Consider the following 56,644-nt stretch of genomic DNA (forward strand, 5'->3'; position numbering starts at 1 on the left):
GCGACGAACTGCTGAACGAGGAGATAATTGACACCCTGGACGATGTCCGCCGGAAGCTGGCGCTCTGGCGTTACGATTACAACACCGTCAGTCCGCACTCATGGCTCGGGAACAAAACGCCGGTCGAAGCGCGCCGGACGCTTGAGCAATTTGAGGGCTCCGCGCCCGGCGCGCTTGCCAAGCCCGAAACCGACGAATACCAAAATCAAACCCGCAGACTCCCGTCATGAACGAGGGACCAGCGGGGGGCAGGTCACAAACAATGGGCTCTTCACGGTCATCGGAGGCAGCGCTGCATCCAGCCGATTAGGTTCCGGCTAGGCGTTGAGGACGGCCTTAAGCCGACCTTTGCGAACAATTGACCTTCTGCAGCGCTGCATCCACAGAGCGGACATTCGAACTCAACGTATCATACACGATCGGTCAATTAGTGACCCTTTATTGGGGGCGAAGACACTCCGGGCTCACCCCATTTGGTGTGCCATGGACTGCGAGAGCACACACATAAGTTCGAACATCAGTGAGATGCCTAGCCAGGCTGTGCTGCCGCTCCCGTCAAAGGGGGGCGCGACCTCGACCAGGTCGGCACCGATCAGGTTGGCGCCCGCCAGCTCGCGGATCACCTGCTGGGCCTGGAAGCTGTTGGGGCCGCCGACCTCGGGCGTGCCTGTGCCGGGCGCATAGGTGGGATCGACAAAGTCGATGTCATAGGTGCAATAGGCGGGCTGGCCGCCAAGGATGCCGCGCACCTCTTCCATCACGTCCTTGATGCCGCGGTCGAACAGCTCTTCCACGCGGATGATGCGGATGCCTTGCTCCAGACCCCACTCGATGTCTTCGGTGTTATAGGCGGTGCCGCGGATCCCCACCTGGACAAAGCGTTTGGGATCGACCAGCCCTTCCTCCACCGCGCGGCGGAAGGGGGTGCCGTGGGTGTATTTATAGCCGCCGAAATAGCTGTCGAAGAGGTCGGTGTGGCTGTCGAATTGCACCAGCCCCAGCGGCCCGCCTGATGCCAGCGCGCGCAGGATCGGCAGGGTGATCAGGTGATCGCCGCCCGCGGTCATCGGTGTGATTCCGGCCGCCTTGAAGGCGCTGTAATAGGCGGTGATCCGTTCCAGGCTGTCCTGGATATCAACAGGATTGGGCGGCACATCGCCCAAGTCGGCGCAGTTGACGGTGGTAAAGGGGTTCACGCCGGTCACCGGATTCATCGCCCGGATCATGGTGGAATAGTCGCGCAGCTGCCGCGGCCCATGCCGGGCGCCGGGCCGGTTGGTGGTGCCGCCGTCCCAAGGCACGCCGACCAGCCCCATCTGCACGTCTTCGTAGCGCGGGTGGTCCGGGGTCAGCGAGGGCAGCCGCATGAAGGTCGGCACCCCGGCGAACCGGGGCAGCTCCATGGCGGATACCGGCTGGAAGAAGTCATCGCCTTTTTGGGTCATGCTGTGGCTCCGTTCTTCACGTTTTCCGCAATCATAGAGATCATCTCGAACATGATAGCAGAGGCGGTCAGGGCGGTGATCTGGTTCGGGCTGTCCTTGGTCGGCATCATGCAGACGATATCGCCGCCGACGATGTTCATGCCGCGCACGGCGTGCAGCAGGGCCACCGCCTCGTCGATGTCGAACCCCTTCTCGCCCGGCTCCAGGTTGGAAACGGCCGGCGCAATTGTCGGGTCCAGGCTGTCGAGGTCGAAAGTGATGTAGACCGGGCGGCCTGCCATCACCTCCTTGATCTGAGCGACGACATCTTCGACCCCGCGTTTGCGGAATTCCTTCATGGTGACAATGTTGTAGCCGTAGTCATATGACGGCTGCAGCCAGTCCAGCGTGCGGGGGTGGCCGCGCAACCCGATCTGCATGGAATGATGCGGTTCAACCTTGCCCTGATCGGCCAGGTAGGCGCCCCAATGAGCCGCGGATTTCTTGGCCCCCAGGAAATGGTCGACTTTGGTGAAGACATCCGTATGGGCGTCAAAATGCAGGAAGCAGACCGGCTCGCCCTTGGTGATCTTGCCGCAGCCGATGGCCTGCACAATGCCACCGGTGATCGAGTGGTCGCCGCCGATTGAGACGGGGCGGGCGCCTGCCGCATCGATCTGCTGGTAGAAACGGGTGATCTGTTCGATGCAGTCCTCGTTGTCGTTGGCGCGGGGGAAAGGCACATCGCCGATGTCGGCAATCCTGGCCGCCTCCCAGGGGTTCAGCTGAAACTCCCCATTCACCCGGCGCCCGACGGCGGAAACATTGCGCAGTGCGCGGGGCCCGAGGTGCTGGTCGCGTTCTGTGGTGCCGTTGCCGGTGGAATGCGGCACACCGACCAGGGCGATGTCCTGGTCTTCGGGGCCTTCGTTGGGGCAGCGGAACATGGTGGGGATGCCCCACCAATAGAGATTCTCCATCATGGATTTCAGGTGCTCGTCAGCCATTTTCGGTCCTGCGTGTTAGGGAAAAGAGCCCCGATGCCAGATCTTCAGCACCGGGGCAGTCCGGGAACAGCCCGGGGGAGAGGTTAGCTTTCGCCGGTTTTCTTGCGGTAGGCGCCCTGTGCGATCCGGTCGATGACCATAGCGCAGAACAGGATGGCGAGCCCCCCCAAGAGGCCCTGGCCTTTGGCTGCATATTGCAGCGCTTCCAGGATCAGCGCCCCCAGACCTTCGGCTCCGATCAGCGAGGCGATCACCACCATCGACAGCGACATCAGGATGGTTTGATTGATGCCGGTCATGATCGAGGGCAGCGCCAAGGGCAACTCGACGTTGAACAACAGCTGACAGCGGGAGCAGCCGAATGCGACGGCGGCTTCCTTGGTGGCCTCGGGCACGCCGCGCATACCCAGTGCGGTCAGGCGGATCACCGGCGGCATCGCAAAGACCAGCGTGGCCAGCACGCCGGGCGGCTTTCCGGTGCCAAAGAAGGCAATAATCGGGATCAGGTAGACGAAGGCCGGCATGGTCTGCATGAAGTCCAGAACGGGTTCTGCAATCGCATAAGCGCGTTTGGACTTCCCGAACCAGATGCCGAGCGGAATGCCGATTGCCACGCAGAGGAAGGCCCCTGCCCCAATCAGCGCCACGGTGATCATCGCCAGCTCCCACAGGCCCATGAAGGCAAGGTAAGCGAGCGAAGCGGCAGTGAAGATCGCCACCCGCGGCCCGGCCAGGCGCAGCGCCATCACCACAGTCACAAACATGACAACCGGCCAAGGAGTTTGGATCAGCAGCACCTCGAGCCCGTCCAGCACCCAGCGGATGCCGGCGGTCACCCCGTCAAACACATCGCCGAAGTTGTTGGCCAGCCAGTCGAACCCGGCGTCACCCTTCTTGGACAGCGCGGCGAAGTATTCCTTGCCTACGGGGAATTCGGTGATCGGCAGACGGTCACCCAGCAGCCCGCCGGTGGCGCTGGCCATGGCCTCATCCGGTTTGGCGACAGTGAAGCGCACCAGGGTCAGTGGCCAGATCGCCAGAAGGCCGATTGCGCCGAAGATCAGCCCGTTGCGGCTCATCCCTTTTTGCGCCTTCTGGCCCGAGCGCCAGCGCAGATACTGCGCCTCATAAGCCGTGTTGGCATAAAAGCCTTCGGCCAGCTTGATCACCGCCAGCAGGGCAAGGCCGGTGAACAGAATAGCTAAGGCAGTGCTGCTAGCGGCATTGGCGGCTTCCAGAGCCTTGTCGGCGGCAGCGCGCAGGTTGTCAGCGATCTTCAACTTGGCGGCTGCTCCGGCGGCGTCGCCTGCCGAGGTCAGATCTGCAGCCTGCGCCTCGCGTTTGGCGATATTGGCCAGAAGGCGTTCATAGCGGGCCAGCTGGTCGGCGCCGAGTTCACCCCAGAGGCCACGGCCGATCTGCACCAGGGCAAACAGCTCCAGTACCAGGAACATCCAGAAAAAGCCCCAGGCCCCGCGGGCCGCGCCCCACAAGGGGCCGCAGACGGCGGCCATGGTGTTCCAGGACCAGGCAAAGCCGGTCTTGCCCTGGATGCGGGCGAATTCGCGGGCGTAGTAGGGGCCGTTTTCACCGGCAAATCCCTCGACGCTCAAATCGGGTGATTGAAAATTCGTGTCCTTCATGCCTTGCCCCCCTGGATGCCTTTCAAGAGCGTCGCACGGTCGACCACGCCAACGTCGGCTCCATCATCGCCGGTGATGACAATCACATTCTCGGTTGAGGTTGCGATGTCGATCAGCTGGTCCAGATCGGTGCCGTGATGCGCCCGCGGGCTTTCGTCGAAATTGACGGGCCGGGTGGGTGTGTACTCGCTGATCGGCACCATGATCGAATGGGCGAACACCAGTTTCAGCTTGGAGATACCTTCGACAAAGTCGCGCACATAGTCGTCGGCAGGCTGGGTGACGATCTCTTCCGGCGTGCCGATCTGCACGATGCGGCCGTCCTTCATGATGGCAATGCGGTTGCCGATCCGTATCGCCTCGTCCAGGTCGTGGGTGATGAAAACGGTGGTCTTGTTCAACTCGGCTGAGAGCTTCATGAACTGATCCTGCAATTGACGGCGGATCAGCGGATCAAGCGCTGAAAACGGCTCATCCATCAGCAGAACATCCGGGTCCGACGCGAGCGCACGCGCCAGACCGACCCGCTGCTGCATGCCGCCTGACAACTCGCGCGGGAAGCGGTCCTCGAAACCGGTCAGGTTCACCTTGTCCAGGCAGCGCTGCGAGACTTCCCAGCGCGTGGACTTGGGCTCGCCGCGCACCTGCAGCGGAAAGCCCACGTTGTCGCGCACGGTACGGTGCGGCAAGAGCGCCATATGCTGGAACACCATGCCGATGTTCATCGCCCGCATCTCACGCAAGGCCCCGTCGGACAGGGTCAGCATGTCACGGCCCAGCACCGAGATGTTGCCTGCCGTCGGCTCGATCAGCCGGTTCAGATGGCGCACCATGGTGGATTTGCCGGAACCCGACAGCCCCATCACGCAGAAGATTTCGCCGCGCTTCACCTCAAAGGACACATCGGCGATGCCGACGACGCAGTTGAATTCCTCCAGCACCTCGGCTTTGCCCAGTCCGCGTTCGCGGATTGCCGTCATCGCGGCATCGGCATTGGGGCCGAATATTTTCCACACGCCGTCCAGCGTGATCACATTGTCACTCATCAGCTCAGTCTCCGGATGTCCCGGTTCGTTTGGCGGGCAGCCGTTCCGCCCGCCTGCGGCCCTTGGGTTCCGGCAGTTTACTGGAACCAGGAGTCCACCAGATCGGCGTTCTCATCGACCCAATTGCGGGCGAATTCCGCCGGGTCCTGGCCGTCGACCGACAGCGCATAGACTACGGCGTTCACCTGCTCGGTGGTGAGCTTCACCTTGCCCAGCATTGCTGCCGCTTCAGGCTGGCTGACGGCGAGGTTTGCGGCATAGAACACATGCAGCTTGGCCGCGTCCCACGCGGTGCCCGCCTTGGAGTTCTCCAGCCAATTCGGATCATCGGTCGGCTGTTTCACATTCCATTCGGCGGCGTCATAGGCAGGCTCTGCCAGCGGCACCAGTTCGTAGAGCGAGAACATGTGGTGCGGGGTGTAGCAGTAGAAGACGATGTTCTGTCCTTGCGCGACAGCGTTGTCGACCTGCGCAAGCGCCAGGGTCTCGTCCATCTCCATCAGGTTCATGGTCTCGTCATAGCCATAGGACTTGGCGCGGATCTTCTCGACATTGGTCGAGGCCCAGCCCGCACCGCCGATCCACATCTCGCCGCGGCCATCGCCGTCGGTGTCAAAGTTGGCAGCCATCTCCGGGTCGGTCAGATCACTGAGAGACGAGATGCCGGTGCGCTCCTGGGTGTCCTTGGTGACGCAGATCTGCTGGTCGGAGAGCACCGCGTTCGGGTTGTAGGCCACGGTTCCCTTGCCGGTGACAAAAGTATCATGCAGGTTCTGCTGGTTGGGCAGCCAGACTTCCGGGTGGACGTGCATCGCGCCGGAATCCATCGCCTCGAAGATGATCGGGTTGGTGCCGTTCTGCAGCTCCACCGAGAGACCCAGATTGTCCTCCAGCGCCACTTTCAGGATATGTGCGGTGCCGCGGACCGAGGCCCAGTTCGGCACCCCGATCACCACATCCTGCGCCATGGCGGTGCTGCCCAGTGTGGCGGCCAGTGCGGCTGCGGCCAGTGTCTTGACCGGTGTCTTTGCTGTTTTCATGTTTCTTCTCCCTTGTTGAATGATCACTTTGATTTTTGTTTGTGCTCCCGGCGCGTGATCACGATGCCGGAGCCATTTGTTTTGAAAGCGAGAGGGCGGCTTGCAGCAGCACCTTGCAGCCGGCCGCAAGGTGGTCCGGTTCGGCCCATTCTTTCTCGTTGTGGCTGAGACCGCCGCGGCAGGGTACGAATACCATCGCGGTGGGCACCTTGCGCGCGACCTGGCAGGCGTCGTGGCCCGCGCCCGACACCATCCGGCGCCAAGGCAAACCGCTTTCCTTGGCCGCCGCCTCGATGGCACCGACGCAAGCGTCATCGAATTTCACCGGCGGATTGTGCCAGATCATGTCCAGCGCAACTTCGGCCTCCTGCTCCTCGGCGGCCGCGCGCCGGATGGCGTTGTCCATTCCGCTCAGCACCGCGTCGTCAGGGTGGCGGAAGTCGATGGTGAAACGCACTTCGCCGGGGATGGTGTTGCGGGAATTCGGGCTGACATGCAGCTCGCCCACGGTGCCGACGCCATCGGGGCCATAGGCCAAGGCGATCCGCTGCACCTCTTGTATCAGCCGGGCGGCTGCCACCAGCGCGTCGCTGCGGCCGGGCATCGGGGTGGAGCCGGAATGGGCGTCGCGCCCGGTGACGGTGACATCATACCAGCGCTGGCCCTGGCCGCCGGTGACCACGCCGATCACCTCTTCATTGGCCTCCAGCACCGGGCCCTGCTCGATATGGGCTTCAAGGAAGGCGCCGAATTGGTGCGCGCCGCAGGGCTCCGTGCCGGCATAGCCGATGCGGGCCAGCTCTTCGCCAAAGCGCAGGCCCTCGGCGTCCTCGCGGCTGAGGGCGAACTCCAGATCAAACAGCCCGGCATAAACGCCGGAGCACAGCATGGCAGGCGCAAACCGCGCGCCTTCTTCGTTGGTCCAGTTGACGATCTCGATCGGGGCATCGGTTTCCAGCCCCAGATCGTTCATCGTCCGCACCACCTCAAGTCCGGCCAGTACGCCGTAGACGCCATCGAACTTGCCGCCGTGCGGCTGGGTGTCCAGGTGGCTCCCGATAGCAACCGGCAGCGCCTCCGGGTCGCGGCCCGCGCGGCGGGCAAACATGTTTCCCAGCCGGTCATTGGTGACGGTGCAGCCCGCGTCCTCGCACCAGCGGGTGAACAGCTCGCGCGCCTCCAGATCACCGTCGGTGAGTGTAAGCCGCCCGCAACCGCCGCCCGGCAGGGCATCGATCTTGGCCATCTCCATGATGCTCTGCCACAGCCGGGCGCCGTTTATGCGATGGTTGCTGCTCATGCGCTTTGGGGAGCGTCTTCGCGGCAGAGCGCCTGGCTCAGGCAATGCACGCCGCCGCCGCCGAGGGTGAACATCGACATATCGGGGTCGTAGACCTCAAACCCCAGGGCGCGCATCTTGGCGTTCAGGTCCTTGGCGCCAGCCATCGACAGCACCTTGCCGTCGCCCAAGGCCACTAGGTTCACGCCCAGGTTCTTGGCCTCGGCATAGGAGACATCGACGATCTCAATCCCCCATCCCATGACGGTATCCACCAGCCAGGGTTCCATCGCGTCGATGCAGGCCACCGCCAGTTTCTCGGCCAGCGGCACGATCAGCCCGTCCATATGCACAAACTCGCGGCTGATCGGGGCGACCACGGCCTCCCAGCCTTCGGCGCGGACAAATTCGGCAACCTGCTCCGAGCCCTCTTTCTCAGAGCGCTCACCGCAATAGCCGATCAGCACCCGGCCCGGCTCGATGATATTGAAGTCGCCGCCTTCGAAATGGCCCGCAGTGGCGAACTTCCAGATCGGGATATCGTTTTCCTGATAGAACTTGATTGCGGTGGCGTAATCCGCCCGGCGGCATTTCAGCTGCATATGGCAGATCAGCGCGCCCCAAGGGGTCATGGCTGAACTGTCGCGGGCAAAGAAGTTGCGGTGCAGCACTTCGTCGCTGTCCAGATAGTGGCAGGTGACGCCGGCGTCTTCGTAGATCGAGACCATCTCCGAGTGCTGCTTCATCGCCAGCTGCAGGTCGAACTGCACGCCGGTCTTATGCGCATTGGCCAAGGTGCGGCCGATCAGCGGGCCGGCATCGACCCATTTGAAGTACTCCGGCCTGCCCAGCAGAACATCCTTCAGCTTGGCATAGTCGTTGTTGATCCCCCAGCGTTTGGCCGTTGCCGTGCTTGCATCCATGCTGCTCAAACTCCCAGAATTTCCATGTTTGGGAGACAGGATTGGCTGGGTTTACCTTTTATTAAACTACAAACTAAGGGACTTAACTTTTACAAAGATACAAGTATGGTGAACCCATGCTGCCCCCCGCCCTGTCCAAAGCCGATTTGCACCTGCTCTACGTGTTTTGCGCGGTGGTGGAGGCGCGCGGATTTTCGGCGGCGCAGATCACTTTGAATGTCTCTGCCTCCACTATCTCGAGGCAGATTGCAGACCTGGAGACCCGGCTGGGCATGCGCCTGTGCCAGCGCGGCCGCAAAGGGTTCCGGCTGACCGACAAAGGCGAGATCGTCTATGCTGCCTCGCACAAGCTGTTTGCGGCGCTGGACCAGTTCGGCGAAACGGTGGACGGCACCCGCGGCAAGCTGGTCGGCCGCCTGCCTGTGGCGGCGATCGACAACTGGGTGTTCAACAATGAAGCGCCGATCATGAGCGCCTTGGCCGAGTTCACCCGGATTGCGCCAGAGGTCGAGATTGAGATGCACTCGCTAGCGCCGGATGACATTGAGATGGCAGTGCAGGACGGAAAGATTGCACTCGGAGTTGGTGTCTTCCACAAGCACAAGCCCGGCTTGATCTACGAGACGCTGGGGTACGAGCGGATCGGCCTCTACTGCAGCAGCGGCCATCCTCTGTTCACGGCAGACACGCCTGCCAAGGTCGAGGAGCGGCTGCCTCAGGCCAATTTCTGTAAGCGGGCTTACCTGAACGAAGACCTGGTGGCGCCGGTCTCCCGCGGGCTGCCTTCAAACGCCAGCGCCCATCAGATCGAAGGCATTGCGATGCTGGTGCTGACCGGCCGCTATATCGGCTACCTGCCGGAAAGCTTCGCCGACATCTGGGTGCGTGAAGGCCGGGTGCGCTCGGTAGGAGATGGTATGTTTGACCTGAAGTCCGAGATCAAGCTGGTGCGCAAACGCGGCGAAGAGCCGAATCTGGTGGTCAAAACCTTCATCCAGCTGGTGAAATCAGCAGCAGGTCAGGTCAGCAAGAAAAACCGCAAAGAAAGCCGTGGCGCCTAAATCATAGTTTTGACGGCGCCCGCCAGCAAAAGGCGGATGCCAATTTGTTGCTCTATGTGGATGTTCGCTTTGACCATGAAATATGCCGCTGCCTCACTGGAGGCCATGGAGAGTAAGTCCGGCCCGTAGCTGCCGTTGGTCATCACCCTTCACCGCTCATTGCAGCCCGCCGAAGCGGACAATAGTTGGGACCACAAGGTCAGGTCACGTGTGATCTCACAGCTTGCGGACCAAGCGATCCTTAGCTGCGGTTGGTTTAGTGGCGCCTATAGGCAAATGAGCATCGCCAGTATTCTTTACTCATACTCACGGTAACGACGGTTCTTTCCAGCAACAAACAGCGCCGCAACCATAAAAACCAAGGACGGGATGAGCGCAAACTCCAGCCACTCCAGGCGTTTGGCAAGCCAGCCTCCCATCAGCGGCAATACAAATGCAATGCCATAGCCAACCAGCGTCATTCCTGCACTCAGCCGGGTAACCGCATGCCCTTTGGCGATTACCGCCGGCAGTGAAACCAGCAGGATCATTTCAACCGAAGCCGCAAAGCCGGTTAGCAGCGCAGCCGCCCAGGATGGCCATCCGGAAAGGAAGGCAAACCCGGCGAGCCCCGCAACGGATAGCACAGCTGATGCAGCAATTGGTCTTTGCCTTCCAATCCAACGCGGAACAGCCAGAACTGCAATAGAGGCCAGAAGAGGGGTCGCGTTATACGCGAAGAGCAAGCCTGCCAGGGCAGATGTTTCCCCTCGATCCTGAAGGATAGGTCCTACATAGGAATTAATGACGTAGAACGCCGCAACCGAGCCGGCGAGAAGCATCCCATACCGCCAGGCATGAGGATCGTTCCAGCGCGGCATGGATGTTGCTGCGATCTCTTGGCCGGCCGCGCCCTCTGTTGGGTCCCTCACAGCCTCAGGCGGCCGGACGAAGACCGTTGCCAAGGCAATGAACACAATCGGAACGGACCACAGCAGCAGTGCTGCGCGCCAGTCGTCTCCGCCCATCGGCAGCACCACAGGGAGCGTCAAGCCTGCACCAGACATCTCGCCAACCATCATTCCATTCAAATAGACTGCGCTCCCAAGCGCTATGTGGCTTGGTGTCCAGACCCGCGTTGCAGCCGGCAAAGCTGTTTGGAACACGGCAACACCCAGCCCCATGAGCACTGAGACTGAAAACAGCACTGCGCCAGAAGGGGCATAACCTCGTGCACTGGACGCTGCCGCCATCAATAAAAGCCCCCCGGTAATGGCGGTTTTTAACCCGAACCGCGTGATGATCACTGCCGCTGGGATCGCTCCAAAGGCGATGGCAACCACCGGCAGCATGGTCAGCGCCCCTATGCCCGCCGTGTCCAATCCATATGCATTGCCGATGCGTGTTGCCAATGGCGGGGCTGCCAGAACCGGGACACGCAATGTCCAGCCCACGAGCCACAGAACGGCAAACATAGAGATTGGATATGAAGGGGAACGTTGCGCTACGCAGTGGCCCACGAGCGGCTCCTTGTGCTGGCGTACTGGTTTTTCAAACATATCCCTTCTGAAATTTTGGAGAAGATGTATAAATCAGGTGGCATCTATCGAAAAAATGGAAAGCAAATGAACCGGTTTGCCGAAATTGAAGCTTTCGTTGCGGTCATAGAAACCGGCTCGTTTTCCGCGGCCGCAGCACGGCAGGGGGTGGCGGTTTCTGCCGTCAGCCGTAGGGTCGACGAGATGGAAGCGCGGCTTGCAGTGAAGCTCACGTGGCGCTCGTCACGCGGTGTCAAAGCCACCGAAGAAGGGCGCATGTACTATGACCGTTGCCTCCGCCTCCTGTCGGATTTGACAGAAGCCGACAATGCAATTTCGGGTCTTGATGGTTCGGTCTCAGGGCCAATACGTATTGCCTGCCCGCCCGCATTTGGACTACGTCATCTCGCTCCGCTTGCAAACGCCTATGCTGCTGCGCATCCAGGTGCTCAGTTTGATATCGACATGAGTGACCGGGCTGTAAATCTTGTTGAGGAAGGCTTCGACTTTGCGATCCGCATCGGCCATACAGATGACCCTGCTCTTACCTCTGAACCTCTCTTTCCTGTTCAGTATGTCATCACCGCAAGCCCGGCCTTTTGGCATGAGCATGGGCGCCCCGGCAGGCCTGAAGATCTGAAGGGTTTACCGGCAATCGTCTACAAGATCGGGAGCGACCCAGCGCGTTGGCGCATTACCTGTCCGGACAGCCGAACTGTAGAAGTTCGCTTGTCCCCACGCTTTGCTGCCAACAACGGTGAGATCTTGATCGAGGCGGCAAAAGCCGGGCTAGGTGTCTGTCTGGAACCCAAATACGCTTGCAGCGATGCTATCCGTGACGGTTTTCTGGAGGAGGTTCTGAGCGGTCACCGCATTGGTGAGCGACTGGTTGAACTCGTGAGACCCAGCATCCGGCCGCTTTCCCGAAGAGCGGGTGATTTTGCTAACATTCTGCGAGAAACGTTCAGCACGACCCCTCCATGGGACGACGGTTGAACCACAGGCCTCGATCTGCAATAGCAACAAGGTTTGAAGATTCATGGCTGAAGTAGCCGACCCAGACCAGCCCTTCGCCCTGCCTTCACGTTACTGCAATCGTAGCCTGCCTTCCGGCCATTCGCCGCGCGTGCAAAATCTGGAGATAATCGAACTCAAGCTGTGCGAGCAAACCCGTAATCCATTGCGGACCGGCGCGTATCAGCTCGTCATTCTATCCGTGATCTGCGCTTCGATGAGAACCGTAGCGGCCTCGCCGGGTTTGGTGATCTCATGCACCACTGCAGCGGACCGGGAAACTACTTTGCCTGCACGAATGACCGCAATCCTATGCGCCCGCAACCGTATGGCGTCTATCTTGTCACGCGCCTGCAGCAACACGAAATTCGCATCTTTCCCTTTTGCGACCCCGTAACCCTGCAGCCCCATGATACGCGCGGAATTCTCTGTCACGGCGTCAAAGCACCAGCTCATATCCTCACGGCTCGAAAGTTGCCCCACATGCAACCCCATGAACGCCACGTCCAGCATGTCGGCTTTGCCCAGCGAATACCAAGGGTCCATTACGCAATCGGATCCGAAGCCAACCGCAACGCCCGCATCGCGCAATTCGCGAACCCGCGTCTGTCCGCGGCGTTTGGGATAGGTGTCATGGCGGCCCTGCAGCATGATATTGATCAGCGGGTTCGGGATTGCGTGAACTCCGGCTTCGGCAATCAGCGGGATAAGTTTGGACACATAGTAATTATCCATGGAATGCATTGAGGTCAGGTGCGATCCGGCCACACGCCCCTGCAACCCAAGGCGCTGAGTCTCATAGGCCAAAGTTTCGATATGGCGGCTGTGAGGATCATCGCTTTCGTCGCAATGCATATCCACCATCAGGCCACGGTCCGCCGCGATCCTGCACAGCTGGCGGACGCTTTCGGCGCCATCCGCCATGGTGCGTTCAAAATGCGGGATGCCGCCGACGACATCCACTCCCATATCCAAAGCCCGGATGGTGTTCTCCATCGCAGTGGGATCGCGCAGCACACCATCCTGCGGGAAGGCAACCAGCTGCAGGTCCAGATAATCCTTCACCTTTTCACGTACCTCCAGCAGCGCCTGAACGCCCTTCAGTTCGTCGTCACAGGTGTCCACATGGCTGCGGATTGCGCCGATGCCCTTTGCAACCGCCAAGTCGCAGTAGCGCAGCGCACGCTCTATGATGTCGTCCACGGTCTGGACCGGCTTCAGCTCCCCCCACAGGGCGATGCCCTCCAGCAGCGTGCCGGACACATTCAGCCGCGGTGTGCCAAGCGAGAGCGTTGCATCCATGTGGAAATGCGGGTCCACAAACGGCGGCGAGACCAGATAGCCCTCTGCCTCGATCACCTCCTTGGCTTCGGCGGTGATGGAGGCTTCAACCGCGGCGATTTTGCCGTTCTTGCAGGCAATATCGACGCCCGTTTGCCCGTCAGTCAGGCTGGCGTTTCTGACAATCAGGTCAAACATCGGGCTCTCCTTCCCAAAGCGGATTTCTAGCGCTGCCCTTTGAACCAGGGTGTCAGCAGGGCACGCGGATAGTCGGCAGAACGGGCCGCGATGACAAGCGCGATGATTGACAGGATATAGGGTGCCATCAGGAAGACCTGGCCGGGAACCAGCGCGCCCATTTCCGTCTGCAAACGCACCTGCAGCGCGTCGAATGCGCCAAACAGTAAGGCGCCGAACAAGGCCTTGCCGGGCCGCCAGCTGGCAAAGATCACCAGCGCGATACAGACCCATCCGCGCCCGTTCACCATTCCAAAAAAGAAGGCGTCAAAGGCGCTCATGGTCAGGAAGGCGCCGCCAAGCGCCATCAGCGCCGAGCCTGCAACAATCGCACCGATACGCAGGCCGTAAACCGACAGCCCCTGCGCGTCGACGCTGTCAGGATTGTCACCGACCGCCTGGATTGCCACACCCAGCGCAGTGCGGTTCATCACATACCAGACCAGTGCCACCATCAGCAGCGCAAGCCAGGTGAGCGCGGTCTGCTGGAACAGCACCGGCCCAAGAAAAGGCAGATCCGACAGCAGCGGAATGTCCAGAGCCTTAAACGGCTCGATCCGCGGCGGCGAGGACACATTGGGCAAGGCCGTGCGGTAAGTGAAGTAACTGACAGATGTGGCAAACAGGGTAATCCCCAGTCCGGACACATGCTGTGAAAGCCCCAAGGGAACCGTCAGCACCGCATGCAGCAGTCCGAACAGCGCTCCTGCCGCCGCCGCTGCAAGGACACCGCCCCATAGGCCGGCCCCCAGCCAGACCGCCATCCAGCCGCACATGGCCCCAACAACAAAAATCCCCTCGATCCCGAGGTTCAGAACGCCTGCCCGTTCGCAAATCAGGGCGCCCAGCACACCAAAAATCAGCGGGGTTGCAATGCGCAGGGATGCCGCCCAGAAGCTTTCGCTCAGGAGGATGTTCAGAAGATCCATCATGATACGGCCTCCCTGGTGCGCAGAATGCGGTACTTCGCCAGAAAGCCGCCGACCAGCACGCACAGCAGCGACATCGAGACAACGAGGTCTGCCAGGAAGGACGACACGCCCATCGCGCGGCTCATACTGTCGGCGCCTACGAACACCGAGGCAATGAACAAGGCTGCAACCACCACACCTGCGGGCGACAGCCCGGCCAGCATCGCCACAACAATGCCGGTGTAGCCAAAGCCCGGCGACAGATCCGAAGTCAGGTAGCCTTTCAGCCCTGCAACTTCGCTGACGCCCGCCAGCCCGGCCAAGGCGCCGGAGATCGCGGCTACGCCGAACAGAGACCGGTTCACATTTATCCCCGCATGGCGCGCAGCGGCGGCGTTTTCTCCGACCGCGCGCAGCTTGAAGCCCCAGACCGACCGCGCCAGCATGAACTGGGCAATCCCTGCCAGCACCAGCGCAATGATCAGCCCGGAATGCACCCGCATCCGCTCAATCAACGGCGGCAGCATGCCCTGATCCAGTACCGGCGCCGACTGGGGCCAGCCAAGCCCCATCGGGTCCTGCAGCGGGCCTTCCAGCATCATCTGCAAGAAGATCAGGATAATGAAGTTCAGCAGGAGCGTCGTCACAACCTCATCGGCCCCGAAGCGGACCTTCAGATAGGCCGGCGCCATCATGCCCGCCGCACCGGCTCCGGCTCCCAGAAGAATAATCAGCGGCAGCAGCACAATGCCCGGGGCGTCCAGGTATCCCGAACCGATGGCAACAGCTGCCATAGCGCCCAGGTACAGCTGCCCCTCAGCCCCGATGTTCCACAGCTTGGCACGGAAGGCCAATGCGGCAGCAAGACCCGTGAAGATCAGCGGTGTGGCACGGGTCAGCATTTCGGACAGGGCAAAGACCGAGCCGAAAACGCCCTTGATCATCTCGCCATAGGCGGTCAGCGGATTGGCCCCGGCGGCCAGCAGGGGAATGGCCGCAAGGGCCAGGGAAATCACGGCGGACAGGATGGGAATGCCGATGGCGAAGGCACGGGACGGGTTCTCGCGCGGTTCAATGCGGATCATGCGGGTTCTCCTGCCATCATCAGCCCGATCTTTTCGCGGTCGTGGCTGCCTGCCTCCACCAGGTTGCCGTCGCGGATCACCATGATGCGGTCGGCAAGACCCAGGATTTCGTCAAGGTCCTCTGAAATCAGGACAACGCCCGCGCCGCGCTCCCGCGCTTCCAGCAGGCGCCGGCCCACCTCGGCCGCGGCCCCCATGTCCAGGCCGCGTGTCGGCTGGTTGGCCAGGATCAGGCGGGGAGAACGTTCGAACACCCGCGCAAGGATCAGCTTCTGGATATTGCCGCCGGACAGCAGCCTGGAGGACGCCGCAACACCCGGCCCGCGCACGTCATAGGCCTGCGCCAGCCGTTCTGCATTGTCCCGGATGGCGTCCCGCCGCAGCAATCCGCGGGATTGCACCTCCGGATCGTCCAGCCGTTCGATCACCATGTTCTCGGCGACACTCATGGCGCCGACAATGCCCTCGTGATGGCGGTCCTCGGGGATGCGCCCGATACCGGCCTTCACCATTGCAGCCGGGCCGGGTTTCGCAACCTTTGTACCGTCAACCTGTATATGCCCTGCACTGGGCGCCGCCAGGCCGGAAATCACATTGGCCAGCGCGCTTTGCCCGTTGCCGGAAATCCCGGCAATGCCCAGAATTTCATGCGCTTTCACCGTGAGATCAATGCCTTTCAGTGTGTCGCGCTTGGAGCGCCCGGAGACGGAAATCCCTGACAGGTTCAAGACCGGCGCGCCCGGCACCATGTCTGTGCGGGCAACCTTGGGCGTATCCGCCCCGACCATCATCCGTGCGATTGCCTTCTCATCAGCATCCGCGGTGGCCATTTCGCCCACCTTCCGGCCGTGCCGCAGCACTGCAATCCGGTCCGAAAACGCCAGAACCTCCCGCAGTTTATGGCTGATGAAGATGACCGAAAGGCCCTCCCGCGTCATCGCCTTGATGTTTTCAAACAGTGTGTCCGCTTCCTGCGGCGTCAGCACTGCGGTGGGTTCGTCCAGCACCAGGATCCGGGCGTCGCGGTAGAGCGCTTTCAGGATCTCCACGCGCTGGCGCTCGCCAACCGAAAGCCTGCCAACAGGCGTGTTCAGCGGTGCCTTCAAGCCGCTGTGTTCGATGATCCCCTCGATTTTGGCCCGCGCAGCCTGCCGGTTGCGCCGCAGTGCCAGCAAGGGCTCTGACCCTAAGGTGATGTTGTCCAGCGCATTGATGTTCTCGGCCAGGGCAAAATGCTGATGCACCATGCCCACACCGGCGGCCAGCGCCGCCTGCGGATGGCCCAGCGGCAGGGAGTGCAGCACGCCGTTTTCATCCGCCACTTCGACGCTGCCAGCGTCCGGCAGGTAGTGGCCGAACAGCATGTTCATCAGCGTGGTCTTGCCGGCGCCGTTTTCACCCAGCAGCGCAAGCACTTCGCCTTTGGCCAGCGTCAGGCTGACATCGTCATTTGCCACAACCGGGCCGAAACGCTTGCTCAGCCCGTTGAGCCTTAGAACCGTGGAATCTGTCATGGGAAACAGGGCCGGCGCAAATGCCGGCCCTTCTGCCGTCAGTTGTCGGAAACCGGGCGGGCATCGTTCACGTTCACACGGAACAGCCCGTCCAGAATTTCTGCTTCGCGCGCCTTTACGGCCGCCTCGGTTTCAGACGATATCAGGCTTTCGTCCATCACCAGTGAACCGCCGCCATAGGCCATGAAACTGTACTGGCCGTAATCCGCAGCCTCGAAACTGCCGCCTGCCACATTGGCAACCGCCTTGTCGATGGTTGCTTCCATGTGCCAGAGGGCCGAAGCCATGATCGTGCCAGGATAGTCGCCGGAGGTGTCGATGACATTGCCCACGGCCTTCACACCGCGTTCAACGGCTGCGTCGGATACGCCAAAGCGTTCAGCGTACATCACGTCCGCCCCGGCATCCATCATCGCAAAGGCGCTTTCCTTGGCCTTTGGCGGGTCATACCAGCTGTCGATGAAGTTCACGATGAACTTCACATCCGGGTTCACTTCCCGCGCGCCATCCATAAAGGCATGCATCAGGCGGTTCACCTCGGGAATGGCATAACCGCCCACCATGCCGATCACATTCGAATCGGTTGCCGCTCCTGCAACCATGCCGGACAGATAGGACGGCTCATGGATCCAGTTGTCGAAAACCGAGAAGTTCGGCGCAACCGGACCAAAGGAAGATCCCATCAGAAAAGCGGTTCCGGGGTAGTCTTTTGCAACTTTGCGCGCCGCGCGCTCGAGCCCGAACACCTCACCAACGATAAGCTGCTGCCCTTGTTCGGCATATTCGCGCATCACCCGCTCATAGTCTGTGTTCGCAACGTTTTCCGAGAAGACGTAGTCGATATCGCCACGCTCGGCTGCGGCGTTCAGAGCTTTGTGGATCCGGCTGATCCATTGCTGCTCGACGGGCAGCGTATAGATTGCTGCAACCTTGATCTTTTCAGCCACGGCAGCACCTGCGCTCAGCAGGCTCGCGCAGGTAAAGAAAACCGCAAGCACGGCTCTTCTTGTTAGTGAAGCATTTTTCATTGTTTCCCTCCCATTTTCCGGCAGTGAAACATTTTTTGACCAAATAATCAAATTTATCCGATTTTACCCACCGAAAGTGACCCGAATGCGCAATCCTGAGACTACGATACACTCTAAAATGGAGACGTTCCGTTGAGTTGCAGAATTACTTGAATTGGGCTCGCGGCTAGCCTGCGGCACTGCTGAACAGAAATCTCATGAGACGTGCCGGAAAGTCGGCTTCCAGCGTTTCGCAATGTTCAGCCTGCGCCTGCAGGGAAGGTCCGGATTCCGCCCGACCTGCCTGCGAACCCGTAGCGGCTAATCGACAGGCCGGAGGTCCGGTTCGGGCTGCTTGCGGTCCTTGTCCCCTGCGGCGGGAGCGACGGCGTTTCCCGCCTCACTGCCAATCCAAGCCCGACCAGGTGAACGGCCCCTATCTCAGGGATCAGCCATTCACGCTTGGCGCGGCGGATGGCTGGAACGAGCCCAGAGGAGAAGTGTCCAATTCTCGCTGCGCGCGCTCGCAGCAAGGAAATTGCCGCAGAGACGCAAAAGTTTACGCCGCCTTGCAGCGGGGAGATCGGCCATTCGTCGCCCGCGCAGAAAATCTAAGACGGTAAATCACACAGCGCGGACAACGCTACACTCCGTTGAAATTTCGCTAATGATCGGTTTCAACGAGGAGTTCTAATTGAGCCCATCCAATACAGACACTGCTAGTCGATGGGGATATCGCAATCGGGTTGCAAGCAAAAATCTAGTCGACACAGAATCAAACTGGAAAGGCAACGTTTTGATAGCCGCAATACGTTTCCGATGATTGGATTTGACAGAGCTCCTGATGAAACAGGAGTGGTTATCTATAGCTGCTCCAAACGCAATTGTTTGGGGGTTGTTCCGAACATCGACTTGAACTGGGCTATGAAGTGGGACGTGCTTTCATATCCAATCTCAAAGCCTATTTCGGTGATCGATGCATCGGTTGATAGCACGGCGTCGCGTGCGCGTGTCAGGCGTTGTTCGATCAACCACTTGCTGGGGGCAACGCCAAATTGTCGTTTGAATTCCCGGTTAAAGGCCGACACGGAACGCCCCGACAAATGGGCATAGTCATGTACGCTCAGGTTATGGGTGCAATGTTCCCGCATCAGGTGGCGAATATTGCGTTTTCCGCTGTCAGAGCAGTTTTCATGCAGAAATGATCTGAGGCGCATGGATTCGTCTTCCGCTGCGATTAAAAACAACAATTCCATCAGCTTGGTGTGCAATAACTCGCGTGTCCCGTCGATGGTTTTATAGATGTCGATCATCGAGCTCATGAAACCGTTCAGGCTGTTATGGTGGTCAATTTTATAGGCACCGATACGTGACGTGGGATGTGCAGAATGGCCCGGGCTTTGCCGCTCAAACTCGCGGATCACGGTATCATCAAAGAAGAACAACAGCGCTTCCAGCGGTCCATCCGAACCTGAAAAGTTAGTCACCATAAAGACATCCCGTGGCAGCAAGACCATCTCTCCAGCGCCAACCGTGATCTCTTCCCCAGTAGGGGTAATAAACACCTCTTCGCCTTTGATGATATACCCTAGGCAGGGGCAACTGTTGTAAAACTCCACACCAAAGGCGCTGGACAGGATACGTTTGTGAAAGATCGCTTGTTGCCCGTGTTCCATGACCACCTGTGCATCCGCGAAGTCATGTAATCCTTGCGGAATAACTAGGCTGTTGGTTCCATCCGCCCCAAGGTCCGACAATGTTTGATGTGTTCTGGATGCCATGCCGCGCTTGCCTCTTTTGGGTTGGATGCCAGTTTCTACCTTATCGCACCAGACGACAGATTGCCCCAGATCACGCGCGATATCCGGCATTTTTACTACAGTGCGCGTATTTCCAAAAATTGTGTCGATGTAAAAAACACGCACACAACCAAGGAGATCAATGTGAGTATTTGGGTAACATTGGAGCTGGTCGTTCAGGAAAACGCCTATGCGGATTTGCAGCTGTTCCTAGAGGCGAAGCTGCCCGCGGTGCGTGGGTTTGAAGGGGCTTTGTCCGTATCGATCCTGTTTGATGAAGAGACCAACAAGCTGCTGATCCTCGAAGAATGGAAATCACGCGCGCACCATCAGGCCTATATTGCGTCCATCACGGAAAATGGCGTTATGGAACAGCTGTTGTCTTTCATGACCGGCCCGCCCGATGTGCAATATTATGAGCGCGTGGCGATATGAACGCGCTAAAAGGCTCTTTGCCAACCCGTCGGGATGCATTGACCATGATCGCAGCAAGCGCTGCGGTTTTGGTCGCGCCGATGCAGGTGTTGGCACAATCTAAAACCCCAATCGTCGTGACCAAGACCCGGCTTGTAGGACCCTTGTCTGACCAGCTTATGAAAACCATCACCGCGCGTCGCGGGCATCAGGAGTTCTTGTCACAAAAGGTTTTAACGAATGCAGACAGCGTTGTGTTGATCGAGGAGTGGCGCAAACCGACGGCACAGGCCACAGAAACCTATTATCGCAAGGAAATCTGACATGAACAAAATCCACCTTGGCACTGGGATTGGCGCAGCGGCCCTTGCGACCCTGCATACGTTTGTTGGCACGCCCGAAGTTGCGGATCCACTTTTGGCCGCAACGCTGGAAGACCGGGCCAAGTACATCAACTTCTTCTGTTGGCACATCGTGACCATTGTGCTGTGGGCCGTCGCTGCGGGCTATCTTTGGTCGGCACTTGTCAGACACTCGACCGAGCTGGTGGTTTTTTTGACAATCATGATGGCGGGCATCGGGGTCTGGGGTGTTCTCCTGCCGCCAAGTGTTGGCCTGTCTTATAAGACCATGCCCCAGGGGTGGCTGTTTTTTCCAATCGTAACCCTCGCCGTCTTTGGTCTAATAAATGAAAAACAGGGGACGGTTGGTACGAGAGCCTAATTTTGTTCAGATGCTGAGCCGCTGCCTACAAACATCAAGGTCCAGTGATTCGTGCGCATAGAATTCGCTAACCAATTCAAACTATTGACTTAAATCGGCAACTCGTGCTTCCCGCACCATCGGTCAATTTGGGTTCCGAGCCGCCGAATGCTTGGGCAGAAATGGTGTTACCGGGCGACTTCCGAGAGCAGGCATTCACTCCGCTTGTACGATGACATCGTCAGCGCGGTGCTGATGTCTGGGGATGGAGGGAGGATCGGAGGGCAAATCATGCCAAGAGTCCAGCTTCCCGCTGTCACCACGAAACGCAAAGCCTGGAACAAGGGCCGGATCATCGGCCAGAAACGACCACTGTTGCCGAAACAGGTCTGGGCGATCCGCGCGCGGCTCGAACTGGCGGGCAACCTGCGCGATCTTGCGCTGTTCAACGTGGCAATTGATAGCAAGCTTCGCGGATGCGATTTGGTGAAACTCGCCGTCACTGACTTGGTGAGGGATGATCGCCTTCGCGAAAGGGTGTCTGTGATACAGAGCAAAACCAAGCGGCCCGTTCAGTTCGAACTCTCTGAAAACACGCGGGACACCATTGCCGCGTGGATCAAGTCGCCGGAAATGATCGGCTGCCGTTTCATGTTCCCCAGCCGGTTTCACGACCGCCCCCATATCTCAACGCGCCAATATGGCCGGCTTGTGCGGGATTGGGTGGCCGCGATCGGACTGGAGCCCAGTGGGTACGGCACCCATTCGTTGCGCCGGACCAAAGCAGCGGAGATATACCGGAAAACCGGAAATCTCAGAGCGGTTCAACTTCTGCTCGGACATACCAAGGTTGACAGCACAGTCAGATATCTTGGCGTCGAACTTGAAGATGCACTGAGCATCGCCGAGCAAATCGACATTTGAACCACGTTGGCGGGCGGCACTTGCCGTTCGCCAATTCGAACCGGACCTACGTTCGCGCCGCAGCGGTGGTTTGAATCGAGCCCATTTTTTCGAATGCTACAACTTGTTCCAAAGGCAGCTTCGTGCTCCTTTGAAACTGAATAACTGACCTTCAGATTGTATTCATAGTATTGCGAGAAAGTCCTCTATCGCATCCACCACCGCCTTGGATTTTCGGCGATCCAGCGCATCAGGGTGAAGTGCAGCGAATTTGCCGGAATCGTTATCAAAGTATCGACCATTTGCGTCCGCGAAATCGTCTGAAACCGCAACTTTCACCAGAACGTCAGCACCTTGACTGACATCACCTGCTGCGACGCCAAACGCCTCTTTCACCATTTTACTGCCCAGCATTGAACCTGGGTTTACTGCGATAACTTTCGGTCCTGTTTCACCTGAGACCAGCGCCTGTTCTTGCGTCCACATGGTCAGTGCCAGCTTACTTTGAGCATATGCTTCCCCAGCCGATAAGGTGGTTTTACCAATCAAAGCATCAATCTGCACTGGGGATTGCGCCGCAGAAGACAAGTTGATGACTCGGCTACCACGGGACGAGCAGAGCAAGTCCCACAAGCAATTGGCTAGTAGGTATGGAGCAAAGGTGTTGACGGCAAAACGCGTGTCGAGACCGTCCTCGGTTTTTGCAACGGGCGTGTGGTAAACACCTGCGTTGTTTATCAGAACATCGAGATTCGTATGATCCGCGGCCACTGCTTGAGCCAGGGCCTCTACCTCGTTCACACGTGACAGATCCGCGACATAGCTGTGAATACGACCGCCTTGTGCCAATCCAGCCAGTTCCGTTTGAACTGTATTCAGCTTGTCGACGTTCCGCCCATGCAGAAGAATGGTATGCCCTAGGCCTGCCAAGACACGGACAGTAGCCAGCCCGATACCGTCGGTAGCACCGGTCACCAGGATCGTTTTGGTCATCTCGGTCTCTCCTTTATCAAGTGAATTCTGGAAGCACATGTTCCGCCAGATGCTTTAAAGTGCGTTCTGTATCAGCCTGATTGAAGCGCAGGTTTAGCGCTACGTGATTGAGGCCGATGCCCTCAAGCGCTTTCAGATAGGACACCAGATCGCGCGCATTCAGTCGCAGACCAAGGTGGATGGCTTGCGGTGCCTGACGGTTTTCAACCAGATCGACATAGAGCGGCTGCATTACCGGCTGCTCGTCCCTGCCAGTGTATAGAGTTCGCGCGCGCCAGTCCGAGATGATCTTGGCCTGTGTCGGCGTATCGCGCGGATACAGCATCCAACCATCACCGTTTTGCGCAATCCAATCCGGGGATTGTTGGCTCCCTCCGGTGATCAGCATTGGCAACCGGGCACCATACGGCTTGGGCAGCAAATCAACTGAGCCATCCAATTTGCCGTATCCACCCTGATGAACAGGCGCGGCACCAGCCATGTTGCGAATGTAGCCATAAGCTTCGCGAAACCGTTCGCCGCGATCCTCAAAAGACATGCTCAGCGCTGGGTACTCGTCTGGCCGATCACCAGACGCGATCCCCAACAACAAGCGCCCGTTTGATAATACGTCTATGCTAGTTGCGGCTTTGGCCACATGCGCGGGGTGACGCAGAGGCAGTACTGCACTGGCCAGCCCTAAAGCGACCTGTTGCGTCTGACCTGCCAGATGCCCGAGATAGACCCAGGGATCAAAGATCTGCCCCGCGTCACCAAAACTGGGCACGTTGAACGGTACGTCCCGCAGCCAGATGGCGGCAAAACCGAGTTGCTCCGCCAGTTTGATACGCTCCACCTGGTCCTGCATGGTCGGGACCGCGCTGTTGGGATAGGCCTCCAGGGGTGCCACAAGACCTATGCTCAGCCTGCCTTTTTGGAACACAGAATTGTAGGCCCGATTGATCACCGGGAAGGTGTTGGGTTGGGTTGTGTCGAGCATGTGATACCTCCTGCCCACTCGGATCAGTATCGAACCAGTGTTCGGCTCTCGATGCTCTTGCGGATGCTGTGAACGCTGGCATCCTCGACCAGATCGATTGCGCTGTGGGCGATGGAGGGGTGGCCGCGGTTATCGTAGATGTTGAAGTACGCCACTTCATCCGGCGCCATCCTTGATTGGTACACCCATTCATGCCCGTCATTTGCCGCAAGCCCCATGATGTGGCCCAGACGGTCGGGATAAATCAGATCGACCAGAACCCAATCCTCTTCCTCGACGCTAGACGGGCGCACAAAGCCAAGCGGCGCGCTATTGATTGACGCGTCGACAGGCCGCCAGATATTGATGAATCCGTAATGCCCCGCGCTCCAGTCCTCGGCCTTCTCGGCGCCCAGAATGTCGATCAGCCGTTGCTGGGCACCCTCTGGGCTATAATCGCTATGCACGTTGCGTGCTGGTTTGCGGTCAGAATTCGGATCGTCCACCCGAACTGTGTGGTCGAAGATCACGACATCCCTGGCCTCGACCTCCTGCTTGAGAAGATCGGTCAGTTCGCGGTCATACTCCGCTTTCCACAGCTCGCCTGCGGTGAAATTAGTTACCTTTGTCGGCGCGCGCAGAAAGCCGACGCTGTCGACGGCAAATCTGACGGCTGCATCGCCCATGCGCACATCCTTCACGTCAATGACGGTCGCGGCAAGTTCGGGTGAGATCAGCTTTCCGGTGACCCCTCCGGCGTCGATGTGGAAAGCCTGCCGGGTGTCACTGTGTACGTGATAGTTGACACTTCCAGTCGATTGCATTGGAAACTCCGATAACGCTCTGATCCGCCGATCTTGAAACGATGGTTTCACGGGGCAGGTTGACTGTTTGGTTTAACGATATTCTCCTTGTGCCAGGCCAATCATTGGCCTGGCACGGTTTGATGTATCATCGAGAGAGGGGGCGGCCGGGTTAACCGTCGATGAACACCGATTTCACATGGAGAGTATCCATGTATTCCCGGATAGAGACGATCCGTTCTCCGCGGAACACAAACAGGAAATGGTAAAGGTTGTTGTAGATCAGCCCATCAGCTTTGACGCCGTAGGACTCTACTTCGACAGCCACCCGTTCCCCTTCAGATGTCCATCCAGAAGGAGTGAGCGTCATGCCTTGAGGAAATGCCTGGGTAACCGTCGACATCAGACTGGCGACACCCTCGTTGTTCATCTCCCCGGAGATAGGCAGCTCGCCATCGCGACCCATAACCTTCCAACTCGCGGCATCATCCAGAAGGGCCATAACCCCATCACTGTCACCCGCGCTGAACCGGTCAAGGAAAGCCGTAACGGTTTTCCGGTAGTTTGCGGTGCTCATTTCACATCCTGAATGCCGATTACCAGATCATTCCAGGCGCGCTGGTTGGCCATATCGAACTGGGCCCCGTTGTCGTCAGCATACTGAAACCGCTTTTGCGCCGGTGTCTTGCTCATGGATTGATAGAGCCAGTAGGTCTCTTCCTTAAGCGCCTCGGCGATGGGCAGATCGACTGAGGCATAGACCGTCTCCTTGCAGGCCTGAATGGATTCAGTCGGGAAATGGGCAATGCGTTCAGCCAGAGCCTTTACGTGATCCGTGATCTTGTCTGCATCCAGCGCCTTGTTGATCGTGCCGTAGGCTTCGGCCTTGTCAGCATCGAAATCCTCGGCCCCTAGAATGATTTCGAGCGCGCGGCCCAGACCGACCTGACGGGCCATGCGTGACGCACCACCGCCGCAGGGCAGAATGCCCATGCCCACTTCCATCTGCATGAATTTGGCCTTGCCACGCGCGGCAAAGCGCATGTCGCAGGCCAGAGCGAACTCATGTCCGCCGCCACGGGCAAAGCCTTCGATCTGAGCGATGGTCGCCTGTGGCAGTTTGCTAATGCGCTCTAGCGTGACCTGAAGATCAAGCAGCGCGACCTCCGCGCGCGAGACGGCGGTTGTGGACATGTCTTTGAGGAAATTCGTATCGGCATGAGCCACGAAAATTTCGGGGTGGGCCGACTTGAACACCACCACCTTGATATCGCGGTCCTGTTCCAATTCATTTGCCAGCTTATTCAGATCCTCCAACATCGGCAGGCCCTGGATGTTGACCGGAGGATAATCGAATGTGACCCAGGCAATGCCGCCCTGTGTCGATACGTTGAAAGTTGTGAAGCCATCGTAAGCCATGAGCAGTCTCCTGTGTGCGATTGCGCTCAACATAAATCCTTGAACGACGATAAAAACGGGCGATAATAGAGTTCAGAATTCGCATTTTGGATATAATGATGGATCTCGAAAGCGTTCGCCTCTTTGTCCGGGCCGCTGAGAAGCTGAACATCAGTGAAGCGGGCCGCAGTCTCGGGCTGGCACCTGCGGTCGCCAGTGCAAGGCTCGCCAAATTGGAGAAAAACCTTGGGTCCGACCTGCTGCACCGGTCTACGCGCAAGGTCAGCCTTTCAACCGAAGGGGCCGAGTTCCTTCCCTTCGCCAAAGAACTTCTAGCACAGGAAAAAGCAGCACGTGCGGCACTCGGGCTGGAAACTTCCGAAGCCAGCGGGACATTGCGGTTCACAGCCCCCAGCAGTTTTGCACAAATGTACATCGCGCCAATTCTGCCGGAGTTTCTGGACACATATCCCAGCATAAAACTTGATCTGCAACTCTCCGACCGAATGGTCGGGCTGATCGATGGCAGCTTTGATCTGGCCCTGCGCAACTCAGCCCTGGCGGATTCCAGTTTGAAAGCCAGAAGACTGGCCGATGACCGGCGTATTCTTTGCGCCTCGCCAGACTACATTGACCGTTTCGGGGCTCCGCAAGCTCCGAAAGATCTGCACGCCCATGCTTTGATCGGGTTTCAGGACCACTCAGCCCGGGATCTGAAAACCGCTGATGGGAGAGCAGGTGTATTTGATCCGCAATCCGCAAACTGTCGTCTGGTTCTCAATGACGGGCTGAGCCAGAAGGCCGTGACAGTCGCTGGGGCTGGCATTTCCATGAACTCCATGTGGAGCGTTCATGATGAAATCAGGGAAGGTTCACTTGTCAGAGTACTGCCGGAGTATGATGTCGACGACCAGTCTGTGCTGTGGCTTGTCTATCCAAAGTCCAACGTGCTGACTGCCAAAGTACGCGTGTTCATTGATTATTTGGTTGAGAGGATTGGGAGATCGCCGGTCTGGGAAACATCATGATCGCAGCCGTGTAGCAGTACCGCCCCATTCCAGGAACAGGACGGTAGGAATTGCATCTGGTTAGGCGTTTGCCGCCGTACCTGATAGTTCTTCAACTTCTTCGGCCTTGGGCGAAAACCACCCGGCCCAAGCATAGAGGATGCCAAATACCGGCGCCAGCCAGCAGGCAAATGACAGCGGGATGTACAGCAGGTTCTCAAGGTTGCCGTCGCCGATCGACAGGCCAAGGGCTGTGATCACAAAAGCCCCACCAGCATTCCACGGAATCAGCGGCGAGATGATTGTACCGCCCTCTTCGGTGGCACGCGCAAGGTTCAGACGCGAATACCCGATGCGGTCATATACAGGGCGGAACATCCGGCCAGGCAGTGCGATGGATAGATAGGGGTCTCCGGCCACGGTGTTGGTCGCAACCGATGTCAGGATTGCAGAGGTTTGCACGCCAGCAAAGCTTTTCACCCGTTTGGTCAGCACCGAAATGATGGCGGCTAGACAGCCGGTCCGCTCCAGCGCGCCGCCAAACCCAAGCGCGATCAGGATCAATGAAATTGTCCACATCATCGACTGAATACCCCCACGGTTCATCAGTTTGTCCATGGCTTCAACGCCGGTTTCAACCGAATAACCATAGTTGGCGTAAGTGAAGATGTCGTGGATCGATGCCCCTTGTACATAAATTGCCAATAGCGATGCCAGCAAAACACCAATGAACAGCGAGGGGATTGCAGGCATTTTCAAAACAGCAAGCACCACGACCAAAAGCGCGGGCAGCATCAGCCAGGGTGACAGATTGAACGAGTTTTCAAGCGCAGCTTTAAACGCCTCAATCCGCTCAAACGACGGTACGCCATCGCCAAGGTTGAAGCCAACAGCAAAGTAGATCACCAGGGCGATCAGCATTGCCGGAACCGTCGTCGGCAGCATGTTGCGGATGTGGTCAAACAGGTTGGTGTCCGTCACTGCCGGAGCCAGGTTGGTAGTATCAGACAATGGCGAGATCTTGTCGCCAAAGAAAGCGCCAGAAACCACTGCCGCCGCTGTCCAGTAGGCGGGAATTCCAAAGCCTTCGCCGATGCCCATCAGTGCCAGGCCAACGGTGCCCACGGTCCCCCAAGAGGTCCCCAACGCCAGAGATACAATGGAGCACAGCAACATGCCGGCAGCCAGAAACATCTGCGGCGACAGCAATGCCAGGCCATAGTAGATCAGAGTCGGAACGGTGCCCGCTGCGATCCAAGTTCCAACAATCATCCCAACCAGCAGCAGCACAGATACCGCGGGGAAGGACACGGCGATGACGTGAAACGCGCCCTTTTCTATCTCGTCCCATTTCAGGCCCGTCATAAGGCCAACAATGGTGGTCAAAGCGATCCCAATTGCGAGCGGGATATGGGGTGTGAAATCGCCGAAATAGAAGATCTGCACGCCTAGAATTGCCAGCGTGAGCACAATGGGGATCAAGGCGAGCCCAATCGGCGGATGCGCCTCGGTTTGTTGAAGTGACATTGTTGTTCCTCTCTTCGTATTAACTTTTGTGAACGGCGATGCCGCTCGTATTCTGTAGGTGCGCAAAGCAAAGGCCCGGCTGAGAACAGCCGGGCCGATTGCTCAGTACGTAGATTTCAAAGCCAGTATGGCGGCGGACAAATCCTCGATGGCGGTGCCGACCCCTTTGAAAAGGGTTATTTCCTCAGCGGATTGCCGAGGGTGATCGCCGCTGTCACATAGCTCTTTCAAGGTTGCGAGAATGTCGGATTCTTGCAGTATGCCGGTTTCAAGAGGTGTCTTGATGTCGCCACTTTCCACCAACGCATCATGCGTGTCGACATAGACTGACGCGCGGGTCACGGCGGTGTCATCCACTTCGCGCATCTCGGGGGTGAAACTGCCGATCAGGTCCATATGCTGACCGGGGCGCAACCAGTCGCCCAACAACACGGGGGTTCGGGCCAATGTTGCACAGGAAATTACGTCTGCCTCAGCGGCGGTGGATTGCACGCTGTCGGCCACTTCGGCGGCAATGCCCTCTTCCGCCAAAGACGCCACCATGCGTTCGGCATTGTCAGGATTAATGTCGAACACAAGGGTGCGTGTGATTGGCAGGACCTCTCGGTATGCAAGCGCAAGGTTGAAGCCCACGCGGCCAGCGCCAACGATCAAGTGGGTGGCGCTGTCTGGGCGTGCCAAACGGCGGGCGGCAAGGGCCGAGGCGGCGGCTGTACGGCGTGCCGTCAGCTCGCCTCCATCCGCAATCAACAAGTGTTCGCCGGTTTCACGATCAAACAGAACATAGCTGGAGGACAGAGCCGCGCGCCCGCGTTTGGCATTGCCGGGCACAACATTAACCAGCTTGATGCCACCATATCCCTCGCTGCGCCACGCGGGCATCAGCAGCAGCACATCATCCTCGATCGCCTCGTTTTTCAGGTAGTGGTGGTGGCGCAAAGGGGCGTCATAATCTCCACGAAACCCCTCTTCCAACGCGTCGATTAGGTCTTTGTAAGGCAATGCATCACGCGTTGCAGGTAGGTCGAGAATTTTCATGATGTGATCTTTCCGGTTTCTATGGGGTGATCAGCCAGCGCGCGGTTTCAGAAACCTGTGCTGCAGTGTTGGGAGCGCCAGATATCATCGCGGCCATGACCTCGCCCGCGCCTGCGGCCATGGTCCAGCCCAGCTGGCCGTGACCAGCATTGAGCCAAACATTCGAAGTCTTACGAAGTCGACCCAGATAAGGTCGGCCGCTTGGGGTGGTTGGACGCAGGCCCGCCCAGTGTTTCGCCTGAGCCACATCCACGGCACCAGAGAAATGCTGATCCACATAGGTATCGAGATAGGCCACACGATCTGCGGTGATGGTTCTGTCGTGGCCAGCAAATTCTGCAATGGCTGTGACCCGCAAACGATCCCCAAGCTGAGTAACCGCAAGCAGGCTGGTTTCGTCAATAAACGGGCGGTTGGGAATGCGGCTGGCATCCAAAATTGGATAGGTCGCCGAATAGCCTTTGATCGGATAGATCATAGGTTTGACCCCAAACGAGGCGGTCAGTTTGGGAGTTTCCGTGCCTGCGGCAATCACTACATGATCGCAGGCAAAGTGACCGGTGTCGGTCAACACGGCGCAAACACTCGCACCCTTGGTGTCATATCCGGAGACTTTAGTGCCAAAATGAAAAGTAACATTGCTCCGTGCAGTCAGCCAATCGACCAACTTGGCGGTAAAGCTTTGGCAATCCCCCTTGCTGTCCACGTCAGAGATCAACCCTCCCTGCAACTTGCCATGAAAGGCCTGCAGGGCTGGGTCCATCGTCATAAGGGTTGACGCATCATGAGGGGTGAAGCCCGTTTCCGGCCCGACGTTGGCTTGCATCCGTGCCGCAAATTGCGCTTGCGATGTGTAAAGATAGTAGACTCCGTCATGAGCCTGATCAAAACTCAACCCCGCCTCGGTCTCCATCTTTCGCAACGCATCCCGCCCGTGACGTGACAACATCGCCATGGCATTGGAGTGCTTACGATATGCAGCCACGTTACAGTTGCGCAAAAAGCTCACCCCCCATCGCCACAAATCCGGGTCCATGAAGCGAGAAATTTTCACACTGGGTTCTTTGCCTAGAAAGGCGCGCACCATTTGACGTGGGGCTTCGGGCCCAGCCCAGCTTGACGCATGTCCAACCGCGATGATCCCGGCATTTGCATAGCTGCACATGGCCGCCGGTGCGTCGGCTTGGTCCAGCACCACAACCTGATAGCCCCGCTGCGCTAAGTGATAAGCCGTTGCCACGCCAACCACCCCCGCGCCAATCACGGCAACCCTCTGGCTATTTTTGTGTTGCTCATGCATAATTTTGTCTGGACACCCCGAAAGCAGGCTAAAAGTGAATTTTTGGTAAAATAAGAAAAACCATGCCCAAATCAATCAAAACCTTCCCCATTGCAGAAGAATCTGTCGTCTCGCCGATCCTTGATGACGAAGAAAAAAACCATATTCGAACTGAATTGGGGAATAGAGTCAAAAGCTTGCGTCTTGGCGAGGGCATGACTTTGGAACAAGCTTCTGGGGCAACTGGGCTGGCGGTTTCAACGATCTACAAGGTCGAAAATGGCAAAGTCTCTCCCAGTTTTGAGAATCTTCTGCGCTTGGCACGGGGCTATGGTGTGGGTTTGGAGAAGCTGATCGAATCCCCTGCGGAAGAGATGAACACCACCCGCCTGACCGTCACCCGCTCAGGTGAAGGCCGTGCAGTCAGCGGCAAAACCTATGAGTATGAAGTGCTGTGCAACGGGCTGACGGGTAAGAAAATCATTCCCTTGATCGCCACAATTGGCCCCCGCGGCCCTCTTGAACCCAACCAACTGGATCGACATGAAGGCGAAGAGCTGGTGTTCATCCTGACTGGCGATATCGAATTGAAAGTGGAGCATTACCAGCCGGTCATTCTCAGAGCAGGCGATTGCGCCTATTACGACAGCACGATGCGGCACGGCATTAGAAGCCTGGGTACACAGGAGGCGCGGGTACTTTGGGCCTGCACACATGTCGAAGGTGTCAGTTAACGGCCTGCCACACAAACTTCATGGTTCTTTGATCGGGTCAAACTGAAACCTTAGGCGGCAAATGGGTTGCATGGGCTATGCCAGTGCATGGCGGTTATCGGTATTTAGGCACATGCTTACAGAACACGGTCCGATAAAACAAAGGACCACAGCTTGCTGCAACACGTCAGACCCTAGCGGCGAATGGGCTAAAGCAAACCCACCCGGTTTTCCGCTAGTGAGCGGCCAAATGCGAATAGCCGCTTGGTCCGGCGCAGTGTAAGTTTGCGGCTGGCGTGGTGAATGGCAGTTGAAGATCACGCTGGCCGCTTTCCTCCTGCCCTTCCTGCCAAATTTATAATGTGATCGCGGACGAGACCGCGATCGCTTGCACAGAGGTCAGCCGCGCCTCCGCTCCGCTCTAGCGCGCCTGGCATTTTCCGTTTGATTGGTCCGCCTGCCATCCGGCCGGCAATCTGAACACGGGTTCTGATGCCGCTGCGCGTCAGTCTCCACGGAGAAATCCGGTTCCTCCCGCGCTAGGCGCGGGCCCCTCCCAATTTCACCGCTCCGGCCCCGTGTGTCAGATCACCGTCCGGCCGCAGTCCGGGCTGCGCCCACCCTGCTTTGCCCTCCGGAAGACACGAGGTCTTCCGAAGTGAAAATCAGGGAAGGCTTCGCCACTGGCGGAACAGGAGGCGCGAGCGGGGATGTTGGAGACACGAAAAAGGAAATGTTCTGCCGCAAATGGCAAAACTATGTGTCGCCCGACATTCAGTGTCGGGCGACACATAGTTTTTCCTTCGAGGCTTCGATAAGCCATTGATTTTAGGTCCGTGGGAAACTCACGCTCGCACCAGCCTTTCCTTTTGCGACTCATAGATTTTCCTTCGGCTGAAGCAGACATTCATGCCGCGCGCGGCGAAATCGGACTTCGAGCCCATCTTTGACAAATGCTGCGCAAGTAACCAATGGCGACTTTCGTTCACACTTCGATCCGGAACGGCGCATTTGACAGGCGGTACTTGCTATGGACATGTGAACAACCAAATTTGAGAGTCGTGCCATGCTATTGAATTATCTTTACACGAATTTCTTTGAGGAAACACAGTTTGCGGACGCCGTTTGCGCGACGACCGAAGACCTTCACGCACTCATCTTGGTGCGACCGATTAGGCGACCGCGCCCCCTTTTTTTGGCGGCCATACTGGTCGCCGTTCGATGTGCCTTTAGGTATGTCGCGTCAATTATCACGGTCTGCTTCTCGCCGTGTTCTGCAGCCAGACCGGCCATCATCCGAGCGAAAATGCCTTTCTCGCTCCAACGCTTCCATCGGCTGTAAAGCGTTTTGTGCGGACCATAGGCGGCAGGGGCATCGCGCCAACGCAAGCCATTGCGATTTATGAAGATAATCCCGCTCAGAACCCTCCTGTCGTCGACCCTTGGCTTGCCGTGCGATTTAGGGAAAAAGGGGGCCAACTTGGCCATCTGCTCGTCGTTCTGCCAGACAAGGTCGCTCATATCACCGCTCCGTTTTCCAGCTCGTGAATCACGCAGCGCTGCCGAAATCAATGCATCCTATCCCTAAGAAACGCGGGGCTATTCAACCGCCATTGAAAACTTTACTCATGCTGTTACTCCTGAATTCCGGCGATTTCGAGAACAGCGTGCAGCAGAACGTCACCGCCAGCAGTCGCCCATTCTTTAGTGATCTCTTCGGCTTCGTTGTGGCTAAGGCCGTCAACGCAAGGGCACATAATCATTGCAGACGGGGCAACTGCATTGATCCAGCATGCGTCGTGGCCAGCACCTGAGACGATATCGATGTGGCTATAGCCGAGAGATTCAGCTGCGTCGCGAACTGCGCTCACACATTGAGGATCAAATTTGACGGGATCAAAGCCACCTACTTTTTCAAGACTGACTTCCAGCCCCATGTCGCGGCAGATTTTTTTTGTACCTTCATGCAGCCTTTGTTCCATGTCGGAAATGACTTCAATGTCTGGAGAGCGAAGATCGACAGTGAAAACAATCTGTCCGGGTATCACGTTCCGTGAGTTGGGGTGGACGTCAATATGCCCTGCTGCGCCAACTGCGTGCGGCTTATGGCTCCAAGCGATTTCATCGACCAATTCAAGAACACGCGCCATTCCCAAGCCAGCATTTTTGCGCATTGGCATCGGGGTGGACCCTGTGTGAGCGTCCTTGCCAGTGATTTTGATTTCGGTCCAACTTAAGCCTTGGCCATGGGTGACCACGCCAATGACTTTATTTTCGGCTTCCAGAACCGGGCCTTGTTCGATGTGAAGTTCAAAATAGGCTCGCATCTCGCGAGCGCCAACTTCTTCTTCGCCTTGCCAGCCGATACGCTTTAGTTCATCGCCGAAGGCTTTTCCTTCTGCATCTTTGCGATCGTATGCCCAGTCTAACATGTGCTTCTTGGCGAAAACGCCAGACGATAACATAGCAGGAGCAAATCTGGTGCCCTCTTCATTTGTCCAGTTTGTTACAACGATTGGGTGTTTTGTCTTGACGCCAGCGTCATTGAGCGTTCGGATCAATTCCAATCCACCCAGCACACCCAAAACGCCATCGTATTTTCCGCCCGTAGGTTGCGTGTCGAGGTGGGAACCGACGTAAACCGGGAGTGCGTTTTCGTCTGCTCCCGCACGATGCGCAAACATATTGCCCATGTTGTCTACGCCCATGGTACAGCCTGCGCTCTCACACCATTTTTGAAACAGGGCGCGCCCTTCCGCATCGTCATCCGTTAGTGTTTGACGGTTACATCCACCCGCGACACCGGGACCGATTTTGGCCATTTCTTCCAAAGTGTCCCAAAGTCGCTGACCATCAATTTTCAGGTTCTTGCCGTGTTGCATTTTTTCCTCCCTTTTGTGCATGTGGTTCGGCTTGGGAGCGTAGAGACTGCACCGCTGGAGATGCCTTCCGACCAACGTAAAGAGATTTTCTTGTTGTCGATGAGTTTCGTGACTTCGTACATTAATCCAACTCCACAACCTGGCGCAGCACAGCTTCTGTGTTTCTTGGCCTTGCATGGCCAGCATTGCAGCACCAAAGTCCCGCGGTGCCGTCCAAAACCTTTTTTCCTTCGCTCGTCGAGTAGTGCATTCCGTTGGCCCCAACGATCATACGAGGGTTCTTCTTGAACTGCCGGTTGGCAGCGAAAGGCATCCAAAAAGCCTCCAGATCGTTCTTCATTTTGTCCTCCCAAGAGTCTGGTCGAGCGGGATAAAACCATAGTTGGCACGAACGGTCAATCTTTTCTGACTACTTAATCAGTTAAACCTGATCGATCTGACAGCTTAATGTGAACGATTGGACAAACTGTCTTCCTCTGATAAGTTCAATCAGGCATAAAGCTGCTGTGTGGCGGAATCTCTGGACGAAGTATTTTGTCGACGAATCAGCGGGAAGGCTCTCTGAAGGGTGATCTAAAATTGGTCGAATATTCGGGGAGCTATGAGGCAAGTAGGAAGAGAGTGTAGGATGCTACGGCAACCCCAAAAGCAAATTGCAAACAGGGAAAAGAACATTTCAAGAATCAAGGAGGCTGCAGAATACGTGTTTGCTGAACACGGATACTTTGGTGCATCTTTCAGTCTGATCGCCAAGCAGGCTAAGTTGCCAAAGTCGAATATTATCTACTATTTCACCAATAAAGAAACCTTATACCGCGCAGTTGTCGAAGACATATTCGATATTTGGCGATCCGCTGCAGATTCGATCAAAAAAGACAATGATCCAAGTACGGCCATTGCTGAGTATATTGACACGAAACTTGAAATGGCGCGAAATCGCCCATTTGGCTCAAAAGTATGGGCAAATGAGGTGATTCAAGGTGCACCCATAGTTCAAGACTATATGGAAGATGAGTTGCACAGGTGGACCAACGACCGAATGGTTGTCATCCAGCATTGGATAGACTCGGGGAAGCTACGCGCAACAAGCGCTCGACATCTTCTCTATCTGATTTGGGCAGGGACACAACATTACGCTGATTTTCAACATCAAATTGAAACTTTGAACGACAACCATCCACTTACCGATGAGCAATGGCAAGAAACAAAATACTTCCTCAAAGACATCATATTGCGAGGTATTTGCGTTGAATAGAAACTCAATTTTGCGCCCGGACACGGTTCGCTCGAGAAATACAACCGCTATACTGGATGCAGCTGAACTTGAATTTGCAGAACATGGCTTCAAGGGTACGACGATCGCGTCGATAGCCAAGAGAGCAAAACTTCCCCCGGCAAACATCCATTATTACTTCGGATCAAAAGAAATCCTGTACCAAACTTGTGTTGAAAGAATTTTTGATATTTGGAAGGGGGCCGCCGAAGCGTTTGACGAGATCGATGATCCCGTTGTTGCTTTTTCTCTTTACATAACCAGAAAGCTCGATATTTCGCGGGAGCGTCCAAGCGGCTCAAAAATATGGGCCAATGAGATCATCCAAGGCGCCCCAACCATGCATGCTTTTCTTGCCAAGGACCTGTATGAATGGACAAACTCACGCACCGCATTATTTAGAAAGTGGCAGTCAGAAGGACGGCTAAAGCCAGTCAATCCAAACACTATTCTATATATGATTTGGGCGACTACACAGCACTATGCGGACTTTTACCATCAAATTCGTGTTCTCAACGATGGCAAAGAACTTGATGAAGCACAGTGGGAGGAAATAAAGTCTGACGTTTGCTCCATCATTCTTGCTGGGGTGGGAGCTAAGTCAGACTTTTCTGCAAAGCAGGTCCAAGTGGATCAAACAGCCAAGTAGTGTTCAATCTTCTCTGTTTGATCACTTAGATCTTGATTGCTGCCTTCAAGTACAACCTGGCCTTGCTCAAGTACAATGAACTTATCAGCTACTTTTCGACACACTGAAATATTCTGCTCAACAAGCAAGATTGGGATGCCTGTTGACCGAACATTTAAAATAATTTTCTCGATCTCCTCGACGATTACTGGTGCCAATCCTTCGGTTGGTTCGTCAAGAATTAGGATCTTCGGATCATTAACGAGTGCGCGCGCAATGGCGAGCATTTGTTGCTCTCCGCCAGATAAATTTCCACCTCCGTTTTTGCGTCGTTCTTTTAGGCGTGGAAAAAGGGAATAGATGTCGTTTATCGACCAATTGGATGCGGGATTATGCGAGATGTAAAGGTTTTCTTCGACACTAAGGATTTCAAAAATGTCTCTGTTTTCAGGCACAAAGCAAAGACCCTGGCGAGCAATCCTATGTGAAGCAATATTTGTTAGCTCATTGCTTTCGAAGTGAATTGATCCATCGCGAACATCCACCAATCCCATTATTGATTTTAGCAGTGTAGACTTTCCTGCGCCATTGCGACCGAGTATGGCCAAAACTTCTCCTCTTTTGAGCGTGCAATTAACGTCGAAAAGGATGTGGCTCTTATCATAGAATGAGTTTACGTTATTCAGTTCAAGCATCTTCAGTTTCCCCGCCAAGATACGCTTCTCTAACGCGTTGGTCGTTTTTAATCTGATCGGGCGTTCCTTCGACGAGAATTTGCCCAAGCTGCATCACCGTGATTTTATCACTGATTTCCAGAACGATACCCATGTTATGCTCAATCAAAAGAACGGTGATGTCCTTCGTGAGTCTTCTAACCAAATTAGAAATCATGGGGATGTCATCAACACCCATTCCTGATGTTGGCTCATCGAGAAGTATCAGTTTAGGTTGTTGGGCAAGAGCCATTCCCACTTCCAACATTCTTTGCTGGCCGTGCGAGAGGTCTCCGGCGATAGTTTCCGCTCGATTCTCGAAGCCAGTTGTCTCAAGCGCATAGTCCACTGCAGCAGCAGTTTTCTTCACAGTAGAAGCCGATGAACTCCAAAAGCGGAAACCATCGATGCTAGAGACACCCAGTGCGGCGATTTGCAGGTTCTCACGCACGGTCATTTCGAGAAACAGGCTTGTAACTTGAAATGACCGGGACATGCCTAAGGAAGAGCGTTTTTCCGGTCCGAGCTTCGAGATTTCTTTATTGTCAAAGAGAATTCTCCCTGACGTTAGACGCTGCACCCCAGTCAGACAATGAAACAATGTCGTTTTTCCAGCTCCGTTTGGGCCAATGACCGCATGAAGTGTGTTAGGTTGAACGTCTAAATTCACGTCAGTCACGGCTTTGAATTCGCCATAACGCTTGGTGAGTCTGTTTGTTGTTAGAATTGACATTCTAGGATTCTTTCTGTGTCGATGCGGAGCCAAGTTTCTGGCTCAAGAATTCAAATACGCCATAGAGGCCGGAAATAAGTCCGCCGCGCATGTAAAAGACAGTGAGGATCAAGATCCCACCCAACATGAACAGCCATCTCTCCCAGAAGGCCGATAGCATGTCCCCAACCACGACCAGGAACAGTGAACCTAAAACAGCGCCGTAAACATTTCCGGTCCCGCCAATGATTGCCATGATCAGGATGTGTTCACTCATTATGAGTTCGACGTTGCTCAAAGGTGCAAAATTTAAGAACAGCGCGTACATTCCACCCGCATAGGCGGTGATCGATCCCGAGAAAACGAATGCGAGTACCTTATACCATTTGACTGAGTAACCGAGTGCTGTAGCTCTTTCTTCATTTTGTTTGATAGCAAGTAAGGTTCGCCCAAACTGAGAATGAGTAATTCTCAGCAGCGCAAGGAAAATCAGGACAAACGAGATTGCTACGAAAGCATAGAATTTCTCTGAACTATCTATAGCAATTTCGTATCCAAAAATGTTAACGCTGTTTCGTGGAACGTCCAGCAAACCGTTATCACCGCCCGTCCATTCGTCCAGGGTGTAGGAGATAAAAAAGGCAAGTTGTGTAAATGCCAATGTTAGCATCACGAAGTAAATACCCTGCCTTCTTATTGCCAGTGCTCCGACCAAAGCCGCGACAATCGCTCCAGCCGCTGTGGCGATCAAGAGACCAACTAGAAAGTTGACGCCCAAGTGGATTTGACTGAGACTTGCAACGTAGGCTCCCAAGCCGAAGAAAATCGCTTGGCCGAAGGAAAGTAGCCCTGCATACCCAAGCAGAATGCTGCAGCCCAACGCTATGATAGCAAAAATCAATACCTCTGTTGCCAGCGAGATAGACGGCAAGACTAAGAAAGCAGCCAGCGCGATGGCAATCAAAATCGGGCAGTGTTTAAGTTCTAGTGACATTACATTATGCCCTTCCAAATAGGCCGCGCGGCCGTGACAAGATCACTGCAGCCATTGCTGCGTAAACCATCAGACTAGCACCTTCCGGCCAGACGCTACTCATGACGCTTTGCATAACGCCAACTACAAGACCGCCAACGAGGGCTCCAAGAAAGCTACCCATGCCTCCTATCACAACAACGATAAAGGCGATGCCGAGCGCTTCAACGCCCATAAAGGGGTCAGCCCCTCGAAGTGGTGCCGCGAGCACGCCCGCCAAGCCTGCCAAAAGCCCTCCCAATCCAAATGTAATTGAGAATAGACGCGTGATGTTCACGCCAAGAAGACCAACCATTTGCGCATTTTCGGAGCCTGCCCGAACTAGTGCACCGAATTTTGTTTTTTCCAGCCCCCACCACACGACGATTGCGATCAGTGCAGAAAATGTGATTACAAACGCACGATATTTGGGGTAAATGAAGTCCCCAATCTCAATAATTCCTGCCAATGAACTGGGAGGCGAGACGTTTTTTCCGATCGGCCCCCAAATCATAATGACCAACTCCTGCAGCATCAGCGCGACGCCAAGGGTCACCAGGATCTGATACTTGTGTTCCAGAACATAGGAGAATTTGACGACGCTTTGCTCAAGCGCAATAGCCAAGGCTCCAATGACTAAAGGGGCAATCAGAAGCGCAAGCCAGAAGTTACCGGTCAGAGATACAATGACAAAGGTGACATACGCTCCGACCATATAGAATGCGCCGTGTGCAAAATTGACAAAGTTCAGAAGGCCGAACGTGATTGTAAGTCCAACGGAAAGTAGGAAGTAAATCACACCGAGCCCAAGCCCGTTCAGGAGCTGAAAGAAGAAGAGTTCCATGTATTTCCCCATAGAATGAGCCAGGGGTTCTTGAGCCCCTGGCTCGTTAGTTATTATGCAAGATTACGACATCTTACACAGGGAAGCATTTTCATCGGGGAATGACTTTCCTGAACTGATAACGTCAACGAAATTGTCTTCGTCGGACATGGCGCTTTTCGCTTTACCTTTTAGCAGATAGTAATCCTTGATTGCCTGATGGTCGAAGGCGCGGATCGTCTCTTCGCCGGTTAAGCCTTCGTAAGTCATCCCTTCCATAGCGGAAATGACTGCCGCAGGATCATCTGAGCCAGCTTTTTCAATGGCATCGATAATAATCTTGGTTCCAATATAGTCGCCTGCCATCGGGTAAACAGGATTTACACCGTACTTATTGCGGCACAACTCAACAAATCGCGCATTGCCCGGATTCTGGACTTCATGCCAGTATTGGGCGCCAAGATAAACGTTCTCAAGAATATCGGACCCAAGGGACTTGTATTGATCCAGACCAGCACTCCAAACAACGAGAATTTTCATTTTATTCTTCAGGCCAAAGTTCATTGCTTGCCGAAGAGACGTAGAAGATTGCCCGCCGAAGTTCAGAAGGACAAGCAGGTCGGGCTTGGCCGCAGCTGCGTTTGTAATATATCCCGAGAATTCTTTTTCGCTGAGTGAGTGGTAGCTGTTGCCAACGTGCTCTACACCTTTGTCTGCAAGAACATTTTTTGTGTTTGTCAGCAAAGCCTCACCAAATACGTATTGCGGTGTGATAGTGTACGCGCTTTTGATTGATGGATCTAGTTCGAGAAGAGGCCTCAAAGTTTGTTCAACCGCACCGAATGTAGGTGTCGACCAGCGGAATGTTGAGCGGTTGCACTCACTACCAGTCACCTCGTCCGCTCCAACTGGAGTAGTGAAGACTCCACCGACATTTGCAACTTCTTTGCCGACAGCCAGGCCAGTTGAAGACAGAGTGGCACCGTTGAAAAATCTCGCGTTGTCTTTTTCAATGGCTTCCTTGATCTTACGCACTGCTTTCCCTGCGTTGCCTTCGCTATCCAGAAGGCGGTAGTTCAGAGCCTTGCCAATGACGCTGCCAGCGGCTTCTACAGCCATTTCGCTGCCCTGATTTGCGAATTTACCGTAACTGGCAAAGTTGCCGGAAACTGACTTCAACCCAAAAATATCAATACCGCCCGACGCTTTCGCTAGTGTGGGCAAGCTGAGGGCTGCTGCCGCCGCAGTCGACGTAACTAGAAACTTTCTTCTGTCCATTGAGTGATCCTCCCAGAATCTGATTATGTGATCAAGATGTAACCAATAAGCTGACTATAAAGTCAAGAAAAACCGCACAATCGGTCAGAAAGGCGTTTTTTCTTGTGCTCGCAGGGGGCGAGGTGAGTGTTGGCATTGCTCGTAAATATTAGATTCTAAAGTGTTTAATATGAAGGCAACAGTAGTGCCTCTTTGGAATGAGGATATTCGTGCAGCTATGGTTTTGAGGTGGTTCAGCACACGCATCTCCAGAGTTCCGCAAATTCGGGCCAACTAAGACAGAAAGCGAGTATTCGACAGTTTTGGAAATTAACGCACCTGTGTAAGATGGGGAATCTGTTGCGCAAATCGGTTGAGGGTCGCAATTCCCCTTTCCCTGGGCGGACTTATCCTACGACCTCGGTAGCTGGGATGCCAAGTGCGGTGTAGCGGTTGAGGACGGCGACGTGGATATGGAGTTCCGCGACTTGGCGGTCGAAGTCTCGTGCCATAAGGCTTTGGCCCAGCAGTTTCACACAGTGCATCTTTGTTTCGACGCGGCTCCGGCGGTGGTATCCGGCCCATCGTCGCCAGAGTGCGCGGCCCAAGTATTTTGATGCCCGGAGGGCCTCGTTACGCGCCACAGCACCAGCGCTGCTGGGCTTCCAGAGCTTGGCGTTTCTGCGCGGTGGGATGACAGCGGCAGCACCCCGATCCGCGATGGCATCGTGGCACTTGCGGGTATCATAGGCTCCGTCCGCGGTCACCGAACCGATCTCTTGGTCAGGCGGGATCTAGCTGAGCAGCTCGGGCAGCATGGGTGCGTCACCAATGCTGCTGCCGGTGATCTCGATAGCTCGAACTTCCAACGTTTGCTCATCGATCCCGAGGTGTATTTTGCGCCACAGGCGGCGGTTGGGGCCGCCATGCTTGCGCACATGCCACTCGCCTTCACCTTCGGCCTTGATGCCTGTGCTGTCGATCAGGAGGTGCAGCGGGCCTTGTGATCCGCGATATGGGATGTTCACAGCCAACGTCTTTTGTCGCCGACACAAGGTGCTGAAATCCGGGACCGTCCAATCCAGACCGATCAGCCGAAGCAAACTGTCATCGAACCCGGTCGTCTGCCGCAGCGCCATTCCGAACAACACTTTCATCCTCAGACAGGCCTGGATCGCAGCATCGCTGTAAGTTTGCTGTCGACCTCGTTTGCAGGACAGTTCCGCCGCCCAATTCATCTCGGGATCGAACCAGATTGTCAGGGAGCCACACTGCTTGGGTGCCTCGTTGTAGTCCGGCCAGTTCTTGGTCTTATAGGTTGGTGGTATTGGTCTGCTCATACACACCAGCTACCATACTGGATTCATGAGATGAATCTCGACAGGTGATTTGCGCAACAGAGCCCGTATGAAGCGGCTTGAGGCCTTTGGGGTGACCGATATTGCAGACTATGTATTTGATATCATGGAAGAGCTGAGCACTATCAACAATGCTCCGATAAATGATCCGAATTGATCTGCTCCTTTTGGAAACAACTGTCCCCGCGCCTTTCGGTTGTAGGGTTACGCTTTGCCGCTGGACGCCTGACTTCCGGCGGCAAAGCCTTGCTGCAGGGCAAGGAACTCAACAAACCGGTTCATAGCGCCGCTGCAGCTGGATTTCTTCCAGATCGCAATCGTTTCAAGCCTTTCCATGACATCTTCAAATGGAATGGAGACCAATCCCGGCGGCGGGGTGCGGCAGGTGCTTTCGGCGAGAACTGTGACCCCCATGCGGCTGGCAACAAGCCCTAGAATGGCGGCGGAATTATAGGCCTCCTGAACGATATCAGGCATAAAGCCAGCTCGGCGGCAAAGCGGCAAAAAATGGTAATAGAAATACTCCCAATCCTTAGCCGGACCGTGGACAAACCGCTCTGCTGCAAGTTCTTCCAACCGGATACTGCTGCGGTGTGCAAGGGGGTGCCCTTCGTAGACGATACAGAGCAAGTGTTCCTGCTGGACACTGACTGAGGCGATATCGGGCAGGTTCACCGGACCGGTAACAAAGCCTACATCCAGCGTCCCATCTTCCAAACGGTGCAGTTGTTCAGTTGTAACCCCGTGATGCGGTTTAAGCGTAATGCCGGGAAATTCCTGCTGGAAAGTCTTGAGTAAATCGGGGAGGCACCCGCCTATTGCAAAATCTGTGCACCCAATGCGCAGTGACCCTATCTGCCCCTGGTCTGCTTGCCGCGCATTTTCAACAGCGAGTTCAGTCGCCGTCAGGACACCCCGGCAGCCGTCCAGAAACACCCGGCCCGCTTCGGTCAGTAATGTGGCCCGGTTGCTGCGCTCAAACAGGCTTACCTGTAATTCGCGTTCAAGATGCTGAATTGCCCGGCTCAGCGCTGGCTGTGCGATGTTCAGCCGGACAGCAGCGCGGCGGAAATGCAGCTCTTCGGCGACAGCAATGAAATAGCGGATATGCCTCAAACCTATGCGCATGATGCCTCTTGGGTATCAGATATGACTTAATTGATATTATACCTGCATGTTTTCCTGTGCCAAGCTCTCTGCAGTTCGAAAGACTCAAAACTTCTGGGAGGAAACGAAATGTTTGAGGGAAAGCTACTGCCAATCCTGGCTTCGGCAGCCATCGCCGCAGCACCGGCGCAAAATGCGTGGGCTGGCAATGTCACCATCAACCTTGGCTATGCTGCAGCCGAAGGCAGCTCTTACAGCGTATTGGCCGACAAGTTCGAGGAACTAGCTGAGGAGTATTCCGGTGGCACGATAGATGTCCGCGTCCGTTGCTGCGGTCAACTTATGGGCGAGGATGAAGCGTTTAAGGCGATGCAGCTGGGCACCATCGACATGCACATAATCACCGGCAACAACATCTCGCCGCACTTTCCGCTAATGGACGCCTTTGTGCTGCCCTACATCTTTGAGGACAAAAACCATGCCTATAAGGTGCTGGAAGGAGAAGTCGGCGCTGGATTTTCCGATCAGCTGCATGCCGCGACCAATGTGCATTTGCTGACATTTGGCTTTGTAGGCGACCGCGATTTTTATAACGCCCGCAATCCGATCACCAAAATGGAGGACATGGCCGGGCTAAAGGTGCGAGTACCCAAAAACCAGGTGATGATCGACACTTTTGCAGAGTTCGGTGCAGCTCCGATTCCGCTGCCTTGGGCCGACACACCAACCGCGTTGCAGACCGGTACGGTCGAAGGAGCGGACAATGGCACCTCGTTCATCAAATCCCAGAAGTTTTACGAGATCATGCCGCATTTCACTGTGCTTGAGCATTTCTCATACTTCTCGCCATTGTTTGCCAGTGACCGGATCATGAACAAGCTGGACGGCACGCAGCGCGATGCTGTGTTGCGGGCGGCCAGGGACGCAGGATTGTATCAGAAAGAGGAAATGGGCAGCCGGGTTGCAGGTATCCGTGCATTCCTGACTGGCGAGGGCGGCATGCAAACTGCTGAGTTTGAGCGGTCCGGTTTTCTGGCCGCTGGCCAGCGCGTGCAGGACCGCTATGCCGCTGAAAAAGGGGATGACTTCAAAACGCTCCTGGCGGCCATCCGCGCTGCGGCTGACTAACGGATTTCTCCCCGACTGCGGGTACATGTTCCACCCTCATGTGCCCGCTTTTTTAGATGCATATGTCAATGGAGGTGCCGATGCTTTCGCGCCTTGACCGGTATTTCGAGGAGGTCCTTTGCACGTTCTTTCTGTGCATGGTGGTCGGCTCGGTTCTCATGCAGGTGGTGCTGCGATTTATCTTTCATTCCGCGGCTGCCTGGGCCGAAGAAACCGCCGTCTATGGCATGATCTTTGCGGTCTATCTCGGGGCGGTGATGGCTGTCCGGGACCGGGCACACATCCGCATCACCCTGCTGATCAGCCGCCTGCCGCGCAGCCTGCAAATCTGTTCCGTTGTACTTGCCGATGCGCTGTGGCTGGGGTTTGTGATCTTCATGATCGTGCAGACCACAACCTATACGCAGCTTCTGTTCGAAGTGACCTATCAGACACCGGGCTTGGGGATCGAACAGCGCTGGGTGCAAATGTTCATTCCCATTGCCTTCTGCCTGATGCTGTTCCGCATGCTGCAGGTCTACTGGCGCTGGCGTGCCAATAACTGGAAAGGTTTGCCGCTATGAAAGAAGCGTCTATCGAAAACACAGCTACCCGCACCTCACTGACCGCTGTTTCGGTGCTGGTGGTTCTGATCATTGCATTGATCCTGGCCATGTTTGCAGGTGCGAACGGGCCAATCATGATGGCTATCGTTTTTGTAGTCACCATGGCGATTGGGGTTCCCATCCCCTTTGCCGCAGGCATCGCCACCGTCGCGGGACTGCTGATTGCCGATATCCCGCTGACACTGATGGCGCAAGCAGCCTGGACTGCCTTTGAACCATTCCCGCTAGTCACTATTCCGCTGTTCATTCTGGCTGGTCAGTTGATGGAGCAGGGCGGCATGTCGGACAAGCTGGTCGCAATCGCGCAGCGTCTTGTTGGAGCCTACAAGGGCGGAATGGGACTTGTAACCGTTGTTGCCTGCATGTTCTTTGCCGCGTTGTCAGGATCTGGCCCGGCAACCACCGCTGCAATCGGTTCGATCACTATTCCTGCCATGCAGGAGGAAGGCTACCGCTCCCGTTTCGCAGGTGCCATCGCCGCCGCCGCCGGCGCACTTGGCAGTATGATCCCGCCCTCCAACCTTCTGATCATATTCGCCTTGGTCACTGATGTGTCGATCCCGCGCCTGTTTCTGGCGGGTATCGTGCCGGGCATAGTACTGGGGCTTATTCTGATGGCCGTAGTGTTCGTGATCTCATTGCGCAACGGGTATGGCGGCACCGGTGAAAGGTTCGGCTGGGGACCGCTGCTCGAAGCACTCTGGGAAGGCAAATGGGCCGTGATGGCGCCTGTGATTATCCTGGGCGGTATCTATGCTGGCATCTTTACCCCGTCCGAGGCAGCCGGCGTTGCCGTGGCCTATGGTTTCTTTGTCGGGCTGTTCATCTACAAGGGGCTGACCTGGAGCAAACTGTTTCAGGCCTTCAAATTCACCGCCATCGTTATCGGCACAGTTTTGTTCATTCTCGGCTCGACCAAGGCCTTTGGCCAGCTGGTCACGATCTTTGACATCCCGTCGTCGGTCCTGGACCTGTTCCAGAATCTGGCAGCCTATCCCTGGCTGGTGATGCTGCTGATCGGCGTGTTCTACATCCTCGTCGGCATGTGGCTGGAGAGCATTCCGCAGATCATCATTTTTACCGCCGTGTTTTTCCCGCTGGTGACCAGCCTGGGCATCGACCCGGTGGTCTTTGGAATCTTCACGGTGATGACCTGCGAAATCGGCTTTCTGACACCGCCCATCGGGGTCAACCTCTTTGTTGCGGCCCGCATCAGCAGGATCTCCATCGAGGAAATCTCTGTTGGGGTGCTGCCGCTGCTGATCCCTTATATCGCAATGATCCTGCTGCTGGTCTTCTTCTCCAGCTGGGTCACTTTCCTTCCTGACCTCGTCTATGGCGAACGCTTGAGGTAACCCATGAAAACCATTCCCCTTATTGGCTACAGCGACCGGCTGTCCGCGCGCCCTGGCGAGAGTATCGCATTCAAAATATCTTCCGAAGCCAAAGGCAAAGTCACGGCCCGTCTCTTTCGGTCCATAAGCGCCGACCCCAATCCAGCAGGACAAGGGATCGTGGAGGAGGATGCCTCAGCCTATTTCGACCCGATCCAATTCCCGTCCCGCAAACAGAGTTTCCGCAGTGGCTCGTACGGGCTGGCGAAAGGGGCAGTATCTGCACCGGTTCCAACGGATCTTGCCTTCAGCGCTATTGTATTTGCGACCAAGCAGACAGGTAAGCAGCAGGTGGTGCTGGCCTGCGGCGGCTATGAACTTGCGTTGGCAAATGATGGCAGCGCTAGCTTCTTGGCTCCGGATGGCGCAGTGGCAACCGGCCAGCCGCTGATCCTTCGGCATTGGTACCGGATCACTGGCCGGATCAGTGCAGCTGGAGACATCAGCATAACCCAGACGCCGCTTGGACGCAGTTTTGAAAATGAGGTTATGTCGAATGGCCATGCTGTCCCGCCAACGGTGCTGGCAGGGCGGCCTTCAATTGCGGCCCGCCTTCACAATGGGCAGGCTTCAGATCATTTCAACGGTAAGATCGAAGATCCATCTATTCTGGCCAACGGCGCTCCACTGGCTGCCTGGGACTTCTCGCAAGGGATCTCTTCAACGCAGGGGCACGCGACAACGGGGCCGGACCTGACGCTGATCAATTTTCCAGCGAGGGCCATGACTGGCTCCCGCTGGGACGGCTCTGAGATGAACTGGCGGCACCGCCCGGATCACTATGGCGCCATTCATTTTCATGAAGATGATGTCTATGACTTTGAATGGGAGACGGATTTCAGTCTCAAAGTTCCGGAAGACATGCCTTCAGGTGCGTATGTGATGCGGATTGAGGCAGACGGCATGGAAGATGCCATGCCCTTTTTCATTTGCCCGCCGCTTGGGCAGCCGCGCGCCAGGCTTTGCGTGCTGGTGTCAACCTTCACCTACACGATCTATGGCAACCACGCCCGGCCGGACTATGAGCCGGAATGGCAGAAACGAAATACGGAGTGGAATGCCTACCCGCACAATCCGGTCGAATACCCGCAGTACGGGTTGTCCACCTATAATTACCATTCCGATGGGTCCGGCATCTGCCACGCGTCGCATCTGCGGCCCTTGTTCAACCTTCGGCCAGGCTACGTGACCTTTGGCAACACCTCTTGCTCCGGGTTGCGGCACCTGCAGGCTGACAGCCATTTGCTCAGCTGGCTGCATGCCAAGGGGATTGACTATGACATCGTGACAGATGCGGAGCTGCACAACGATGGGGTTGCCGCAATTGCCGGCTATGCAGCCGTCACCACCGGCAGCCACCCCGAGTATCACACAACGGAAACCTTGAATGCTCTGCGCGATTACCGCGACGCGGGCGGTGCGCTCAACTACCTGGGCGGCAACGGATTCTATTGGCGTATCGCTGTGCATCAGGAAAACCCCGGCCTATTGGAAATCCGCCGGGCCGAAGATGGAATCCGGGCCTGGGCGGCTGAACCGGGCGAATATTACAACGCTTTTGATGGCGGCTACGGCGGTTTGTGGCGCCGCAACGCCCGCCCGCCGCAAGAGCTGGTTGGCATCGGTTTTGCCGCGCAGGGGGAATTCCATGGCGCTCCCTATCAGCGCACCTGCACCGATCCGGCTTATGACTGGATTTTTGACGGAATCGAGAGCGATGTCCTCGGCGACTTCGGCTTCAGCGGCAATGGCGCCGCCGGGTTCGAACTGGACCACTGCGATGCGCGTCTGGGCACCCCCCCTGATACAGTGATCCTCGCGCAGTCTTTCTCACGTGAGGGTGAGTTCATGCTTGTGCCCGAGGAGCAGCTCACGCACCTTACGAACCTTAGTGGTGGCCCGGAAGCTGACATGCTACGCGCAGACATGGTTTACTTGGAGCTGCCCGGCGGCGGCTCGGTCTTTTCGACCGGTTCGATCACCTTCTGTGGCAGTTTGCCGTGGAATGGCTTCAACAATGATGTTTCCCGCCTGCTCGAAAACATCCTGTGTCATGCTTTAGCAAAAGAATACCCCCAGTAGGAATTGCATTTTGGAGACTGGCGCGCCAACAGGTTTGGTTCCGGGCGCCCGCGCAAGATCCGCAACTTAATAGTTGAAATCAACCGCGACAAACGGACGGAATAGAAATCCACTCACTGACGTGGTTATGACAGACCGGTTTGGAGGCAAGCACTTCACAGACATGGCAGCGGACGCGGGCGCAAACCAGTATCCGTGTCTTCTGCAAGTGCATTCGGCGCGGCGGCGTTAGTCTGCATTGTCCCGCGTCTTTTGCGTCCAAGCCGCCTGCAGCGAAGGTACGGTTGTCATGAGGCCCTCGAAACTGATTGGCAATGACCGCTTCGGCGACCTGTACTGTTGTGCGGCAAGTTTGCCGCCGCGAGTGCGAACGGATGCTGCGCCAGCAATTGACGCGTGAGCAAAAGGCTGGTTTGTCCCGCGACCTGACTGTTGTTCTTGACCGCAGCGAACGGTTAATTTGGATTTCGCCGGTTTGAGCCATTTTGAATGACCGGAAACGGAAAATGTGCCGCGCTGCGGAAAACGCAACGCTGCATTTGCAGTGTGATGCTGCGTTAGCGAAGGTCTAGAACCCAAGGTCGGGGAATGTCCGGCAGACTGTGAGTTGGATCATCTCCAGATTTTGCTCGCGGAGAATGACCGGAAAGCGGGCTGCGCCTGCAGCAACGTGAAGGTAGGGCGAAGGTCCGGCATGGGCCGGTCAGGTTCCTTAAGGCGAAGACGGTTCGCAACTTTGCAGCGGCGGCTTCCTGCGCATTCCTGACCTTGGCTCTACCTGAGGCAAGACAGATATTGTGCTGTCTACAGTGAAGGAACAGACATGAATGTCTGTTCCCAATCCTGGGATTACAAACTTCTCAAAATTTTCACACAGCCGGGTCAATGGTCTCGAACTTACCTTGAAGCACACTCGCAACCAACGGTGGGTTTGATACCATCCTGAATCTATCCTGGGGCCTCACGGGTTGGACACTTGCGCTTGCATAAGCGATCTTGCCCTAAAGTTATGCAAGAATGAAACGGAGTTCCCCGTTGATAGAAACGTTGCCCCTGGCGGTCAAACCTTCGGAGCGCGAGACACTTCCCTCTTTCTTTTCGCGCATGGCTGCGATCAATGGTACCGACGCCACCGGATTTGCCCTTGATCTTGTCGTTAGTTTAAAGCGGATCCTGAAACAGGAGCAGGAAGCAATTGACATTTTTTCCACCCGATCCGGTTTGGTGACCGATCAGCTGTCAACCATGCTGTTATGGACAGGTGAGCGTATCGGGGGCGTACGCATGAAATTTCGCGGGGAAGTTTTTGTTTCCCGCGCCGTACGCAACCCTGTCATCCGCGGCTGCCCTCATTGCCTGCGCGAGGCGGCAGAAAACAAGCCTCTCCGCTGAGGCACATGGCCATGGCGGGAGACTGGCTGTGCCGCGGTGTTGATGTGTGCTTGCGGCACCGCCATCCTCTGATGCCACTTTGGGAAAGCTCGCGGCCTGTAAATCGTGATGATGCTGGTGCCAGATTGGCTGAGATCCTGCCAGACCTTCTGGCGGGCAATTTTGACAGCGATCTGATTGAGCCGTTCGCCTATGACGCCTGGCTTGATCGGCGCCTGTCGCAAGGTGAGGACAAAACGTGGCTGGCAACTCAGCCTTTGATTGCCGCCATGACCTGCTGTGCGTTGCTTGGCAAGGAACTCCTTCGTGCTCAGGAACTTGAAGCCGACGACCGTGCTGCGAAGGCCAAAGGCTTTGATGCCGCATCGAGAGGGCCTGAGGCAATCACGTGTGCGCTTGATCGCGTTTTGCAGGCGGGGGATGGGGGGTACTTTGGATCAAAACAGGCATTGCCGATGCTGATCGAGGCCCTTGGTCGCCTCTATCGCAGCGATGATAGCTTTGATGGGTTTCGCGATATTGTACGTCGGCATTTGTTGAGGATCTGGCCGGTCGAGGCGGGAGATGAGGTTCTCGGTCATACCGTGCCCGAACGACGTATCCATTCTCTCGCCTCGGCAAACAAGGAAACCGGGGTCGGCAGGTCGGTCCTCAACGGCTTCCTGACTGAGGCTGGAGCGTTCCCTCCTGATGACACGCGCGCTGATGCTCGCAAAACCTTCGACGCAAAGAAATACAAACCCCTTCTGGAGGAGGTCCCGACTTTGGTCGGGCCGACTGCGATGCGCAAAGCTATGGGCGCAACGTTAGTAGAACTCAAATCACTGGAGGCTGACGGCGTGCTGACGCCCAGAACGAAAGTTGCGACGATCAAGTCTCCCTGGCGCGTGTCTGGCGGGCTGGTCCTGCTCGAGGAGTTGGAGCGAACGGCAATTTTGCTTGAGGCGGGTACACCAGGATGTGAAATGATCCAGCATGTTCACAAGCGAGTGGGTCTTTCTGTCGGCCAGGTTATCGCTGCGATCAGGGGCGGCAGATTGAGGGTCGGCAAGCGCGCTGAAACGTTTGGGTATCACGGACTCGTCGTCAACGTTGCCGAAGTTGATCAGTCGGAGTAACTTCGCCCCCGCGAGCAGAAAATGGCGGCCATGGAAGGGGAGATGAACGCAGCTGCCTTTGCCCGCTCAATCGGAGTGCGGGAGAAAGGGGCGCTCCAAGCGTTGATCGAAGGTGGCTATATGAACCGCACCGGGTTTGCCGGAGGCTGATTTCAGTCAGTTACGCGGCAATGTCCTTAGTTTCCAGAGCGGCGTAGAAATTGGCCTCTGCTTCTGCCGGCGGAATGTTCCCGATAGGCTCAAGCAGACGGCGGTTGTTGAACCAGTCCACCCATTCGAGTGTTGCGTATTCCACTGCCTCGAAGTTGCGCCAAGGGCCGCAGCGGTGAATGACCTCGGCTTTGAACAATCCGTTGATCGTCTCAGCCAGGGCGTTCTGCGCATTCAAATGATCCCCCGGATCTTTTGATCCGCTGCGCGGACCTACTTGAACTCGTAGCTGTCTCCGACGCTGCCGACAGAGGGCTCGATACCGGCTTCGCCCAACCGTTCTGTGTATTTGAAAGACAGGTATTGGCTGCCGCGGTCGGAGTGGTGAACAAGCCCCATCGCCTTTGTCGGCCGCCGCTCGTGAACAGCTTGCTCCAGAGCATCGAGAACAAACCCGGCATGCGCCGAGGTGCTGACACGCCAACCAACGATCTTGCGGGCATAGGCATCGATAAGCGAGCCATTGAAGGCGCCATTGGTTCGAGCCCAATGGCGAGCGGCGACATAGGCGAACCCTATCCAAGTGGCGACATAGGTGAAATCGCTGACCCAGAGCATGTTGGGCGCGGGCACTCGGAACTGCCGGTTCACCTTGTCCAGCGGGTATGGGGCCTTCTTGTCAGGCACCGTGGTCTTGTGCGGCTTGCCCAGGAGCGAGCCTTTGTCCGCCATTGGTACGAGGACAATGGCGAGCGCCTCGAATCCCCATGCTCTTCATCAGCCGGGCAACCGTGCAGCGGGCAACAGTGAACCCCTCCCGCTGCAACTGCCTCCAGATCTTCCGCACGCCATAGACCCGCCAGTTCTCTTCGAAAACCCGCCGGATCTCGGGCCGCAATGCCTCGTCACGCCGGGCACGGTCCGACAACCGGGCCGGATCAGCCCGCTTCGCCAGGTGCTCATAATACGTGGAAGGGGCAATTGGCAGGAATGAGCCATTGGAACGCCATTGGTCCGAGAGACAATGGCGAATGCAGATCGGCTCGACCCCATGCTCCGCGCGATGCATGTCGATAAATGACACCATCACTTCGACCGGTGGTCGAGTTTCGCCATCGCAAAATAAGCCGATGCCTTGCGGAGGATCTCGTTCGCCTGACGCAGCTCGCGGTTCTCCCGCTCCAGCGCCTTCGTTTAGGCCTTCAAATGATCCCCCGGATCATTTGATCGCTACGCGAACGACTCGCACTGTCGGCGACATCTTTTGGGACGCCCGCTCGCTTGCCGCTGTCGACTTCTGCCTTCTTGACCCACTCATTCAGCGTATGCGCCGAACAGCCGATCTCCGCGGAGATCGACATGATCGCCTGCCAGCGGGAACTGTGCTGGTCCTGGTTGTCCAGCACCAGCCGCACCGCACGCTCGCGGACCTCAGGAGAAAACTTGTTTGTTGTCTTGTTCATTGCGGCTTCATCCTACTCAAGAGTTGAAGCCTCCGGCAAACCCGGTGCGGTTCAATACGCCTGCGATGGAGGTTCTGCACCCGGTGACAAAGCGCTCCCAGTGGCGGATGTCCAGTGCGGACATCGCTGCTTTCCATGACAAGTTCACCACGCCGACGGTGATAGCGAAGGAGACCGGGCTTCACCGGAATACGATTCTGGCGGCTTTTGCAGCTCACAGGATTGGAGCTTTCCGGCTGAATGGTGTGGCTATCGGACCGATCTACCTCCTAAAGGAGGTTGCACCCGTCCTGAACACGCTCATGAGCTGACATTCGCCTGCTGGCCCCCGGGGCCGGTCGAGGAGCGAAAGCGTTTTCTATCTGAGCCTTTACTACTCTCAACTTCACTTGGCACTTTCCACTTGACACAGGGCGTGCATCAAAACCCCAAAGTGTGCAAGTTTATGCCTAATTGGCATTTAAAGTGAAAAATGGCGATCCCTGAAGGACTCGAACCCTCAACCTGCTGATTAGAAGTCAGCTGCTCTATCCAGTTGAGCTAAGGGACCGCGTGGCGCCAGTTATGACAGGCTGCGGCCGGGGGTCAAGCCGCGGTTCACAGGTCCAGCTGCATAAAGACCGACCAGGGGTCCTCGGCGTAATCCGCAAAGGGCGGGCAAGGGGCAAAGCCGAAGGATTCATAAAGCCTGCGCGACTGCAGGAAATCTTCGGTGGAGCCGGTTTCCAGGTAGATCGCGGTGGCCTGAGCACGGCGGGCCAGGTCCAACAGGAAGGCCAGCATGGCGCGGCCTGCGCCGCTGCCGCGGGCCTCTGCCAAGGTATGCATCGATTTCAGCTCGCGGCTGCCATCGCCGAGGTCTTTGAGCCCGCCCATGGCCAGCGCCTGCCCGTCCCGGCGCAGAAGGAAGAACTGCACCTCCGGCCCCTCCAGGCCGCTGATGTCCATGGCGTGGCAGCTTTCCTCGGGCGATTGCGCCGCCATCTGCGCCAGGTGGCGGCGGATCAGGGCTGCGGCCTCCGGGTCGGAAGGGCGGGCGGCGGAGATGTCAAAGTCTGCTGCGGTCATTGTCAGGCTCCATCGGGCTGGCTGCCTTAGCATATTGCAAGGCCCGCAGTGGATGGCAATTGCGCTAGCGATGTGCCGCGGCCTGCGGCGCGGGGTTTGCCTGTTTTTCGGGCAGTCGTGCGGCTTATCAGCGGTAGAGGCCGGCCCAGGCAGCGGCCTGGGTACGGGCGGCCTCTGGCGGCAAGGCCAGCAGCAGCAGACCCCCGCCGTCGGAGGCGGCAAGAATGTGCAGCTGCGGCGTGACCGGCAGCAGCAGGCAGTCCGGTTTCGGCACCGGCATCCGGGCGGAGGCAGGACGGGCGGCCTTGGAAGCCAGCGCCCGGCGCACAGCATCCAGCTGGGTCAGCAGCGTCTCCGGCCCGTCGCCTTGCATCTCCTTGGTGCTGCGCGGGCAAAACAACCAGGCCGTTGCCTGCGGCAGGGCCCGGGCGCGGAAATGGTCCAGACGGCTGCCGCTTGCCGCTGCGAGGGCGGCGGCAAGGGTTCCGGCAGAGCAGGTTCCGGCACCTTGGGGTGCGGCGCAGGGGCGCCGGCGGAAGCTGATTTTTCCTTCCTTGCCGCCCGCCTGCAGCAGTTGCAAGCGGGCGGCAAAGAGCTGGGCTGCGGTCTCCGGATCTTCAGCGGCGGAGGAGGGATCCGCGCTGTCCTGGAGGGTGAAGCCTGCAATCCGGCGCTGCGCCACGGTGAGGGTGGCTGCGGCGCGGCCGCTGATGCACAGGGTGATTTCGCGCGGCAACATAGTTTCGCGTATTTCGCGCAGCACGGCGTCGGTCAGGCTGTCAGCGGTGCCGGAAAGCGCTGCGCGGGCGGGCTCGGCCAGCCTGATCAGCGCTTGATGCAGGTCTGAGGCTGTACTGGTGCCATCTTGAGTGGTCTGCTGCGCAGGATTGGCCATCACGCGCCCCCGTCCTGATGGGCCAGCAGCTGCCGGGCCGGTGCGGCCAGCCGGGCGGCGGCATCGGCATCGTCGCAGATACAGAGCACTGCATCGCCGGAGCCGTCACCGGCGCGCAGGAACAGCCGCACCTCGCCCGGGGCGAGCAGCAGCACGTCATCCGCGGGCGCCGCTGCCGCGCCACCTGCCTGGGCCGCCGCGTCCAGCGCCAAAAAGCCGCGGCGGGCCTGCTGGCAGAGATCGTCAAGGTATTCCTGCGGGTGGCCGTCGCCGCTGCTGCTGCGCAGCACGATGCTGGCACTTAGATCGCCAAAGGCCGCCAGGCGGCAGCCGGGCTCAACCTGGCGCAGGACATCGAGCTGGCGGGCCAGGGTCATGGGCAGCCTCCGCGGCAGTCCGGATGATTGCAAGGCGCATATGCTGGCAGCATGACGGGCTCAGTTTCCTTCAGAAGGGGTTTCGGGACGCTGGCTGCGCCGGGACGGGGCCGAGACCCGGCGCGGCATCACCCGGGGACCACCGCTGGCACCGGCCGAAGCAGCCTGCAGTTGCGGCTGTAGTTCAGGCTGCAGGCTGCTGTCGCGCATCCCCCCAATGTCCAGCACCTCTGCCCGCAACTGCTGCTCGGGCTGCAGCGCCCTTGCCGCGGCGGCAGGCTGGACCGGCGGGCGGGGGCGGTCCGGCTGTGTCCAGTTCAAGAGCAGGTCGACCAGGTATTCGATGAATCCATCGGCGCCGCTGGTCTTCCAGGCCTCCATGTCCTCGCCCGCGGCCAGAGCCTGGCTGAGCGACAGCGGGAACACCGCATTGAAGCCATCGCCGGTTTCCTTCTGCACCCGGCGCAGTACGCGGTCGCGGTCGCGCGGAGTCTTGAGCTTGTCGAAATGGGTGATCAGCAGGGTGCTGGGGGCGTCGAGCCGGGCAGAGATTTCCTCCCAGGCGGCGGCCTCTGACTGGCGCCAGGCCTGGGTGGCATGGGTGCACCAGATCACGCTGTCCACCTCCGGCAGCAGGTTCTGCCAGACGCTGGCGGGCATATTGGGATCGGAGATCCCGGGCATGTCAATGAGGTCACAGAGCTCCAGGGCCTCGGCGGGCAGGGTCAGGCGGATCAGTGCGGTGGTTTCCAGCGGCACATCGTCCAGATCCTCCAGCCGCACCGGGGTCTCTCTGCCATCGGTGCCGGTCAGGCTGGCGCCCTCGGCCCCGTGAGAGATCCAGACCGGCGGCAGGCGGGTGGCGGTGACGCGGGTGGGCAGCGGCTGCTGGCCCACCAGCAGATTGGTGAGAGTGCTTTTGCCTGCGCTGAATTCGCCCATCAGTGCCAGCCGCGGCTTGCGGGCTGGGGCGGCCGCCGGAGGGAAGGCGGCGGAAGCCGGGGCGTGCTGGGCCGTTTGGTCGCTCATGCTGTGAAACTCCTGAGTGTTTCCAATGCAGTATTGGTTTCAGTTTGGCGCTGGCCGGCCTCGTCGCCGGTGAATAGTGCCTGCATGTCGCCGCCGCCGCGGCGGCAAGCGGAAATCTCCAGCAGGATGTCGCGCTGGTCGTCGAAGAAGCCCTGCAGGCGGGCAAGGATGGCGGCGCGGGCGTCGGCTGTCTGCACCGTCTTGAGCTGGGTCATGAAATCCTCTGTTTCGCCGGCGATCAGCTTGCGGAACTGTTTGGCAAAGGCCTTGTAGCCGCGGGTACGGCGCCACCACGAGGCCCACCAGCTGTCGTTGAAATCCAGCGCGATGGACTGTGCCAGGGCCACTGGAGAGGCGGGCTGTGGAACCTCGGGCACGGCCAGCTGGATGCCCTCAACTGCCGGGCCGAAGCCGTCATAAAGCAGTTCTGCCACGTCCCTGACTGCAGCCTCGTACCGGTCTTGCGCGGCGGATTGCAGGCGGCTGGTCATCACCGAATAGGCAGAGCGCAGCAGCATCCGCAGCCCGGCCGGGTCGTATTCCCAATGGCAGTCCTCGCCCCATTTCTCCAGATGGTCGATCAGCGCGTGGGTGGCGCGGTCGGTGAAGGTGGCATGGGCCCGGTCGGCGCGCTCGCGGAAGGAATCGAGCACCT

Annotated in this window: 52 protein-coding genes, 1 tRNA gene, 4 pseudogenes and 1 other annotated feature (1 of these 58 cut by a window edge); of the genes and pseudogenes, 17 read left to right on the forward strand and 40 right to left on the reverse strand. The window is 57.2% G+C overall.

Translation table 11 applies throughout. The features are described from left to right. The coding region (locus N6L27_RS15195; protein ID WP_271908151.1) for an integrase core domain-containing protein at positions 1-230 on the forward strand (230 nt) is incomplete at its 5' end. A 234-nt stretch (positions 231-464) separates the two neighbouring features. Here the strand turns inward: N6L27_RS15195 and speB are convergent. The 7 genes from speB to N6L27_RS15230 form a co-directional block, all read right to left on the reverse strand. Then, positions 465-1,445 carry an agmatinase gene (gene speB / locus N6L27_RS15200; protein WP_271908152.1) on the reverse strand — a complete coding sequence of 327 codons (981 nt, stop codon included), beginning with the start codon at positions 1,443-1,445 and terminating at the stop codon, positions 465-467. Further along, positions 1,442-2,431, reverse strand: a complete 990-nt coding sequence (locus tag N6L27_RS15205) for an arginase family protein (RefSeq protein WP_271908153.1) — start codon at positions 2,429-2,431, stop codon at positions 1,442-1,444. Before N6L27_RS15205 ends, speB begins: the two co-directional genes overlap by 4 nt. A gap of 83 nt (positions 2,432-2,514) precedes the next feature. Beyond that, a complete protein-coding gene (locus N6L27_RS15210; protein ID WP_271908154.1) occupies positions 2,515-4,074 on the reverse strand; it encodes an ABC transporter permease in 1,560 nt (519 codons plus the stop codon). After that, the gene (locus N6L27_RS15215) at positions 4,071-5,120 is read right to left on the reverse strand and encodes a quaternary amine ABC transporter ATP-binding protein (RefSeq protein ID WP_271908155.1); all 1,050 of its coding nucleotides are present in this window, start codon (positions 5,118-5,120) and stop codon (positions 4,071-4,073) included. The genes N6L27_RS15210 and N6L27_RS15215 overlap by 4 nt, the downstream gene beginning before the upstream one ends. Before the next feature lie 77 nt (positions 5,121-5,197). After that, complete coding sequence (locus tag N6L27_RS15220; RefSeq protein WP_271908340.1) at positions 5,198-6,088, reverse strand: ABC transporter substrate-binding protein; 891 nt, start codon at positions 6,086-6,088, stop codon at positions 5,198-5,200. A 130-nt stretch (positions 6,089-6,218) separates the two neighbouring features. Continuing rightward, complete coding sequence (locus N6L27_RS15225; RefSeq protein ID WP_271908156.1) at positions 6,219-7,460, reverse strand: Zn-dependent hydrolase; 1,242 nt, start codon at positions 7,458-7,460, stop codon at positions 6,219-6,221. Continuing rightward, positions 7,457-8,362, reverse strand: coding sequence for a dimethylarginine dimethylaminohydrolase family protein (locus tag N6L27_RS15230; protein WP_271908157.1), 906 nt, complete (start codon positions 8,360-8,362; stop codon positions 7,457-7,459). Before N6L27_RS15230 ends, N6L27_RS15225 begins: the two co-directional genes overlap by 4 nt. 116 nt (positions 8,363-8,478) lie before the next feature. Between N6L27_RS15230 and N6L27_RS15235 the strand changes: the two genes are divergently transcribed. Then, the gene (locus N6L27_RS15235; protein WP_271908158.1) at positions 8,479-9,423 is read left to right on the forward strand and encodes a LysR family transcriptional regulator; all 945 of its coding nucleotides are present in this window, start codon (positions 8,479-8,481) and stop codon (positions 9,421-9,423) included. Here N6L27_RS15235 and N6L27_RS15240 read toward each other — a convergent pair. Then, a complete protein-coding gene (locus N6L27_RS15240) occupies positions 9,420-9,566 on the reverse strand; it encodes a hypothetical protein (RefSeq protein WP_271908159.1) in 147 nt (48 codons plus the stop codon). The two genes, N6L27_RS15235 and N6L27_RS15240, sit on opposite strands and share 4 nt — an antisense overlap. A gap of 153 nt (positions 9,567-9,719) precedes the next feature. Next, positions 9,720-10,877: an MFS transporter gene (locus N6L27_RS15245; protein WP_271908160.1), complete on the reverse strand. Its 1,158-nt coding sequence runs from the start codon at positions 10,875-10,877 to the stop codon at positions 9,720-9,722. A 24-nt stretch (positions 10,878-10,901) separates the two neighbouring features. Between N6L27_RS15245 and N6L27_RS15250 the strand changes: the two genes are divergently transcribed. Continuing rightward, complete coding sequence (locus N6L27_RS15250) at positions 10,902-11,936, forward strand: LysR family transcriptional regulator (protein WP_271908161.1); 1,035 nt, start codon at positions 10,902-10,904, stop codon at positions 11,934-11,936. Positions 11,937-12,137: 201 nt separating this feature from the next. Here the strand turns inward: N6L27_RS15250 and N6L27_RS15255 are convergent, their stop codons facing one another. The 6 genes from N6L27_RS15255 to N6L27_RS15280 all read right to left on the reverse strand — a co-directional run bounded on the left by N6L27_RS15255 (position 12,138) and on the right by N6L27_RS15280 (position 19,860). Continuing rightward, entirely contained in the window at positions 12,138-13,433 is a 1,296-nt protein-coding gene (locus N6L27_RS15255; protein ID WP_271908162.1) for an amidohydrolase family protein, read from the reverse strand. Positions 13,434-13,459: 26 nt separating this feature from the next. Beyond that, positions 13,460-14,401: an ABC transporter permease gene (locus N6L27_RS15260; protein WP_271908341.1), complete on the reverse strand. Its 942-nt coding sequence runs from the start codon at positions 14,399-14,401 to the stop codon at positions 13,460-13,462. Then, positions 14,401-15,468, reverse strand: coding sequence for an ABC transporter permease (locus N6L27_RS15265; RefSeq protein WP_271908163.1), 1,068 nt, complete (start codon positions 15,466-15,468; stop codon positions 14,401-14,403). Before N6L27_RS15265 ends, N6L27_RS15260 begins: the two co-directional genes overlap by 1 nt. Beyond that, the gene (locus tag N6L27_RS15270) at positions 15,465-16,982 is read right to left on the reverse strand and encodes an ABC transporter ATP-binding protein (RefSeq protein ID WP_271908164.1); all 1,518 of its coding nucleotides are present in this window, start codon (positions 16,980-16,982) and stop codon (positions 15,465-15,467) included. The genes N6L27_RS15265 and N6L27_RS15270 overlap by 4 nt, the downstream gene beginning before the upstream one ends. A 38-nt stretch (positions 16,983-17,020) precedes the next feature. Next, on the reverse strand, positions 17,021-18,010 hold the full coding sequence (locus N6L27_RS15275) for a BMP family protein (RefSeq protein ID WP_271908165.1): 990 nt from the start codon (positions 18,008-18,010) through the stop codon (positions 17,021-17,023). A gap of 842 nt (positions 18,011-18,852) precedes the next feature. Further along, entirely contained in the window at positions 18,853-19,860 is a 1,008-nt protein-coding gene (locus tag N6L27_RS15280; protein ID WP_271908166.1) for an AraC family transcriptional regulator, read from the reverse strand. 72 nt (positions 19,861-19,932) lie between these two features. Between N6L27_RS15280 and N6L27_RS15285 the strand changes: the two genes are divergently transcribed. From N6L27_RS15285 to N6L27_RS15300, 4 genes are all read left to right on the forward strand, one after another. Continuing rightward, complete coding sequence (locus tag N6L27_RS15285) at positions 19,933-20,223, forward strand: putative quinol monooxygenase (RefSeq protein WP_271908167.1); 291 nt, start codon at positions 19,933-19,935, stop codon at positions 20,221-20,223. A gap of 44 nt (positions 20,224-20,267) precedes the next feature. Then, positions 20,268-20,525, forward strand: coding sequence for a hypothetical protein (locus N6L27_RS15290; RefSeq protein WP_271908168.1), 258 nt, complete (start codon positions 20,268-20,270; stop codon positions 20,523-20,525). Between the two features lies 1 nt (position 20,526). Further along, on the forward strand, positions 20,527-20,925 hold the full coding sequence (locus N6L27_RS15295) for a hypothetical protein (RefSeq protein WP_271908169.1): 399 nt from the start codon (positions 20,527-20,529) through the stop codon (positions 20,923-20,925). 270 nt (positions 20,926-21,195) lie between these two features. Further along, on the forward strand, positions 21,196-21,828 hold the full coding sequence (locus N6L27_RS15300; protein WP_271908342.1) for a tyrosine-type recombinase/integrase: 633 nt from the start codon (positions 21,196-21,198) through the stop codon (positions 21,826-21,828). A gap of 162 nt (positions 21,829-21,990) precedes the next feature. Here N6L27_RS15300 and N6L27_RS15305 read toward each other — a convergent pair whose 3' ends face one another. The 5 genes from N6L27_RS15305 to N6L27_RS15325 form a co-directional block, all read right to left on the reverse strand. Further along, on the reverse strand, positions 21,991-22,800 hold the full coding sequence (locus tag N6L27_RS15305; protein WP_271908170.1) for an SDR family NAD(P)-dependent oxidoreductase: 810 nt from the start codon (positions 22,798-22,800) through the stop codon (positions 21,991-21,993). Positions 22,801-22,816: 16 nt separating this feature from the next. Then, complete coding sequence (locus tag N6L27_RS15310; RefSeq protein ID WP_271908171.1) at positions 22,817-23,779, reverse strand: LLM class oxidoreductase; 963 nt, start codon at positions 23,777-23,779, stop codon at positions 22,817-22,819. A gap of 23 nt (positions 23,780-23,802) precedes the next feature. After that, the gene (locus N6L27_RS15315) at positions 23,803-24,582 is read right to left on the reverse strand and encodes a CmcJ/NvfI family oxidoreductase (RefSeq protein WP_271908172.1); all 780 of its coding nucleotides are present in this window, start codon (positions 24,580-24,582) and stop codon (positions 23,803-23,805) included. 151 nt (positions 24,583-24,733) lie between these two features. Next, positions 24,734-25,138 carry a nuclear transport factor 2 family protein gene (locus tag N6L27_RS15320; protein WP_271908173.1) on the reverse strand — a complete coding sequence of 135 codons (405 nt, stop codon included), beginning with the start codon at positions 25,136-25,138 and terminating at the stop codon, positions 24,734-24,736. Beyond that, positions 25,135-25,980: an enoyl-CoA hydratase/isomerase family protein gene (locus N6L27_RS15325; RefSeq protein WP_271908174.1), complete on the reverse strand. Its 846-nt coding sequence runs from the start codon at positions 25,978-25,980 to the stop codon at positions 25,135-25,137. The genes N6L27_RS15320 and N6L27_RS15325 overlap by 4 nt, the downstream gene beginning before the upstream one ends. Before the next feature lie 98 nt (positions 25,981-26,078). On the opposite strand from N6L27_RS15325, the gene N6L27_RS15330 reads away from it, so the two are divergent. Beyond that, positions 26,079-26,987: a LysR family transcriptional regulator gene (locus N6L27_RS15330; RefSeq protein ID WP_271908175.1), complete on the forward strand. Its 909-nt coding sequence runs from the start codon at positions 26,079-26,081 to the stop codon at positions 26,985-26,987. Positions 26,988-27,047: 60 nt separating this feature from the next. Here the strand turns inward: N6L27_RS15330 and nhaC are convergent, their stop codons facing one another. The 3 genes from nhaC to N6L27_RS15345 all read right to left on the reverse strand — a co-directional run bounded on the left by nhaC (position 27,048) and on the right by N6L27_RS15345 (position 30,906). Next, positions 27,048-28,493: a Na+/H+ antiporter NhaC gene (nhaC, locus tag N6L27_RS15335; protein WP_271908343.1), complete on the reverse strand. Its 1,446-nt coding sequence runs from the start codon at positions 28,491-28,493 to the stop codon at positions 27,048-27,050. A 102-nt stretch (positions 28,494-28,595) separates the two neighbouring features. Then, positions 28,596-29,531 (reverse strand): ornithine cyclodeaminase family protein, encoded by a 936-nt coding sequence (locus N6L27_RS15340; protein ID WP_271908176.1) that lies wholly within the window; start codon positions 29,529-29,531, stop codon positions 28,596-28,598. Between the two features lie 19 nt (positions 29,532-29,550). Then, the gene (locus tag N6L27_RS15345) at positions 29,551-30,906 is read right to left on the reverse strand and encodes an FAD-dependent oxidoreductase (RefSeq protein WP_271908177.1); all 1,356 of its coding nucleotides are present in this window, start codon (positions 30,904-30,906) and stop codon (positions 29,551-29,553) included. On the opposite strand from N6L27_RS15345, the gene N6L27_RS15350 reads away from it, so the two are divergent. Continuing rightward, positions 30,894-31,544 (forward strand): helix-turn-helix domain-containing protein, encoded by a 651-nt coding sequence (locus N6L27_RS15350; RefSeq protein WP_271908178.1) that lies wholly within the window; start codon positions 30,894-30,896, stop codon positions 31,542-31,544. The two genes, N6L27_RS15345 and N6L27_RS15350, sit on opposite strands and share 13 nt — an antisense overlap. Before the next feature lie 1,137 nt (positions 31,545-32,681). Here the strand turns inward: N6L27_RS15350 and N6L27_RS15355 are convergent. The 3 genes and pseudogenes from N6L27_RS15355 to N6L27_RS15365 all read right to left on the reverse strand — a co-directional run. Beyond that, positions 32,682-33,044, reverse strand: a pseudogene (locus N6L27_RS15355) (transposase); the annotation flags it as partial. A gap of 113 nt (positions 33,045-33,157) precedes the next feature. Then, complete coding sequence (locus N6L27_RS15360; protein WP_271908179.1) at positions 33,158-34,405, reverse strand: Zn-dependent hydrolase; 1,248 nt, start codon at positions 34,403-34,405, stop codon at positions 33,158-33,160. A gap of 124 nt (positions 34,406-34,529) precedes the next feature. Further along, positions 34,530-34,745, reverse strand: a pseudogene (locus tag N6L27_RS15365) (aspartate aminotransferase family protein); the annotation flags it as partial. 288 nt (positions 34,746-35,033) lie between these two features. On the opposite strand from N6L27_RS15365, the gene N6L27_RS15370 reads away from it, so the two are divergent. Then, on the forward strand, positions 35,034-35,660 hold the full coding sequence (locus tag N6L27_RS15370) for a TetR family transcriptional regulator C-terminal domain-containing protein (RefSeq protein WP_271908180.1): 627 nt from the start codon (positions 35,034-35,036) through the stop codon (positions 35,658-35,660). After that, positions 35,593-36,327, forward strand: a complete 735-nt coding sequence (locus N6L27_RS15375; protein ID WP_271908181.1) for a TetR family transcriptional regulator C-terminal domain-containing protein — start codon at positions 35,593-35,595, stop codon at positions 36,325-36,327. Before N6L27_RS15370 ends, N6L27_RS15375 begins: the two co-directional genes overlap by 68 nt. On the opposite strand, the gene N6L27_RS15380 is transcribed toward N6L27_RS15375, so the two are convergent. From N6L27_RS15380 to N6L27_RS15410, 7 genes and pseudogenes are all read right to left on the reverse strand, one after another. Next, on the reverse strand, positions 36,312-37,001 hold the full coding sequence (locus N6L27_RS15380; RefSeq protein WP_271908182.1) for an ABC transporter ATP-binding protein: 690 nt from the start codon (positions 36,999-37,001) through the stop codon (positions 36,312-36,314). The genes N6L27_RS15375 and N6L27_RS15380 overlap by 16 nt on opposite strands. Further along, positions 36,994-37,752 carry an ABC transporter ATP-binding protein gene (locus N6L27_RS15385; RefSeq protein WP_271908183.1) on the reverse strand — a complete coding sequence of 253 codons (759 nt, stop codon included), beginning with the start codon at positions 37,750-37,752 and terminating at the stop codon, positions 36,994-36,996. The genes N6L27_RS15380 and N6L27_RS15385 overlap by 8 nt, the downstream gene beginning before the upstream one ends. Position 37,753: 1 nt before the next feature. Continuing rightward, the gene (locus N6L27_RS15390) at positions 37,754-38,725 is read right to left on the reverse strand and encodes a branched-chain amino acid ABC transporter permease (RefSeq protein WP_271908184.1); all 972 of its coding nucleotides are present in this window, start codon (positions 38,723-38,725) and stop codon (positions 37,754-37,756) included. A gap of 4 nt (positions 38,726-38,729) precedes the next feature. Further along, the gene (locus N6L27_RS15395; protein WP_271908185.1) at positions 38,730-39,587 is read right to left on the reverse strand and encodes a branched-chain amino acid ABC transporter permease; all 858 of its coding nucleotides are present in this window, start codon (positions 39,585-39,587) and stop codon (positions 38,730-38,732) included. A 63-nt stretch (positions 39,588-39,650) separates the two neighbouring features. Continuing rightward, the gene (locus N6L27_RS15400) at positions 39,651-40,844 is read right to left on the reverse strand and encodes an ABC transporter substrate-binding protein (protein WP_271908186.1); all 1,194 of its coding nucleotides are present in this window, start codon (positions 40,842-40,844) and stop codon (positions 39,651-39,653) included. Positions 40,845-41,230: 386 nt separating this feature from the next. Continuing rightward, positions 41,231-42,163, reverse strand: a pseudogene (locus tag N6L27_RS15405) (IS5 family transposase). Between the two features lie 222 nt (positions 42,164-42,385). Continuing rightward, a complete protein-coding gene (locus N6L27_RS15410) occupies positions 42,386-43,309 on the reverse strand; it encodes a LysR family transcriptional regulator (RefSeq protein WP_271908187.1) in 924 nt (307 codons plus the stop codon). Positions 43,310-43,339: 30 nt separating this feature from the next. Between N6L27_RS15410 and N6L27_RS15415 the strand changes: the two genes are divergently transcribed. The 6 genes from N6L27_RS15415 to N6L27_RS15440 all read left to right on the forward strand — a co-directional run bounded on the left by N6L27_RS15415 (position 43,340) and on the right by N6L27_RS15440 (position 51,007). After that, a complete protein-coding gene (locus tag N6L27_RS15415; protein ID WP_271908188.1) occupies positions 43,340-44,416 on the forward strand; it encodes a TRAP transporter substrate-binding protein in 1,077 nt (358 codons plus the stop codon). 80 nt (positions 44,417-44,496) lie between these two features. Continuing rightward, positions 44,497-44,979, forward strand: a complete 483-nt coding sequence (locus N6L27_RS15420) for a TRAP transporter small permease (RefSeq protein ID WP_271908189.1) — start codon at positions 44,497-44,499, stop codon at positions 44,977-44,979. Continuing rightward, positions 44,976-46,376 (forward strand): TRAP transporter large permease, encoded by a 1,401-nt coding sequence (locus N6L27_RS15425; RefSeq protein ID WP_271908190.1) that lies wholly within the window; start codon positions 44,976-44,978, stop codon positions 46,374-46,376. Before N6L27_RS15420 ends, N6L27_RS15425 begins: the two co-directional genes overlap by 4 nt. Positions 46,377-46,379: 3 nt before the next feature. Further along, a complete protein-coding gene (locus N6L27_RS15430) occupies positions 46,380-48,497 on the forward strand; it encodes a N,N-dimethylformamidase beta subunit family domain-containing protein (protein WP_271908191.1) in 2,118 nt (705 codons plus the stop codon). A 1,017-nt stretch (positions 48,498-49,514) separates the two neighbouring features. Further along, complete coding sequence (locus N6L27_RS15435) at positions 49,515-49,889, forward strand: TniQ family protein (protein WP_271908192.1); 375 nt, start codon at positions 49,515-49,517, stop codon at positions 49,887-49,889. A gap of 71 nt (positions 49,890-49,960) precedes the next feature. After that, on the forward strand, positions 49,961-51,007 hold the full coding sequence (locus tag N6L27_RS15440) for a hypothetical protein (RefSeq protein ID WP_271908193.1): 1,047 nt from the start codon (positions 49,961-49,963) through the stop codon (positions 51,005-51,007). A 160-nt stretch (positions 51,008-51,167) separates the two neighbouring features. Here the strand turns inward: N6L27_RS15440 and N6L27_RS15445 are convergent. The 7 genes and pseudogenes from N6L27_RS15445 to N6L27_RS15475 form a co-directional block, all read right to left on the reverse strand. Further along, a pseudogene (locus N6L27_RS15445) lies at positions 51,168-52,620 on the reverse strand (IS3 family transposase). After that, positions 52,175-52,286 (reverse strand) — a sequence feature (AL1L pseudoknot). Its footprint overlaps the pseudogene before it by 112 nt. Positions 52,621-53,093: 473 nt before the next feature. Continuing rightward, a tRNA-Arg gene (locus N6L27_RS15450) sits at positions 53,094-53,170 on the reverse strand. Between the two features lie 47 nt (positions 53,171-53,217). After that, positions 53,218-53,688, reverse strand: a complete 471-nt coding sequence (locus N6L27_RS15455; RefSeq protein WP_271908194.1) for a GNAT family N-acetyltransferase — start codon at positions 53,686-53,688, stop codon at positions 53,218-53,220. Positions 53,689-53,815: 127 nt separating this feature from the next. After that, on the reverse strand, positions 53,816-54,583 hold the full coding sequence (locus tag N6L27_RS15460) for a hypothetical protein (RefSeq protein WP_271908195.1): 768 nt from the start codon (positions 54,581-54,583) through the stop codon (positions 53,816-53,818). Continuing rightward, positions 54,583-54,960 carry a hypothetical protein gene (locus tag N6L27_RS15465; RefSeq protein ID WP_271908196.1) on the reverse strand — a complete coding sequence of 126 codons (378 nt, stop codon included), beginning with the start codon at positions 54,958-54,960 and terminating at the stop codon, positions 54,583-54,585. The genes N6L27_RS15460 and N6L27_RS15465 overlap by 1 nt, the downstream gene beginning before the upstream one ends. Positions 54,961-55,020: 60 nt before the next feature. Continuing rightward, positions 55,021-55,989, reverse strand: coding sequence for a dynamin family protein (locus N6L27_RS15470; RefSeq protein ID WP_271908197.1), 969 nt, complete (start codon positions 55,987-55,989; stop codon positions 55,021-55,023). Beyond that, positions 55,986-56,644: the 3' end of a dynamin family protein gene (locus N6L27_RS15475; RefSeq protein WP_271908198.1), read on the reverse strand. 1,402 nt of this gene lie beyond the right edge of the window; 659 of the gene's 2,061 nt are visible here — the last part of the coding sequence; its start codon lies off the right edge, out of view; the stop codon is at positions 55,986-55,988. Before N6L27_RS15475 ends, N6L27_RS15470 begins: the two co-directional genes overlap by 4 nt.

Source organism: Leisingera sp. SS27 (assembly GCF_028368855.1).
Lineage (GTDB): Bacteria > Pseudomonadota > Alphaproteobacteria > Rhodobacterales > Rhodobacteraceae > Leisingera.

Excerpts from the sequence above, each read along its gene's own strand:
- speB (WP_271908152.1), bottom strand. The coding sequence starts at position 1,445 with ATGACCCAAAAAGGCGATGACTTCTTCCAGCCGGTATCCGCCATGGAG.
- N6L27_RS15205 (WP_271908153.1), bottom strand. The coding sequence starts at position 2,431 with ATGGCTGACGAGCACCTGAAATCCATGATGGAGAATCTCTATTGGTGG.
- N6L27_RS15210 (WP_271908154.1), bottom strand. The coding sequence starts at position 4,074 with ATGAAGGACACGAATTTTCAATCACCCGATTTGAGCGTCGAGGGATTT.
- N6L27_RS15215 (WP_271908155.1), bottom strand. The coding sequence starts at position 5,120 with ATGAGTGACAATGTGATCACGCTGGACGGCGTGTGGAAAATATTCGGC.
- N6L27_RS15220 (WP_271908340.1), bottom strand. The coding sequence starts at position 6,088 with ATGGCGCAGGATGTGGTGATCGGGGTGCCGAACTGGGCCTCGGTCCGC.
- N6L27_RS15225 (WP_271908156.1), bottom strand. The coding sequence starts at position 7,460 with ATGAGCAGCAACCATCGCATAAACGGCGCCCGGCTGTGGCAGAGCATC.
- N6L27_RS15230 (WP_271908157.1), bottom strand. The coding sequence starts at position 8,362 with ATGGATGCAAGCACGGCAACGGCCAAACGCTGGGGGATCAACAACGAC.
- N6L27_RS15235 (WP_271908158.1), top strand. The coding sequence starts at position 8,479 with ATGCTGCCCCCCGCCCTGTCCAAAGCCGATTTGCACCTGCTCTACGTG.
- N6L27_RS15240 (WP_271908159.1), bottom strand. The coding sequence starts at position 9,566 with ATGACCAACGGCAGCTACGGGCCGGACTTACTCTCCATGGCCTCCAGT.
- N6L27_RS15245 (WP_271908160.1), bottom strand. The coding sequence starts at position 10,877 with ATGTTTGCCGTTCTGTGGCTCGTGGGCTGGACATTGCGTGTCCCGGTT.
- N6L27_RS15255 (WP_271908162.1), bottom strand. The coding sequence starts at position 13,433 with ATGTTTGACCTGATTGTCAGAAACGCCAGCCTGACTGACGGGCAAACG.
- N6L27_RS15260 (WP_271908341.1), bottom strand. The coding sequence starts at position 14,401 with ATGGATCTTCTGAACATCCTCCTGAGCGAAAGCTTCTGGGCGGCATCC.
- N6L27_RS15265 (WP_271908163.1), bottom strand. The coding sequence starts at position 15,468 with ATGATCCGCATTGAACCGCGCGAGAACCCGTCCCGTGCCTTCGCCATC.
- N6L27_RS15270 (WP_271908164.1), bottom strand. The coding sequence starts at position 16,982 with ATGACAGATTCCACGGTTCTAAGGCTCAACGGGCTGAGCAAGCGTTTC.
- N6L27_RS15275 (WP_271908165.1), bottom strand. The coding sequence starts at position 18,010 with ATGAAAAATGCTTCACTAACAAGAAGAGCCGTGCTTGCGGTTTTCTTT.
- N6L27_RS15280 (WP_271908166.1), bottom strand. The coding sequence starts at position 19,860 with ATGCCGGATATCGCGCGTGATCTGGGGCAATCTGTCGTCTGGTGCGAT.
- N6L27_RS15290 (WP_271908168.1), top strand. The coding sequence starts at position 20,268 with ATGATCGCAGCAAGCGCTGCGGTTTTGGTCGCGCCGATGCAGGTGTTG.
- N6L27_RS15295 (WP_271908169.1), top strand. The coding sequence starts at position 20,527 with ATGAACAAAATCCACCTTGGCACTGGGATTGGCGCAGCGGCCCTTGCG.
- N6L27_RS15300 (WP_271908342.1), top strand. The coding sequence starts at position 21,196 with ATGCCAAGAGTCCAGCTTCCCGCTGTCACCACGAAACGCAAAGCCTGG.
- N6L27_RS15305 (WP_271908170.1), bottom strand. The coding sequence starts at position 22,800 with ATGACCAAAACGATCCTGGTGACCGGTGCTACCGACGGTATCGGGCTG.
- N6L27_RS15310 (WP_271908171.1), bottom strand. The coding sequence starts at position 23,779 with ATGCTCGACACAACCCAACCCAACACCTTCCCGGTGATCAATCGGGCC.
- N6L27_RS15315 (WP_271908172.1), bottom strand. The coding sequence starts at position 24,582 with ATGCAATCGACTGGAAGTGTCAACTATCACGTACACAGTGACACCCGG.
- N6L27_RS15320 (WP_271908173.1), bottom strand. The coding sequence starts at position 25,138 with ATGAGCACCGCAAACTACCGGAAAACCGTTACGGCTTTCCTTGACCGG.
- N6L27_RS15325 (WP_271908174.1), bottom strand. The coding sequence starts at position 25,980 with ATGGCTTACGATGGCTTCACAACTTTCAACGTATCGACACAGGGCGGC.
- N6L27_RS15330 (WP_271908175.1), top strand. The coding sequence starts at position 26,079 with ATGGATCTCGAAAGCGTTCGCCTCTTTGTCCGGGCCGCTGAGAAGCTG.
- nhaC (WP_271908343.1), bottom strand. The coding sequence starts at position 28,493 with ATGTCACTTCAACAAACCGAGGCGCATCCGCCGATTGGGCTCGCCTTG.
- N6L27_RS15340 (WP_271908176.1), bottom strand. The coding sequence starts at position 29,531 with ATGAAAATTCTCGACCTACCTGCAACGCGTGATGCATTGCCTTACAAA.
- N6L27_RS15350 (WP_271908178.1), top strand. The coding sequence starts at position 30,894 with ATGCCCAAATCAATCAAAACCTTCCCCATTGCAGAAGAATCTGTCGTC.
- N6L27_RS15360 (WP_271908179.1), bottom strand. The coding sequence starts at position 34,405 with ATGCAACACGGCAAGAACCTGAAAATTGATGGTCAGCGACTTTGGGAC.
- N6L27_RS15370 (WP_271908180.1), top strand. The coding sequence starts at position 35,034 with ATGCTACGGCAACCCCAAAAGCAAATTGCAAACAGGGAAAAGAACATT.
- N6L27_RS15375 (WP_271908181.1), top strand. The coding sequence starts at position 35,593 with ATGAGCAATGGCAAGAAACAAAATACTTCCTCAAAGACATCATATTGC.
- N6L27_RS15380 (WP_271908182.1), bottom strand. The coding sequence starts at position 37,001 with ATGCTTGAACTGAATAACGTAAACTCATTCTATGATAAGAGCCACATC.
- N6L27_RS15385 (WP_271908183.1), bottom strand. The coding sequence starts at position 37,752 with ATGTCAATTCTAACAACAAACAGACTCACCAAGCGTTATGGCGAATTC.
- N6L27_RS15390 (WP_271908184.1), bottom strand. The coding sequence starts at position 38,725 with ATGTCACTAGAACTTAAACACTGCCCGATTTTGATTGCCATCGCGCTG.
- N6L27_RS15395 (WP_271908185.1), bottom strand. The coding sequence starts at position 39,587 with ATGGAACTCTTCTTCTTTCAGCTCCTGAACGGGCTTGGGCTCGGTGTG.
- N6L27_RS15400 (WP_271908186.1), bottom strand. The coding sequence starts at position 40,844 with ATGGACAGAAGAAAGTTTCTAGTTACGTCGACTGCGGCGGCAGCAGCC.
- N6L27_RS15410 (WP_271908187.1), bottom strand. The coding sequence starts at position 43,309 with ATGCGCATAGGTTTGAGGCATATCCGCTATTTCATTGCTGTCGCCGAA.
- N6L27_RS15420 (WP_271908189.1), top strand. The coding sequence starts at position 44,497 with ATGCTTTCGCGCCTTGACCGGTATTTCGAGGAGGTCCTTTGCACGTTC.
- N6L27_RS15425 (WP_271908190.1), top strand. The coding sequence starts at position 44,976 with ATGAAAGAAGCGTCTATCGAAAACACAGCTACCCGCACCTCACTGACC.
- N6L27_RS15430 (WP_271908191.1), top strand. The coding sequence starts at position 46,380 with ATGAAAACCATTCCCCTTATTGGCTACAGCGACCGGCTGTCCGCGCGC.
- N6L27_RS15435 (WP_271908192.1), top strand. The coding sequence starts at position 49,515 with ATGAAACGGAGTTCCCCGTTGATAGAAACGTTGCCCCTGGCGGTCAAA.
- N6L27_RS15440 (WP_271908193.1), top strand. The coding sequence starts at position 49,961 with ATGCCACTTTGGGAAAGCTCGCGGCCTGTAAATCGTGATGATGCTGGT.
- N6L27_RS15455 (WP_271908194.1), bottom strand. The coding sequence starts at position 53,688 with ATGACCGCAGCAGACTTTGACATCTCCGCCGCCCGCCCTTCCGACCCG.
- N6L27_RS15460 (WP_271908195.1), bottom strand. The coding sequence starts at position 54,583 with ATGGCCAATCCTGCGCAGCAGACCACTCAAGATGGCACCAGTACAGCC.
- N6L27_RS15465 (WP_271908196.1), bottom strand. The coding sequence starts at position 54,960 with ATGACCCTGGCCCGCCAGCTCGATGTCCTGCGCCAGGTTGAGCCCGGC.
- N6L27_RS15470 (WP_271908197.1), bottom strand. The coding sequence starts at position 55,989 with ATGAGCGACCAAACGGCCCAGCACGCCCCGGCTTCCGCCGCCTTCCCT.